The sequence below is a fragment of the Microbacterium jejuense genome (genome assembly GCF_039544225.1).
GTDB classification, from domain to species: domain Bacteria; phylum Actinomycetota; class Actinomycetes; order Actinomycetales; family Microbacteriaceae; genus Microbacterium; species Microbacterium jejuense.
On sequence record NZ_BAABLG010000008.1, the window covers coordinates 364265 to 418583 of the forward strand.

The following is a 54319-nucleotide window of genomic DNA, read 5'->3' on the forward strand; positions in this document are numbered from 1 at the left end:
GCGGCACCGTGGCACCGGCGTACACCTGCAGGCGAGTGGCACCGGTCGCGAAGAGGGCGCGCTCGGGTCCGCGGTCGACCTCTTCGAACGAGTCGGCGATGAGCTTGCCGAGCAGCCCCACGCCGCCGACGGCCAGGGCGATCGTGCCGGCCTGCATGCCGAGCCCGGTGATCACGATGAGCACGATCGCGAGGATGATCTCGGGGATGCCGCGGATCCCGACGAGCGCGAACCTCGCGGTGCCGCGCACGCCCGCGCCGGCCGCCACGTTGCGTGCCGCGAACGAGCCGAGCAGCAGCGACGGCACGAGGGCGAGGAGCGTCGCGGCGAGCGCGATCGCGACAGTCTCGCGGAGCGCCTCGAACATCACCTCGGGGCCGTACACGCCGAAGGTCGGCGGCCAGAACTGCACGGCGACGGCAGGGATCTTCGCCCAGAAGGTCAGGAAGTCGCCCCAGTTGATCTGGCACACCCAGACTCCGGCGACCACGATCGCCACGGCGAGCCCGCCGGCGACGACGTTGCGCACACGCTCGCGCGTCCACGGCCGGCGCAGCGCCGTCTGCGGGCTCTGCGCCCAGGCGGCCGGAGCCGGAGCGATATCGCGGGCGGCGGCATCCACGCGGTCCTTCCGCGCGACGCGACGTCCGACCAGGCGATCGGCCCACGTCCGGCGGTCGCCGGCGCGGCCGAGCATCCAGGCGCGCACGACGCTGGAGACGATCTCCATCACGACGCACAGCACGAAGATCACGAGCGCGATGCCGAGGCCCAGTCCGTAGTTCAGCGACTTGAAGGCGTACGACATCTCCAGGCCGAGCCCCGCGACGCCGACGTAGCCGAGCACGACCGAGCCGCGCAGGTTGATGTCGTTGCGGTGCAGCACCGTGGCCACCCACGACGGCAGCACCTGGGGCAGGATCCCGCTGAAGAACTCCTGCGCGCGCGAGCCTCCCGCCGCGCGGATCGCGAGCCGCGGCCCCTCGTCGATCTGCTCGATCGCGTCGGCGAACATCTTCGAGATCATGCCGATCGAGTGGATGCCGATGGCCAGGATGCCGGGCAGCGCGCCGAGCGAGAACATCAGGACGAACACCATGGCGAGCACGACGTCCGGCAGCGACCGCGCGAGGACGCCCGCGAACCGGGCCGCGGCCCGCCAGCCGTTGCCGGGAGTCGTATTGGATGCCGCGAGGTACGCGATCGGCACCGACAGGGCGGCGGCGAGCAGTGTGCCGGTCAGCACCAGTCCGAGGGTGAGCGCGATGAGCCACGCGAGCTCGGCGGGCTCGGGGAAGCTGAGGGCGCCGACCCGGGCGAAGAAGCGCTCGGCGTTGCCCCAGCTGGCGACCATGTCGGGGAGCGAGATGTCGACCTCGCTGAGCGCGGCGATCGACACGGCCACGAGGGCGACGAGGGTGAGTCCCGCGGCGACGCGCTCGGGAGAGACGGGGCGCTTCGGCGCGCGCTCGGCGAGGGACGCGAGCCCCGGCGTCACGCGGGGACGATCGACGGTGGTGGTCATCGCACCGGCTCCGCGTCGGTCTCGAGGAGCTCGTCCTGCACCGCGCGCAGCTCGGCGGTGGTCGTGGCGACGCGGCCGTAGATCTCCATCACCTGCGTCTTCGTGAGGTCGCGGGTCGGCAGGTCGAGCACCACTCCGCCGTGACGGAGGCCGACGATGCGGTCGGCCCACGAGATCGCGAGATCCACCTGGTGCAGGCTGCAGACCACCGTGAGGCCCTCGTCGGCGGCGATCTCGCGGATGAGCGCCATGACCTGGTCGCTGGACTCGGGGTCGAGCGAGGCGACCGGCTCGTCGGCCAGCAGCACGCTCGGGTTCTGCATCAGTGCGCGGGCGATCGCCACGCGCTGCTGCTGCCCGCCCGACAGCGTGTCGGCGCGCTGGTACGCGCGGTCGAGGAGACCCACGCGGTCGAGGTGCCCGAGGGCGGCGAGGCGGCTCGCCCTGGCGTAGGACCAGAGACCGAGACGAGGGCCGCGCACGCCGGCGAGGGATCCGGTCAGCACGTTCTCGAGCACCGTCAGCGACGGCACGAGCTCGAACTGCTGGAAGATGAAGCCGACGCGGCTGCGCAGGGTCCGCAGTCGTCGGCCGGAGAGCTTCGGCACATCCTCGCCGAGCACCTCGACGGAGCCGGAGGTCGGGGACTCCAGCCCGTCGAGGTGCCGCAGCAGGGTGGACTTGCCCGAGCCCGAGAGCCCGAGCAGCACGACGATCTCTCCGCGGTCCACGGTGAGCGTGACGTCATCGAGGGCGGTGGTGGCGCCGAAGCGCTTGGTGACACCGTCCAGGCGGACGACAGTCTCGGGTGCGGTGGTGTTCATGGCTGCTCGGGTCCTCGTGCGGGTGCTGTCAGCGTGCGGGCGTCAGCCCTGGCACTGGGTGGCGTTCGTCTTCTGGCAGATGTCGCGGATGAGGTCGTAGTACTCGTCGTCGACCGGCTTGGTGGCGTAGAAGACGCTGCGGAAGCCGTCGGTGTCGGCGCTGTCGACGCCGCTCGCGATGATGTCGTCGATCGTGACCTCGCCGAGGATCGAGACGAGCTGCTTCTTCACGTCGTCGGGCAGTGCGTTCGCGTAGACGAGCGGGGCGCCGGGCACCATCGTCTCTTCGATGACCTTCACCTTGTCGGACTTCTCCACCTCGCTGTCTTCGGCGAAGCCGGCCTCGCACTCGACACCCTCGCCGACCTTCTGCACGCTCACGTCGTGCTTGCCGGCGAACACCGCGGTGACGTCCTTCTCGGGGTCGATCCCCTCTTCGAGCAGGTTGTACGACGGGAACAGGTAGCCCGAGGTGGACGACGGGTCGACGAAGCAGACCTTCTTGCCCTTGAAGTCGGCGAGCGAGGTGATGCTGCTGCCCGTGGGCACGATCGCCTGCGAGTAGTAGCCGGGCTCCTGGCCCTCATCGGTGACGATCGACGAGATCGGGGTGAGCTCGGCGCCGTTGTTGGTCGCGGTCACGTAGGTGAAGCCCGAGAACGACGCGACGTCGATCTTGCCGGCGATCGCGGCCTCGATGAGCGCGGCGTAGTCGGTCGACTCGTGGTACTCCACGGTCTTGCCGGTCTCCTGCGCGATGTAGTCCATGAGCGGCTGATAGTTGGTCTCGGTGTCGGCCGAGTCGGGGACGACCCCGAAGACGAGGGTGTCGGAGTCCACGGCATAGCCGGCCGTCGCTGCGGTGGCGGCATCGTCTTCGGCGGCACCGGCGGTGCCGGAGCACGCCGACAGACCGAGGACGAGCAGTGCGGCGCCGGCCAGGGCGATCGACGCGTGGGTTGCACGGAGGTTCATGACGACCTTTCGGGTGAGGGAGGGAGGAAGAACCTCCAGAACTCTTGCACTCACCCGGACGAGAAATGTACCTACGTCACGATTGTTCAAGGGTTGTTCACCCAAGTCACGCGCAGGCGAACAATCACCCCGCCAAGATGCTGCCGACCCTGGCCGCGAGTAGTATGCCTATGTGGCAGATACGGTGTACAAGCTCATCGCCGACGACCTCCGCGCGCAGATCGTCGGCGGCCGCCTCTCGCCCGGTGACGACGTGCCCACCGAGGCCGAGCTCGCTGAGCGGTGGAGCACGTCTCGAGGTCCGGTGCGCAACGCCCTGGCGACGCTGCGCCACGAGGGTCTCATCGAGACGACCCGGGGCCGTCCGGCGCGGGTCACCGCACGCAAGGCACACCAGGCCGTCGATGTCTCGATCCCGTTCACCCGCTGGGCGCGCGAGATCGGCGCCGTGCCGGGCGCTCGCACGCAGGAGGTGAGCCTGCGCCGGGCCGACGCGGAGAAGGCCTCGCTGCTCGGCATCGCCGAGGGCGACCTGGTGGTCGACGTGCTGCGCCTGCGCCTGCTCGACGACCGCGCGACGATGCTAGAGCGCCTCACCTACATCGAACCGGTGGGCCGCGTGCTGTTCGGCGTCGATCTCGACACCGTCTCGATCACCGAGTACCTCGAAGAGCAGGGCACCGCCTCGGCCGACGTCGACCACGAGATCGACGCGATCGGCGCCGACGACACCGACAGCCGGCTGCTGGGCGTGCCCCTGGGGGCTCCGGTGCTGCGGCTGCGGCGTGTGACCCGGGATGCCGGCGGCCGCACGTTCGAGGCATCCGACGACCGTTACCTGAGCGACATCGTCCGCTTCACGGTGTCGGCCTCGGGCCGGTCGCGCCAGGGCGACGCGTACGTGCGCCCGCTCGGCAGCGCCTGACGCGCCCGCCGCGCCGCCCGCCCGTCACATCGCCAGCAGCGCGATCCCCGCGACCACCACCGCCGACGCGGCCAGCCGCGCACCCGGTGAGATGTGCCAGGCGCGCAGCGCGTGCGCGTCCCACAGCGTGTACGCGGCGATCGCCGCGCCGGTGAGCAGCCCGAACACGATGGCGGGATCGACACCGCGCCGCGCCTGCGCCGCACCGCCGTTGCGGTCGACGAAGCCGATGCCGATGACGCCCACGAGGATCGCGGCGATCCCGACCAGTGCGATCGGCGACGGGCGCTCCCCCAGCACGGCGACGGCGACGATCACGGTGAGCAGCGGCCCGCTCCCCCGCGCCGTCGCGTACACGGTCGACAGGTTGCCGACGGCGTAGCCGCGCTGCAGCACGAGCATGTAGAAGACGTGGAGAGCCGCCGACACCGCGATGCCGAGCGCGAAGCCCCGCAGGTCGACGCTGCCGTCGCCGCCGAACGCGCCGAGGATGACGACCCGCCGACAGGGCGGCCGGTCGTGGCGCCGCTCGGACCAGTCGAGCCGTGACTCCGGAACCCTAGGCGCTATCGGGGTCACCGTAGCACGCGGCGGTGACCTGCGCGCCGACGGGCACTGACAGTGCCTGTCGCCGCAGGGACATGCGACATAGCGTGGAGGCATGACAGACATCCGTGCCGAGGCGAAGGAGTTCCTGAGCTCGCGGCGAGCGCGCATCACCCCCGAGCAGGCCGGGCTCCCCGCCTACGGCGGCAACCGCCGCGTGACCGGGCTGCGCCGCGAAGAGGTCGCGATGCTCGCCGGGGTGTCGGTGGACTACTACGTGCGACTGGAGCGCGGCAACCTGTCGGGGGCGTCCGATGCGGTGCTGGATGCCGTCGCCCGCACGCTCCAGCTCGACGAGGCCGAGCGCGAGTACCTGTTCGACCTGGCCCGGGCCGCCGGCCCCGCCCGGCGCGGCGAGCGCCGCACGCCCACGACGGTGCGCCCCGCGGTCATGCAGGTGCTCGAGGCGATCACCGAGGCTCCCGCATGGGTGCGCAACGGCCGGCATGACATCCTGGCCGCGAACCTGCTCGCCCGCGCGCTCTATGCCCCGGTGTTCGACGACCCGCGCCGGCCTGTGAACACCACGCGGTTCGCGTACCTCAACCCCGCCGCGCGCGAGTTCTGGCGCGACTGGGACGCCATCACCCACGACTCCGCCGCGATGCTGCGCCTCGAAGCCGGCCGCAACCCGCACGATCCTGAGCTCATCAGGCTCATCGGCGAGCTGTCGACGCAGAGCGAGCTGTTCCGCGAGCGGTGGGCCTCGCGCGATGTGAAGTTCCATCGCAGCGGCGTCAAGCGCCTGCACCACCCGGTCGTCGGCGACCTCGAGCTCAACTACGAGTCGATGGACCTGCCGAGCGAACCCGGCCTCGTGCTCAACGTCTACACGGCGCCGACGGGCTCGCCGTCGTCCGACGCGCTCAAGCTGCTCGCGTCGTGGGCGGTGACCCAGGCCGCCGAGTTCGCCCAGACCGACGCGAACTCGGCGGGCACGATCACTCCGGCGTGACCAGGAGTGTCGTGCGGGCGGCATCCACCCCGGTGATCGCCCCGACGGGGCCCGGGCCATATCGGTCGTACTTGGCGTGCAGCGCCGAGGTCACCTCGGGGCCGAGGGCCGGGTCGGCGAGCCGGAACGTGACGTCCTGCTCGACCCCGCCCGACCAGACGCGCCCGGTGCCCGAGCGCACGGCGCGGCGGAACCAGCCGTTCTCAGGACCGTGCGCCGAGCGCAGATAGAGGGCGTCGCCGACCGCGACATGCCAGATCGTCACGTACGGCCGCAGCGACCCGTCGGACCGCCGCGACGCGACGCGCAGCTCGGTGGCCGCGCCGATGCGGCGCAGGTCGTCCTCGTCCCACCCGGCCATCAGAGACCCACCATCGCCATGCCGGCGTCGTCGTAGCGATTGCCCGCCACCGCGGCAGCCAGCGCGTCGAGGGCCGCGACGTCGTCGGCCGACAGCGCGACGGCGGTCGATCCGGCGTTCTCGTCGACGCGCTCGCGACGGCGGGTCCCCGGGATCGGGACGATGAAGGGATGCCGCGACAGCAGCCACGCGAGCGCCACCTGGCCAGGCGTGGCACCGCGGGCGGCGGCGACCTCGCGCACACCGTCGACGATCGCCTGGTTGGCGCGCAGGTTGTCGGGCTGGAAGCGCGGCACGCGGCCGCGGATCTCGCCGGCGGCGAACGTCGCATCGGCCGACACGGTCCCGGTGAGAAACCCCTTGCCCAGCGGGCTGAAGGGCACGAATCCGATGCCGAGCTCGGCCAGCGTCGGCAGCACCTCGGCCTCGGGGTCGCGGGTCCACAGGGAGTACTCGCTCTGCACGGCCGTCACCGGGAACACCGCGTGCGCCCGGCGGATCGTCTGCGCGCCGGCCTCGGACAGGCCGAAGTGCTTGACCTTGCCCTCGCGGACCAGCTCGGCGACGGCGCCGGCGACCTCTTCGATCGGCACGTCCGGGTCGACGCGGTGCTGGTAGAACAGGTCGATCCTCTCGACGCCCAGCCGCTGCAGCGATGCGTCCGCGACGCGGCGGATCTGCTCGGGCCGCGAGTCGGTGCCCTGCATCCTGCCGTCGACGATGTTCCAGCCGAACTTGGTGGCCACCACGACCTGATCGCGGATGGGGGCGATCGCCTCACCCACGAGCACCTCGTTGTCGTACGGCCCGTACACCTCGGCGGTGTCGATGAAGGTCACGCCCTGCTCGACGGCGTACCGCAGCACGCCGATCATGTCGTCGCGGTCTCCGGGGTTGGGTCCGTAGCTCATCGACATGCCCATCGCGCCGATGCCGACGGCCGAGACCTCGAGTCCCTGACCGAGCTTCCTGGTGTGCATGGATCCTCCTCGTGCCGCCCGAGACGCTCCCCGCGGCATCCTCATTCCATCGCGTCCAGCCTGCCCACGGGAGTGCCTGTCGTGACAGGTACCGCGAGAACCCCTCGTTCAGGCTGGACAGTCAAGTAGTTCATAAACAAAACTATGTGGGACGACAGACGAAGGAGTCTCACATGCGCATCGCCATCGCCGGCGCCGGCATCGGCGGCCTCGCCACCTGTCGGTGCACCGCGGACGACTCCAGCTCGAACTGCTCGCCGCCGTCACCGAGCGATTAGGCGACGTGGTCCGTCTCGGTCACCGTCTCGAATCGGTCGACGACGGGACGGATGCCGTCACGGCGAGGTTCGCGACCGGCAGGGGGCCCGTCGGCGTCGAGGCCGACGTCCTGGTCGGGGCTGACGGCATCCATTCGACTCTTCGCGCCCTGCGATACCCCGACGAGGGCGCGCCGGTGTGGAGCGGCCTCACGCTGTGGCGCGGCACGAGCGTGGTGCCGGCGTTCCTCGACGGGCGCACCATGATCATGGCGGGCGACGGCGAGCAGAAGTTCGTCGCCTACCCGCTGGACGCGCCGGGCGCCGACGGGCGGCAGCGCGTCAACTTCATCGCCGAGCGGCGCCGCGAGGGCTCACCCGACGCGGACTGGAACCGCGCGGTCGATCCCGCGCCGATCGTCGCGCTGTTCCGGGAATGGACGTACGACTGGCTCGACGTGCCCGCGACGATCGCGGCGGCCGACGAGATCCTCGAGTACCCGATGGTCGACCGCGACGCGCTGCCGCAATGGTCGTTCGGGCGCACCACTCTGCTGGGCGACGCGGCGCATGCGATGTATCCCAACGGGTCCAACGGCGGTTCGCAGGCGATCCTCGACGCGCGCACCCTCGCGTTCCATCTGGCGGGTGCCGACTCGCCGGAGCAGGCCCTCGCGGCCTATGAAGAGGTGCGGCGCCCCGCGACGGCGAGACTGCTCGACATGACGCGGCAGACCGGGCCCGAACGCGTCATGCTGCTCGCGCGCGAGCGCGCGCCCGAGGGGTTCGCCGACATCCACGACGTCATCCCGGCCGACGAGCTCGCCGCGATCGCCGCCGACTACAAGCGCGCGGCGGGATTCCACCCCGACGCCCTCAACGAGCGCTCGTCGCTCACGGTGCGCCGATGACCGCCCGATCGGCGGGCGCCTTCGACGCGGCACGGCTCACCGCCGTCGTCTCGCCGCTGCGCCGCGCGCTGCTGGCGGCGGCCCGTGAGCGCGAGGGGCTGCCCGACATCCCTGACGCGCAGATCGAGGTGCTCCGCGCCCTGCCCCGCGGCACTGTCGCTGCCCCCGGCGAACTGGCGACGACGCTCGGACTCGGCCGCTCCACCATCAGCAACCTGCTCGCCGCCATGGAGCGCGCGGGCCTGGTCACCCGACAGCCCCGCACCGACGACCGGCGCGGCGTCGAGGTCGCCGCCTCACCCGACGCGCTCGGGTACTTCGAGCGCTTCGATGCCGCGTCGGCCGCGATCATGACGGATGCCGCGACCCGCCTGTCGGCGGGCGACCTGGCCGCGCTCGCCGGCGCCGTGCCCGCGCTCGAGCGCCTGCGCGACGTCCTCGTGACCCAGCAGCGCGGCGGGTCTGCCGCGCCGCGACCCGACGTCGACCCCGAGGAGGCCGCATGACCGAGCCCACCGTCCCCGCGCTCGAGCCGGCGTTCGACGTCGTCGTCGATCTCGGCCCCATCGCCGACCACGGCGTGACCCGGGCCGGTCACCGCCGCGTCATCGCGATCCTGGGCGGCGCCGTCACCGGTCTCGGCGACGAACCGTGGACCGCGGCGATCGAGCCGGGCGGCGCCGACTGGCAGCGCGTGCGGCCCGATGGCGCAATGGAGATCGACGGCCGCTACACCGCGGTCACCCCCGCCGGCGAGCGCGTGTACCTGCAGGCGGTCGGCGTGCGCACCGGCCCCGCCGAGGTGCTCGCGGCGCTCGGCCGTGGCGAGGACGTCGACCCGGGCGCGTACTACTTCCGCACGACGGTCGCCGTCGAGACGTCTGCGCCGAGGCTGGAGCACCTGCAGCACGCTGTGTTCGTGGCATCCTGCATTCGCGAGGCGAACACGGTGCGCTACCGCGCGTACCGCGTGACCTGATCGGCGCTGCGGACGAGGATGGACGGATGCGTGAGCTGACCGAGGTCGCCGACGGCGTGCTCGTCGCGACGAGCGCCGTCATCCCCGTCGTGTCGGTCCCCACCGGCTTCGCACCGGGCGACCTGCCCTCGTACGTCGCCGCGCTCGCCTCCTACGTCGGCCGGGCGGCAGTCGTGATCCCCGGCCACGGCACACTCGCGAACGCCGGCATGGACGAGGCGTACGAGCGACTGAAGCGGCTGGTGTCGACGGGCGCCTAACGCAAGTCCGCGAGCGCGCGGTGCACCGATGCCACGGCGCTCGACCCCTCGCCCACCGCGGCGGCGACGCGCTTCATGGATCCGCGTCGCACGTCGCCGGCGGCGAAGATGCGCGGCACCGACGTCTCGAACGGCAGAGGCTCACGGCCGAGACCTTGCCAGCGCTCGAGCGACTGCACCGACACGTCGGTGCCGGTGCGGAGGAATCCGTCGGCATCCCGGTCCAGCTCGCCCAGCCACGACGTTGCCGGCTCGGCGCCGATGAAGCAGAACAGACCCCGCGCCGCGACGTCGCCGATCGAGTCGATGCTCACCCGCTCCAGCGTCGCTCCCCCGTGGAGCCCGACGACGCGCGATCCGGTGTGCACCTCGATGCGCCGGTCTTCGAGCAGCCTGTCGACGAGGTACGACGACATGCGGGTGCCGAGATCCGAGCCGCGTACGACGAGGTGCACAGGACAGTTGTTCGCCGCGAGGAAGAGCGACGCCTGCCCGGCCGAGTTCGCACCGCCGACGACCACGACAGGCGATTCCGACACCTGGCGCAGCTCGAGAGGCGTGGCGGCGTAGAAGATGCCGGCGCCCTCGAAGTCGTTCCAGCGCTCCAGGTCGAGCGTGCGGTACGCGGCGCCGGAGGTGACGATGGCGGTGCGCGCCCGGATGACGCGGCCATCGGTGAGGGTGATGTCGAGGGTGCCGCCGGACGCGCGCAGCTCGCGCGCCTCGCACGGCGCATACACCCGCACGCCGAACTTCAGCGCCTGCAGCGACGCCTGACCGATGAGGTCGCCGCCGCTCACCCCGAACGGGAACCCGAGGAAGTTCTCGATGCGCGACGTCGCCGCCGCCTGGCCGCCTGGCGCGACGGCATCCAGCAGCACGGTGCTGAGCCCCTCGGACGCCCCGTAGATCGCGGCCGCGAGTCCGGCCGGACCACCGCCGACCACGACGAGGTCGACCACCTCGTCGGCGTGCGCCTGGTAGCTGAGCCCCAGCCGCTCCGCGACCGTCCCGGGCGTCGCCCGCCGCAGCGGCTCGCCCTGGATGAACGCGACCGGCAGGTCGTCGGCGGTGATGCCGTGGTCGGCGAGCACATCGAGGCCGCCGGGTGCGAGCTCCATCGCGGTGTGCACGAGGTCGAGCCGCTCGGCGAAGCGCCGCAGCGACAGGAAGTCCCGCGACGACCTCGCGCCGACGAGCTTGAGGGTGAGTGCCGCCGGGCCGCGGCGCAGCATCTCGCGCCGCGCCCACAGCGCGTGCAGCACGATGTCGCACAACTCGTCATCCTCGGCCATGAGCAGGCGCAGGCGCGTGCGGCTCACGCGCAGCATGCGGCCCGCCTGCGTCGCGCGCGCCGACAGGAACGCGCCCTGGCCGTTCAGCAGAGCCAGTTCGCCCACGAACGAGCGCGGACCCATCGTGCCGACCACCGTCTCTTCGACCCATGACAGCGCGTCGCGCACGATCTGCACCTCGCCGGAGTCGACGAGGATCATGTCGTACTCGGGATCGCCGGCCCGGAACAGGTATTCGCCCTCGGCGACGTCGTGGGGCTCGCCGAACGACATCAGCCGCACCCACTGCGCGTCCGACAGCGCCGGCTTCGCCAGTCGTTCGATCGGGGGCTGCTTCATCTCGTCGCCTCGCTCGTACCGTCAGCGGTGGATCAGCCGGCGCCAGTCGTCGGGCACCCGACCCGACGGTCCGGGCGACGGCCACGATTCGGGACGCGACTCGGGCGGCGCCAGTGCGGGACCGTCGATGTAGTCCTCGGCGACGTAGTCCCAGAACCACTCCTCGCCGGGCTCGAAGCTGCGTATGTACCGGTGGCCCCTGTCGTGGAAGTGCGCGGTCGCGTGCTGCGCGGGCGACGTGTCGCAGCAGCCGATGTGACCGCACTCGGCGCAGCGGCGCAGGTGCACCCACCATCCGCCGATCGCTTCGCACTCCGCGCAGCCCTGCCCCGACGGCGCCGCACTGGGATCGATCTGGTCCAGGGTCATGCTCGCGATGCTAGCCCGCACGGCCGTCGTCCCGGCAGGTTGGGCACGCTCTTCGTCGCGCGCTTCCGACACGACCTTCGGATCTCCGCTCCCAGCAAGTTCCCAGCCTCTATCTTCGAGGCATGACTTTCTTCGAAGACATCGAGCCCATCAGCACGGGCGTCTCGGCCGGCGCCGTGTTCGCGTACGTCGTCGTGGCCCTGATCTACTGGGTCGTCACGATCATCGCCTTCTGGAAGACGTTCACCAAGGCGGGCTACCCGGGCTGGCTCGCCATCATCCCGATCGTGAACCTGTTCGTGCTCGTCAAGATCGCCGGCTACTCGGCGTGGCTGGGCATCCTCTGGTTCATCCCGATCGCCAACATCGTGCTCGGGATCCTCGTCGCGCTGCGCAACGGCCGCGCGTTCGGACACGGCGGCGCGTTCTCGTTCTTCCTGCTGTTCCTGCTGAACCCGATCGGCTACATCATCACCGGGTACAGCAGCGACACCTACACCAAGCCGGCCTCGGCATAACCCGACCCGCAACGTCGCGCGGCCTCCGGGGACCGAGCGGGAGCGCACGCTTCCCGCTCGCTCTCGGAGGTCGCGCTGCTTCGAAAAGGAGACTGGCATGACCGGGAACGAGACAACCTCGCCGTGGCGCAGGTTCTGGAGCAAGGGCGGCTGGTGGCGCTCGCTGCTGCTCGTCGTCGTGTACTACGTCCTCTACCAGCTCGGAGGGTTCATCTTCCTGCCGCTGGCCGCGTCGACTGACGACCCCGCCGCGCTGGTGTGGTTCGAGACGGTTCTGCCGATCGCACTGGGCGGCCTGATCCTGGTGGTCTTCGGCTGGTCGGTGGGCTGGCTGCGGGAGCTGTTCGGTCCGCAGCCGATCCGCGGCTCGTGGTGGATGTGGATCGCCGTCGGCGTCGTGGTGCTGTTCAACGTGCTCCACTTCGCGACCGTCGACTACGGCAAGGCGGGCGCCGGAGTGGTGGTCGCATGGATCATCGCCGGACTGTTCATCGGCTTCGCCGAGGAGACGCTGACGCGCGGGTACGTCGTCAACCTGATGCGCAAGGCCGGCTACCGCGAGATCTCGGTCGCTCTGGTCAGCGCCGCGCTCTTCGCCGCCATGCATTCGGGCAACCTGCTGACCGGGCAGGCACTGCTCCCGACCCTGCTCCAGGTCGGATACACGTTCGCGTTCGGCATCCTGATGTATCTGGCGCTGCGCGTGACGGGCAACCTGATCTGGCCGATCCTGCTGCACGCGACGACCGATCCGTCGACGTTCCTGCAGACCCTCTACCCCGCCGACGGCGCGCTCACGGCGATCGCCGGTCTCGGCAACATCGTCGTCATCGTCACGGGCCTGGTCTTGCTGATCTTCATCCGCGGCAAGGTCGCGTCCACCGAGCCGACATTCGACGAGAAGCCGGCCTGACGCCGAACAACCTCTGGAGAGTGGATGCCGCGGCCCGCGGCATCCACTCTCCTGCTGTTTCGGCCACCGACCGCGAGGTCCAGACTGGGTCCGTGGCCACCCTGACCGCCGTCCTCGGCGACATCACCGAGCAGCAGGTCGACGTGATCGTCAACGCCGCGAACAGCCGGATGCGCGGCGGTGGCGGCGTCGACGGCGCGATCCACCGCGCGGGCGGGCCGGCGGTGCTGGCCGACTGCATCGCGCGCTTCCCGCACGGCCTCGCCACCGGCGACGCCGGCTGGACGACGGGCGGCGAGCTGCCGGCCCGGTGGGTCGTCCACACCGTCGGCCCGAACTTCGCCGCGGGCGAGCGCGACCGCTCGCTGCTCGTGTCGTGCTATCGGCGCTCGCTCGAGGTGGCCGACGAACTCGGGGCGCGCTCGATCGCGTTCCCGCTCATCAGTGCGGGGATCTACGGCTGGCCGCTCGGCGACGCCGTCGACGCGGCGGTCGACACGCTCACGACGGCTGACACCGAGGTCGCCGACATCCGCGTGGTGGCCTTCTCGGCCCCGACGTTCGAACGCCTGCGCGCACGCGTGGGCTGAGCGGCCGCGTCAGTCGAACCGGGCCGCCGTCTCGCGCGGGTAGACGCCGCCCTTCAGCTTGACCAGGCGCGCGTGCGCGTACTCGCACACCAGCGCGTGGCGGTAGACCATGCGGGGGACGTCGACGTTGGAGTCCATCCACAGGCTCATGCCCGCGAGCTTCCAGTGGCGGAACGTGTCATCGCCGGTGACGAGGGCCAGGATCTCGAGGAACGAGTCGTCGAACCTGATCGAGTGCACCGCGCGACGGTACTCCTCGACGGTCAGCGCCATCGAGAACGGGATGTTCATGAAGCACAAGGCCGTCTGGATGTCGAGGCGCAGATAGCGGCGGCGCCAGCGTTCGGCGTCGAGCCGCGGCACGTCGAGCTGCGAGAAGTCGAGCGTCTCCGGCCGGGTGAGCGGCACCTGGTCGAGGGCGATCAGCACGTCGTAGACGTTGACGTCGTGCTCGACGACGGCGTTGTCGCCCAGGCCCGACAGCGTCTCGGGGCGGAGGGTGACCGGCGCCATGTCGACCGGGGTGTTGCGGATGATGAAGTTCACGAGGTTCGTCTCGACCACGAAATGCCGGATCAGCAGCTCGACGGCGTCGGGCGACACGAACCGACGGAGGAACCACACGCACAGCCGGTCCATGGTTCCGAGCGGCATCCACCGGAACGGCAGCACCCGCTTGACGATCGAGATCAGCGCGACCAGCACGCGCGAGAGCACGCGGGCGATCGGGTAGAGCCAGCGCCGCGACAGCCGGCGCTGGTCGTCGATGATCTGGCGCACGAGCGCACGGTCGAGCGGCACCGACGGGTCGGCATAGATGGCCTCCCACATGCTCGGATCCGACCGCACGTACTCGGGCACCGCGCGCCTCGCCATCTCAGCGGTCCAGCTCTTCGAGCTGCAGCGCGTACAGCCGTGCCACGACCTGTGCGCAGCGCACGATGTCATCGGCCGCGGCGTCGTCGATGATGCCCGAGGTGAGGATCGCGTCGAGGTCGCCGGTGTGCGCGCTGTCGGCCTGTTCGTGATAGCGCATGAAGTGCACCTGGCTGTCGGCCAGGCCCAGCACCTCCTGGAACCTCGCCGCCCAGCCCGCGGCCCGCTGCGCGCCGAGCCCCTCGATGACGAACATGGCTCCCAGCAGCCCGACCGGGTTGGGGCGGTCGGCGTAGTGGAACATGTACCCCGACAGCGCCTCGGACCCGACGTTCTTGCGGCCGGCGCGCAGTTCGTCGAGCGAGCCGCCGACGGCGACGTAGTCCCGCTCGAGCATGAGGAAGTCGCGGTGCTCCTCCTCCGCGTGCCGGATCGCGGCGGCCCGCAGCTCGAAGTGCGCGACGTCGAAGTTCGAGGCGGCCCGCGAGATCCACAGCGACCCGTCGACCACCTGCTGCCGCAGGTTGAACAGCAGCCGCAGGTAGTCGTCGAGGGTCACCGTGCCCTCGTCGAGCCGCCGCAGGATCGGCACCTGCGCGAGGTGATCCTCCAGGTCGGCCCAGACCTCGGCGAGGCGCTCGGCAAGCGTGTCGGTGGTGGTGCTGGTCACGTGCTCACTCCTTCAGGAACGGGATGCCGCCGCCCGGCCGGGCGGGGCGACCACGGTGAGGTGGGCGAAGGCGAACGAGAAGCGTCCCGACTCGGGCACCGCCAGCAGCACGGTGTCGCCGACGGCGAACCGGCCGGTGCGCCAGGCCTCCTCGAGCGCGATGAAGATGCTCGCCGAGCCGGTGTTGCCGCGCGTGGAGAGGTTCGAGAACCAGCGGTCGGTGTCGAGCGTCGGGATGCGGCGGCGCAGCGCGTCGAACGCCACGTCGCGGAACGCGTTCGTGCTGTAGTGGCACACCACGTGGTCGAGGTGACCGACGTCGATGAGCCCGATGTCGACGAGCTCCTCGAACTGCGCGATGCCCGCGCCGGCGAGATCGTCGAGCATGCTGACGTCCTGGCGCAGCAGGAACATCCCTGCGGCCTCGGCCTCGTCGACGCCCACGTCCTGCCAAGTGCGCCCGACGACGGGTTCGGGCCCGCTCATGCCGGCCCGCATGCACACCTCGTGCTCGTGGGCGAGCGACACCTGCCGCACCCAGTCCACGCGCAGCGACGGGCGATCGGGGTGGGGCTGGAACTCCACGACCACCGCTCCGGCGCCGTCGGACAGCATCCACCGCAAGAAATGCGCGTCCATTCCCGAGCGGATGCCGTCATACCGGCGCTGTCGCAGGCTGCGGCTGGCGAGCTCCGAGGCGACGACCGCGGCGCGCGGGTGGTCGCCCAGCCGCACCTTGCTGACCACGGCGTCGAGCGCCGAGAGGCTGGACGCGCACACTCCGGCGACCGACAGCAGCTGCTTCGGGCCGCCGCCGAGCCGGCCGTGCACCATCGACGCGAAGCCCGGCACGAGCACGTCGCCCATCGTCGTGGCGCACGCGAGCATGCGGACATCGGCGGCACCGATGCCGCGATCGGCGAACGCCGCGTGCAGCGCCTTGACCGCGAGCTCCTCGTTCAGCTCGGTCGGCTCGCCGTGTTCATCGAGTGCATAGTGCCGCTGCCGGATGCCGTTGGCGTCGAGCACGCGCCGGCGGATCCGTGCGGTGACCGGGTCGTCCCCGCCCAGGCGCGCGACGATGCCGTCATTGTCGACCGGATCCCCCGGAAGATAGCTGCCGAACCCGGTCAGATACGCGTTCGCCGTCACGGCGCACCGAGTTCCGCGGGGTGCGTGAGACGCCACCACTCGGTGGGCTGCTCGATCGTTCCCCGCAGCACGATGTCACTCGAGACCGTGTGGGGGCCGGCGGTCCACGTGATGCTGCCGACGACCTCGCCGTCGGAGTAGGTCTTCGGCGTCGTGGTCTTCATGTCGACGGCGATCGGGGTGTCGGACCACGTGAGGATCGACGTGTTGTCGGCGATGACCATCGTGGCGCTCGCGCCCCACGGCGTCGTGAGCGTGCCGATCTGCTGGTCGCGCTCGGCCACCGGCACGTTATGGAAGCCCTCGCTGATGCCTGTCAGCAGCGCACGCACGTCGTTGTCGACCGCCGCGCGGGACGACTCGCCGAGCACGACGCCGACGATGCCGAGCCGCTGCCCGATCCCGACGTCCATGGACGCGGTGTACAGCAGGTTGTAGGTGCCTTCGCCGAGGTTGCCCGTCTTCAGCCCGTTGATGCCGTCGACCCCGAGCAGGTCGTTGGTGTTGGTCATCGACCCCGGTCCGGGAAGCGACAGCGAGCGGGTCGCCGTGATCGCGGCGACCACCGGGTTGGCGGCGGCCAGCCTGCCGAGGGCGATGAGGTCGGTCGGCGTGCTCGTGTTGCGCGCGCTCATGCCGGTGGGCTCGACGATCGTGGTGCCGGTGAGGCCGTTGGCCGCGAGCCAGCGCCGCGCTGCCGAGACGAAGGACCCCTGCGACCCGTACGCCCAGGTCGACACCGCTTCGGCGTAGTTGCTCGCCGACGGGATGAGCATCGTCGCCAGGGCGTCACGCTCCGACATCGAGCTGCCGATCGGCATCGGGGCGATCGTCGCCCCCATGACGTAGTACTTGTCGTACAGATCGTGGTCCGCCTTGCTGAAGGTGATCGTCGGACCGGGATCGTCGACGTCGGCGAGCGGTTTGGCCTCGAGGATGACGAGCGCCGTGATCAGCTTGCTGAGGCTCGCGATCGGTCGCGCGTCGTTCGTGCCCGTGGTCGCCCACATGCTGCTCGCGGCCGGGCCGAGGTACGCGTCCGCGCCCGAGATCGCGATGGCCGATGCCGCCACGGACGGGAGCACGATCGGTGCGGGAGGAGATGTCGGCACCGCCGGCGCCTGCGAGCTCACGGCCGGAGCGCTCAGCGGGGCGGTGAGCGCCCACCCGACGTACCCGCCCGCGCTGCCGAGGATGACGACGAGGATGATCGCAGTGATGAGCAGACCACGTCGACGGCGTCGGCGGCCTGCCTCCGGATCGATGTCGGCGAGCCCTTCGGTCAGCTCCTGCTCCTCGCGCATGAGCTCCGCGAGATCGGCGAACTCATCGGTCACCTCGTCGTGCGTCGCGATCGCTGGCCTCCGTCCGGAAATCTGCTCCCATCATGCATTATCCGCAGGGATGCCATTGCTCGGAGTTCGCCGGGAACGCCGGGGTCGCGGTCAGGCGACGGTGAGGGACCGGAGGGCCCGCAGGCCGTCTTCGACGAGCTCGGGCAGTTCGCGCGCCTGGCCGTCGGCGATCCAGTCCGCGAACGCGGTGCTGAAGACCGCGATGCCGGCGCGCGCGGCGATCGTCGCTGCCGGTTCGGCGACGCCGCGCTCGCGCAGCGCCGCCGCCATGCGATCGGCGACACCCGCCATCTTCCACAGCTCGCGCTCCTGCAGGCCGGGGTTCGCTGCGATCACCGTGGCACGCACGCGGGCGCCCTCCCGCCGCTCGGGCGCAAAGAGGACCTCGCCGGCGCGCAGCCCGGCCGTGACGGCATCCAGCGGCGACGCATCGGCGGGGGCTTCTTCCACCCCGATCACGAACCGTGACGCGAACTCGCCCTGGTCGCTGAACAGCACCTCGCGCTTGTCGGTGAAGTAGCGGAAGAAGGTCCGCTCGGTCACCCCGGCGCGCTCGGCGATGGCTGCCACGGTGGTGGCCTCGACGCCGCGCTCGGCGAAGAGCTCGACGGCGGCCTTGCGCAGCCGACCGGCGGCATCCGGCTCCCACCTGACCATGATCCGATCCTAGTCGATGACAGTTACTGACATCAGTGCTACCGTGGTGATGTCAGCACATGACATCACCACCCTTGGAGGAAACATGCGGTACTTCGTCACAGGCGCGTCCGGCTGGATCGGCTCGGCCGTCACGCGCGAACTCCTTTCCGCCGGCCACGAGGTCACCGGTCTGGCGCGGTCCGACTCCTCGGCGGCCGCCGTCGCCGCGCTCGGTGCCGACGTCGTGCGCGGCGATCTCACCGACCTCGACGTGCTGCGCGATGCCGCCGCCTCCAGCGACGCCGTCGTGCACCTCGCATTCATCCACGACTTCAGCGACTTCCTCACCTCGGTGCGCGTGGACCGCGAGGCGATCGACGCCTTCGCATCGGCGCTCGAAGGCACCGGCAGGACCCTCGCGATCGCGTCGGGCGTCGCCGGTCTCGTGCAGGGCCGCCCCGCCACCGAGGACGACATGTCGCAGGTCCCGAACCCGCGCGCCGACAACGCGGCCTTCGTCCTCTCGCTCGCCGACCGCGGCGTCACGCCGCTGATCCTGCGCTTCGCACCGAGCGTGCACGGCACCGCGGGCGACCACGGCTTCATCAGGACGATCGCCCAGGTCGCCCGCGAGCGGGGCGTGTCGGCGTACGTCGGCGACGGCGGGTCGCGCTGGGCCGCGGTGCATCGCGACGATGCCGCCCACGTCGTCCGTCTGGCGCTGGAAGCGCCCGAGCGCGGCGCCGTCGTGCATGCCGTCGCCGAGGAGGGCGTCTCCGCGAAGGCGATCGCCGAGGCGCTGGCCGACCGGCTTGGCCTGCCGACGGCGTCCATCGCCCCCGAGGAGGCCCTCGACCACTTCGGCTGGATGGGCCGCTTCTTCGGCCAGGACCTCGCGGCCACGAGCACCATCACGCGGGAGCGCTACGGCTGGACGCCCACGCGCCCGACACTGCTCGCCGACATCGCCGCGGGCGGCTACGACGTGCCGGATCGCCTGAGCGCCTGACAGCGGTGGCCCGGCCCGGGACTCCGGGCCGGGCCGATCCGTTGCACTCAGGCGGCGACCGGGCGGTACACCGCGTGGATCACGCCCTGGGGCAGCACCGTCGCGTCGTCGAGGGTGTACGAGGCGGCGGCATCCCCGTCGAACAGCCGACGCCCCTCGCCCACTGTCACAGGGTGGACGAGCAGGTGCAGCTCGTCGACGAGCCCGGCGCGCAGCAGCGCCTGCACCACACTGGTGCTGCCCGTCGTGAGGATGTCGCCGCCCTCGGACGCCTTGAGCGCGGCGACGCCGGTCTCGAGGTCGCCGTCGAGGACCGTCGAGTTCTGCCAGTCGAGCTCGTCGAGCGTCCGGCTCACCACGACGCGCGCGTTCTTGTTCATCTTCGCCGCGATGGGATCGTCGGCCGGGGCGTGGGCGAACGCCGCGGCGAAGCCCTCGTATGTCACCCGGCCCAGCAGCGTCGTGTCGCACGTGTCGCTGAGGCCCCACATCACCCCGAACATCTCGGGGCTCGCGTAGGCCATGTGCCACTGCTCCGGCGCCTCGACGACGCCGTCCAGCGAGATGAACTCTCCCACGATGATCTTTCGCATCTTCTTCGTCCTGTTCGTGTGCGGGCGTTCCGTTCGATCGCCCTCCTACTCACACACCGAACGGCGGCACCCGATTGCGACACCGGTCTGGCATGGATTTCTCGGCAGGTGGATGCTGGTCCCCATGCGCTATCTGATGACCACGAACGGCGGCGGCCCGGCGCCCGACGAAGCCCTCTTCGCAGAGATGGGTGCGCTGATCCGCGAGATGGCGAGCGCCGGCGTGCTGCTGGCCACGGGCGGTCTCGGCCAGGGGTTCCACGTCGCGTCGCAGGGCGGCGAGCTCTCGGTCACCGACGGCCCGTATGCCGAGGCGAAGGAGACGATCGTGAGCTTCGCGCTCATCGAGGCGCGCTCCGACGAGGAGGCGCTGCAGCTCGCCCGGCGGTTCTGGAGCGTCGTCGGCGACGGGGAGGGCGACGTGCGGCCGGTGTTCGGGTCTCCGGAGTGAGCACGGTCCGCGACCCCGGCAGCACCGTCGCGGCGGTCTACCGTCTCGAAGGCGCCCGGATCATCGCGGGCCTCACCCGCACCACCCACGACGTTGGGCTCGCCGAAGACAGCCTGCAGGACGCCATGGTCGCCGCCATCGAGAAATGGCCGGCCGCCGGCATCCCCGCCAATCCCGCGGCCTGGCTGACGCTGGAGGCGAAGCACCGCGCGATCGACCGCATCCGCCGGGCGGTGAGCCTCGACGAGAAGCTGGGCGCGGTCGCGCACGACGAGCGGCAGCGCGCCCGTGTCGACGTCGATGTCGGCGGCCACGACTTCGACCTCGTCATCGAGCACGAGGGCATCGCCGACGACGTGCTGAGGCTGCTGTTCGCACTGTGCCATCCGTCGCTGCCGCGGGAGTCGCGGGTGGCCCTGACGCTGCGCCTCGTGGGCGGGCTCACGCCGCGCGAGATCGCGCACGCGTATCTCGTGCCCGAGCGGACCGTTGCGCAGCGCATCCTCCGTGGCCGCCGCCGGCTCGCCGCGGACGGGTTCGACGCCGCCGTCCCCGCGGCCGCCGAACGGCAGGAGCGGCTCGGCGGCGTGCTGGAGGTCGTGTACCTGATCTTCACCGAGGGTCATGCCGCCACCGTCGGCGACGACTGGGTGCGACCGGAGCTGTGCCTCGAAGCCCTGCGGCTCGCCCGCATGCTCACCGAGCTCGCACCGGCCGACGCCGAGGTCCACGGCCTCGCCGCCCTGCTCGAGCTGCAGACCTCCCGTCTTCCCGCGAGAGTGGATGCCGGCGGTGCCCCCGTCCGTCTCGCCGATCAGGACCGCGGCCGATGGGATCAGCTGCTGATCGCCCGCGGCTTCCGCGCGCTGCTGCGCTCCCGCGAGCTGAGCGTCGTCCCGGGTCCGTACGCGATCCAGGCCGCGATCGCCGCAGCCCACGCGCATGCGCGCACCGCCCCCGACACGGACTGGGCGTCGATCGCCGAGCTGTACGGGCTTCTCGCGCACGTCGCACCGTCACCGGTCGTCACCTTGAACCGTGCCGTCGCCGTCGCCCGCGCAGATGGGCCGGAGGCGGGGCTGCGGGTGCTGGACGAGCTGGCCGACGCGCCGGAGCTGTCGGAGCATCACCTGCTCGCCGCGGTGCGCGCCGACCTCCTGGGAGAGCTGGGCGACGCGTGGGCGGCTGCCGTGGAGCTGCGCCGCGCCGCCGCGCTGGCTCCGACCCCGCGGGAGCGGGAGCTGCTGACCGGGCGGGCGGACGCACTCGCGCCCGGCGGAGCACCGGCTGACACACTGGGCGGATGAGCACTCTTCGCGATCGACTCCGGGCCGAGGCATCCATCGTCGGAGAGGCTCCTCTGTTTCACCCGTCGCTCGCGCCCGACGACCCGCAGGAGCTGTTCCGCGAATGGCTCATCACCGCGCTGGACGCCGGCGTCCCGGAGCCCCACGCGGCGACGCTCTCGACGGTCGACGAGCACGGCCGCCCCGACGCCCGCGTGCTCGTGCTCAAGAACGTGACCGACGGCGGCGCGTTCGAGATCGCCACCGGCAGCGAGTCGGCGAAGGGGGCGCAGCTGCACGCGAACCCGAACGTCGCGCTGACCTTCTACTGGACGCCGCTCGCGCGCTCGGTGCGCATCCGCGGGGTCGCGACACCGGCGAGCGCCGAGGAGTCGGCCGCCGACTTCCGTGCCCGCAATCCCGCCGCGAAGGCGATCGCGCTGGCCGGACGACAGAGCGCTCCGCTCACCGACGTCGCCGAGCGCGACCGGCTCGTCGCCGAGAACCTCGCGGCGCTGCAGGCCGATCCCGCGCAGGTGTCGCCGGAGTGGACGCTGTGGCGCATCCGCCCGTTCGCCCTCGAGTTCTGGCAGGGCGCCCCGACCCGCAACCACCTGCGGCTGCAGTACACGCGCACCGACGAGGGGTGGCGGCGCCAGGAGCTCTGGGCCTAGACGCGCTCGGCGACGATGGTCGCCTGCAGCCGCACGCCGGGGTCGGCGCGCGAGGCCGTCGCCCGCACGCGGAAGCCCGCCGCCGCCAGGAGGCGGCTGAGCTCGTCGACCGGCCAGTAGTACGCGGTGACCACGGCGTGCGGGAACGCCTCGACCCGCTCTCCGGTGAAGAACCCGACGAGCAGACCGCCACCGGGACGGATCACCCGGGCAAGCTCCGCGAGAGCGGCCGGCAGCTCGTCCGGAGCGAGATGGATGAGCGAGTACCACGAGAGGATGCCGGCGGCCGAGGCGTCCGGCAGGTCGAGGTCGGGCAGGCGCCCGGCACGGAACGACGCGTCCGGAAAGCTCGTGCGGGCGTGCTCCAAGAATTCCGGCACCATCTCGATGCCCTCGGCGGGGACGCCGTGTCGCACCAGGTAGTCCGTCCAATGGCCGGGGCCGCAACCGACGTCGAGGACCGGGCCGTTCAGACCCCGAGCCCACTCGAGGATCAGCCGACGGTCGGCGGCGGGTGCGGCATCCACTCTTCCGAAGAGGTCGATGTACTCGGCCGAACGCGCACCGTACGCGACCGCGACCTCGGGGGTGGTCATCGGGCGTCGGGGAACGACGGGTCGGCGCCCCACCGGAACGCGCCGGCCACGAACCCGGCAGGCTCGACCCGGACCACGTGCGACGGCAGCACCGGGCCGTACACGTGCGGGTAGTCCTGCCCGTCGCCGCCGTCTTCGAAGCGCACGTCGGTGCCGTCCGCGCGTACGAGGTCGACATCGATCACCAGCACGACGAGCGCCTCGGGGTCCTCGCGGTAGAACCGCTCGGCGACCCCGCTCACCTGTTCGCCCGTCGAGCCGTGGATGAAGCCCACCTCGTCGAGCCCGCGCCCCCGGGTCGACACCGTGTAGCTCCCGTCGCGCCGGGCGCGCTCCCAATCCGAGCGATGGGCGACATGCAGGATCTCCACCGCTTCAACCTAGTGCGGATCGCGCGCATCCTCGCCGCCTCGAGGCCGCGGCGCCACGAGCGCGGGCGGCCTCTCGGCTAGCATTCCAGGATGATGAACCCGGCTCCGATCGACGACGTCTCCATCGGCGGCGAGGGCATCCGGCTCGGACAGTTCCTCAAGTTCGCCGGCATGCTCGACTCGGGCGGGGACGTGAAAGAGGCCATCATCGACGGCTATGTGAGCGTCAACGGCGAGGTGGACCGCCGCCGCGGTCGGCAGCTGCAGCTCGGCGATGTCGTCGCATACGAGGGCCGCCGGGTCCGCGTCTGCGCCTAGGCCTCTGGAGACTCCTCGCCACGCGCTTCGCCGTCGTGCTCATCGCGCGCGGCGCCTTGTCCACCGGCCGGGCGATGCGGTAATACTTGCCCATGGCGGCGAAGGCAGATGGTCAGCGGCCGGCTCTGATCCCGATCATCGGCCAGCTCCGGTCCTATCAACGCGGGTGGCTGCGCGGCGATCTGATCGCCGGCGTCACCGTCGCCGCCCTCATCGTCCCGAAGAACCTGGGGTACGCCGGCATCGCGGGCGTCCCGCTGCAGAACGGCCTCTACGCCGCCGCGGCCGGCGCGATCCTGTACGCGATCTTCGGGACGAGCCGGCAGATCTCGATGGGTCCGAGCTCGGGTCTGGCCGCGGTCGCGGCGAGCGCGGTGCTCGCCGCGAGCATCGTCGGCGAGCAGGATGTCGCGTCGTTCGTCGCCGGCATCACCCTGGCCTCCGGCATCCTGTTCCTGTTGCTGGCCGTCTTCAGGATGGGCTGGATCGCCCAATTCCTCTCGCGCGCCGTGGTCACCGGGTTCCTGTTCGGCGCCGCGATCGACGTGGTGATCGGGGAGCTCCCGAAGCTCACCGGCACCGAGACGAGCGGGGCCAATCCGATCCAGGAGCTGTGGTCGTGGTTCGGGACGCTGGGCGGGACCCACCCGACGACCGTGCTCGTCGGCGTCATCTCGCTGGTCGTCGTCTTCGGGCTCCGGGTGATCGCACCGCGCGTTCCCGGCGCCCTCGTGCTCGTGGTGGGGGGACTGCTCGCCTCAGCGCTGTTCGATCTCGGAGCCAAGGGCGTCGCGGTGGTCGGCGATGTGCCGCGGGGGCTGCCGGCGCTGCAGGTCCCGGACGGTCAGCTGCTGTGGGAGCACGCAGGCACCGTCGCCCTGGCCGCCGTCGCGCTGGTCATGATCGGCTTCTCGCAGACCGCGGGCGACGCGCGCACCTTCGCCGCCAAGCACCGCTATCAGATCGACATCAATCAGGAATCCGTCGCGCAGTCGATGGCCAACATCGGCTCCGGACTGTTCCAGGGCATGCCGGTCTCGACCAGCCTGTCGGCGAGTTCGCTCAACGACCGCTCTGGCGCCAAGACGGGCGTGGCATCGCTGACCTCCGGCGTCACCGTGCTGCTGACGCTCCTGATCCTCGCCCCGCTGTTCTCCGACCTTCCGAAGGCGGTTCTCGCCGCGCTGATCATCGAAGCCGTGGTCAGCGGCATGATGGACCTCCCGGAGATGAGGCGCCTGTTCCGCGTGAAGAAGGTGGACTTCTGGATCGCCGTCGTGGCGCTCCTCGGAACGCTGGTGTTCGGCGTCCTCGCCGGAGTGATCATCGGGATCGGGCTCTCGCTGGTGTGGCTCATCGCCGTGGCCACGCACCCCGAGATGCCGACCCTCGGCCGAGAACGGGGCACCCAGGTCTTCCGCGAGGTCGAGACGTTCCCCGACGACGAGGTCGTGCCCGAGGTGGCGGTGGTCCGTTTCGACGGCGGCCTGTTCTTCGCCACCGCCGATGCGCTCGAGGACCACGTGCGCGAGGTCATCCAGACGGGCCCCGAACTGACCGGCATCGTCCTCGACTGCGGAGGCATCAACTTCATCGACTCGCAGGGCGCCGCATCGATGGCGGACGTCGTGACCCTCGCCCGCGACGCCGGCGTGCAGCTGCGGCTGACCAGGCTGAAGCCCGGTCCGCGCGCCGTCCTCGACCGCGAAGGCGTGATCGAGCTCATCGGAGCCGACCACATCCACGGCAACATCCACCGCGCCGTCGAGGCGGAGCAGCGGGATGCCGGGAACGGACGGGACGGCAGCCCACCCTGACGTCGCGTTCCGGGCCGCGGGTCACGCCGCCGCGTACTGCGGGCGCCCGGCGGGCCGGAAGGAGGGGACCGTGACCGCGTCGCCTCATCGCGGGACCGCGACCTCCATGCCGATCCACCCGTCTCCGATGACGACGAGGGATGCTGGCCCGCCGTCACCACCTGGTGCTCAGGGCGTTCCCGCGCCGTCGCCGGGGGTCTCGGCGACGGCGAGGATCGCGTCCGCGAAGGCCCGCGGTGCTTCGGCGGGGAGGTGATGGCCGGCGTTCGCCACCGTGCGGTGCTCGCGCCATCCGGTGAACAGGTGGGCATCGTGGCTGCCGTCGGTCGCCGGGAAGTTGCCGTCCGCGCCGCCGTCGAGGGTGATCGTCGGCACGCTGATCGACGGGAGCGAAGCGAGCTGGGTCTCGATGTCGAGGTAGCTGTCGTCCCCGGCGACGAGGCCGAGGCGGTGCCGGTAAGAGTGGATGACCACGTCGACGTAGTCGGGGTTGTCGAAGGCCAGTGAGGCACGGACCAGCTGGCCCTCGGAGAAGGACCAGGCGGGCGAGTTGCGCCGCCAGATCACGCGGGCGACTTCTCGCCGATTCTGGTCCAGGCCTGACCGCCCGCGGTCGGTCGCGAAATACCAGAAGTACCAGAACCCCGCTTCGCGATCCGGATCGATTGGCGTCCCCGACGACGCGATGTCCTGGATGAGATACCCGTTGACCGACACGAGCCCGCCGATCCGATCGGGATGCAGCGCAGCCACCACGCACGCGGCCCGCCCTCCCCAGTCGTATCCCGCGAGGATCGGCTCGTGCAGGTCGAGGGCGTCGATGAAGGCGAGCAGGTCGGCGCCGAGCGCCGCCTGCTGACCGCTCCGGGGCGTGGCCTCATCGAGGAAGCGCGTCGGGCCATGCCCGCGAAGGTAGGGCACGAGGACACGGAAGCCCGCCTCGATGAGGAGCGGGGCGACCTCCGCATAGCTGTGGACGTCGTACGGGAACCCGTGCAGCAGCACCACGGGTTCACCGCCGGTGGGTCCGAGGTCGTAGTAGCCGACGTCGAGCGCTCCTGCTCGGACATGGCTGATCTGCACACGGGGATCGATCATCGGGACTCCTCAAGGGGGCGTTCGCAGTCCCGGCCGCGGGCAAGGCCGGGACTGCGAGTCGGGGTGAGTCAGGCGGCTGCCTCGACGCCGGCGATGTAGGCCTTGCCTGCGGCCGCGATGGCCTGGACGACGACCTCGGGGTGTGAGACCGAGATGGCGTGCGATCCGCCCGCCACCTCCCACGTCTCGCGCGAGGCGGCACGGTCCGCGCCCGCACGGTGCACAGCGACCGGGATGTTCAGGTCCTCGTCGCCGAACACGTGCCAGGACGGGATGTCCTTCCAGGCAGGGCTCGCGGTCGGCAGCCCCTCCGACAGCGCTGCTTCGGTGACCGGGCGCTGGGTGGCTGCCATGAGCGCCGCCTCCGCCTCCGGCACGTCGGCCGCGAACTGGTGGTGGAAGACGTCCTGGCGGATGACGAACTCGTTGCCCCCGGATGCCACGGGGTATGCGGCCAGCGCCTCGCCGAGGGTCGACCCGGGCTCGCTCGTCGACAGGACGAACGCGCTCTGTCCGGTCTCGGGCACGAAGGCGGCCACGTAGACGAGGCCGACGACCGCATCGTTCTGAGCGGCCGCTTCGGTGATCACCAGCCCGCCGTACGAGTGGCCGACGAGGACGACAGGTCCTCCGATCGAGGCGATGACGTCGCGCACGTAGGCGGCGTCGCCGGCGAGGCTGCGCAGCGGGTTGGCTGCGGCGACGGCGGTCACGCCGTGCTCGCTCAGCCGGGAGATGACGCCGTTCCAGGACGACGATTCGGCGAAAGCGCCGTGGACGAGGACGATGGTGGGCTTCTGGGCGTTCATTTCAGTGTTCCTTTCGGTGTTTCAGTTGCGGCCGAAGGCCTTGCGGAGGGTGTGGATCGCCTGCTCGATCGCGGCGGTCGTCGCGGCGGACGGGCGCAGCGGGTTGAGCATCATGAAGTCGTGGATGGTGCCGTCGTACCGCACGAGCGTCGTGGGCACGCCGGCCTGGATGAGGTTGCGACCGTAGGCCTCGCCCTCGTCGCGGAGCACATCGTTCTCGTCGACGATGAGCAGGGTCTCGGGGAGTCCCTTGAGCTCGTCGATCGGCGCCTGCAGCGGTGACGCGGTGACATCGCTGCGCTTGTGCACGTCGGGGAGGTAGTTGTCCCAGAACCATGCCATCGCGTCGGCACGCAGGTGATAGCCCTCGGCGAACTCGCGATAGCTGCCGGTGTCCTGCCGCGCGTCGGTGACCGGGTAGTACAGCGACTGATGGATGAACGCGACATCGCCGCGCTTCTTCGCGAGGATCGCGAGCACGGCAGCCATGTTCCCGCCGACCGAGTCCCCGGCGACCGCCAGGCGTGCGGCATCCAGTCCCTTGTCGGCACCGTTCTCGGTGACCCATCGGGCCGTCGCGTAGGCCTGCTCGATGGCGACGGGATGCCGCGCCTCGGGCGAGCGGGTGTACTCGACGAACACCACCGCCGCCTCGATGCCGGTCGCGAGCTCGCGGACGAGACGGTCGTGCGTGCCCGCGTTGCCGAGGACCCACCCTCCACCGTGGACGTAGAGCACCACGGGAAGGGGGCCGGTGGTGCCGACGGGCTTGACGATGCGGACCTTGACGTCGCCGACGGCGGCGGGCACCGTGATCCATTCGTCATCCACTTCGGGGAGGTCGACGGGGCCGGCCTGGACGTCGTCGAGCAGCCTCCGCGCCCCGTCGACGCCGCGCTCGACGAGCGTGGGCGGAGCCGCGGCCGCTTCCGCGAACGCGCGCGCTTCCGGCTGCAGGATGTGTTCGGTCATGTCGCTTGCCCCTCTCTGAGCGGTGTGGTCCGGTCGGAATCAGCCGGCTTGTAGAAGAGGACCGGACAGCCCGCACGGTTGTGACAACCACGCGGCGATCGAGGCCTCGGACAGACCGACGTCACAGTTCGGCCCGCTGCACGGTCTGTTGCTAGGGGCGCGCATCCGCCTGGACACCGGCATCCGATCAAGAAGGGCTCCACCATGACCAGCACCATTGAGCAGACCGACCGCGAGCTGCACGGAAAGGTCGCGCTCGTCACCGGCGCCTCATCGGGGATCGGACGGGCCACGGCGCTCGCGCTGTCCGAGGCAGGGCTGCGAGTCGCCGTCGGCGCCCGTCGCACGGACCGGCTGAGCTCGCTCGCCGACGCCGCCCCCGGCGAAATGCTGAGCCTGCCGCTGGATGTGACGAGCTACGACTCGGTCGCGCAGGCGATCGCTCAGATCGTCGAGCGCTTCGGACGCCTGGACGCGCTGATCAACAACGCCGGCCTCATGCAGAGCGGGATGATCCTCGGTGCCGACGTCCGCGAATGGGAGCGGATGGTCGACACGAATCTGCTCGGCTCGATGTACGCCGTGCATGCGGCGCTGCCGCACCTCATCGAGGCGAAGGGCCACATCGTCCAGGTCTCGTCGACCTCGGGACGGATCGCGTCCCTCGGCAGCGGCGTCTACGCGGCGACGAAGTTCGGCGTGAGCGCCTTCACCGAGTCGCTGCGCCAGGAGGTCACCGCACGAGGCGTGCGCGTCACCCTCATCGAACCGGGATTCGTCGCCACCGAGCTGACCAGTCACATCACGGACGAGACGATGCGCCAGGCGGCATCCGAGATCGCGGACTCGATGCGCACTCTCGAAGCCGGCGATATCGCCGAAGCCGTCCTGTACGCGCTCCGCCAGCCCGAACACGTGTCGGTGAACAGCATCCTCATCCGGCCGACCGACCAGGTGCGGTGACGCCACCGAAGCCGACGGGCGAGATCAGGTCGGTCCTGTTCGACGCGCCTCGGAGACCGGCCGTGGATCCATGAGGTTACGGTTCCGGTGCGGCGAAGACCGCGGCGACAGCCGGGGCCCACTGCGTCGCCTTGTCCATATAGGACACATGAGAGCCCGGAAGGGTGACGAACGCGGCATCGGTCTCCGCCGCGAGTGTCCGTGCCACGTCGGCGAGCCAGACGCCTTTGCGGACGGTCCAGTCGCCCGCAGCGAACGTCAGCTTCGCCGACATCCTCTGCAGGAGGTGGATGTCGGGTGTGTACCCGGTCACCGGGAGGAGTTCCTGATCGATGAAGATCTCATCGGCCAGACGGTCGGGGAGGCGGCGCCCGTCGGCAGGCTTCGACTCGCCACGCAGGTACAGCTTCAGCCTCAGATCAGCCAGCAGCGGCGCAACCGTCGCCTTGCCCAGAACGCCGGTGCCGAACTTTGCCGCCGCCTGGGACGCACCCTTCGTCTGGGACAGGTGGCAGCAGTCTTCGAAGAATGCCTGCCACTTCGCGGCGTCCGGTGCCCATCGAGTCAGTGGCGGCTCATGCAGGATCGCTCGCGTGACGGTGTCCGGGTGGGACTGTGCCAACTCGAGCGCGATGACAGCCCCGCTGCTGCTGCCCAGCACACACGCTGAACTCTCCCCGACTGCCTGCAGGATTGCGACCGCATCCCGCGCCTGCTGGGCGACGCTGAAAGCGGACGGGTGATTCGCAGTGCTGCGCGCATTCGCGCGACGGTCATAGGTGATCACGGTGAAACGGTCGCCCAGCTGATCCGCAAGGGGCAGGAAGCCGTCACCGTCACCGCCGCCGCCTGCGATCATCAGGATCGGCGCCCCGGCACCCGTGACCTTGTAGAAGAGATCGTCGCCCTCGGTCGACACGCGCCCTCGCACGCGGGCCACCGTGCTCGATCCGGTGCGTCCCATGCGGGCCATGCTGGCAGATTCGGCGAGACAGCGTCCACCCGTTGTGCCGGCGACCGCAATCGGCCTTCAGCCGTGAGCGATGAAATGGCCCCGCGGCACCAGGCACGTCCCCCCATTCGTTCCCACGCACCCGTGCGAACACCCGCGATGAATATCGTCTGACAGGGCTTTGGACGACTGACCGGTCCGCGTCATCGGCTCGTGACGATCGCGTTCACGAGGGCCTCGATGGGAGCACGCGCTGCGCGGGGGTTGTCGAGCAGCACGAAGTCGACCTCGCTGAGCTGCGGCAGCGCCCAGGCCGAAGGGGCGAGATCGAGTGTCTCGGGCACCATGGTCCGGGGGAAGACCGCGACGCCGAGCCCGGCTCGCGCGGCGGCGGTCGCCCCGTTCACCTCGCGGACGTTGCAGGTGATCCGCCAGCTGCGACCGGCGCCCTCGAGCGCGTCGATGGCCGCCGCGCGCGAGATGCTGGGCGGCTGGTAGACGATCAGCGGGACGGGGCCCTCCGGGTCCATCGTGAACGAGCGGTGCGCCACCCATAGGTGGCGTTCGCGGCGCACCAGGCGGCCCTCCGGCGCCCCCGACTCCTGCTTCACGTAGACGAGGTCGAGCTGCCCGGCACGGAGGCGCCGGGCCAGGGATCCGCTCTGCGCCACGGTGAGCTCGAGGTTGATCTGGGGATAGAGCTGACGGAAGTTGCGAAGGATCTTCGGCAGCTGGGTGAGCGCGAGATCGTCCGCCGATCCGAACCGGATCCGGCCGCGCATCGCCGATCCGGTGAAGTACGACGCGGCCTCGTCGTGGGCGGAGAGGATGCTGCGAGCGAATCCGAGCATCGCCTGGCCGTTGTCGGTCAGCGCCACGCGCCGGGTGTCGCGCACCAGCAGCTGCCGGCCGGCCGCGGTCTCGAGCTTGCGCACCTGCTGGCTCACGGTCGGCTGGCTGAGCCGGAGGATCTCCGCGGCCCGCGTGAAGCTGAGCGTGTCGGCCACGGCGACGAAGCTGCGCAACAGCTGCGGATCGAACACACGACCTCCTTGACCGAGGCCAGTCTATTGACGAATCCAATGACATTGATAGGTGCGATTCTCAATCACAATCTCTCGCGCCTGGCTACCGTCGAAGGGGTGAGCATCACGCGTGACCCGGCACCGCCCGCCCCCCTCGACCTGCTTCCCGAGACGGTGACGGCGCCGATCCCGGTCCTGGAGGGGCGACGAGGGTGGCGCGAGACGTTCAGTGCGCTGGGCGCGCACAACTACCGGCTGTACGTCTCGTCGATGCTGCTCGCCAACGTCGGCGGATGGATGGCGAGGATCGCGATCGACTGGCTGGTCTTCGAGCTGACCGGCGACGTCGCGATGGTGGGACTGGTGGTCGCGCTGCAGTTCGCCCCCACGCTTCTGCTCGGGCCGTGGGCCGGCGTCATCGCCGATCGCTTCTCGCGGCGCAGGACGCTCATGATCACCCAGTCGATCGGAACGGTCGCCAACGCCCTGCTCGCCGTGCTCGTCCTCACCGGGCAGTGTCAGCTCTGGCAGGTGCTCACCGTCGCGCTCGTCACCGGCACCTCCATGGCGATCGACGGCCCCAGCCGCTCCGCCTTCGTCTCGGAGATGGTCGGCACCCACCGCCTGCGCAACGCGATCAGCCTCAACGCCGCGGTGTTCCACTTCTCGGGACTCGTCGGCCCCGCCCTGAGCGGCATGCTCATCGTCGTCGTCGGCTCCGGCTGGTCGATCGCGGTCAATGCGACCGCATCCCTCATCGCGGTCATCGCACTCGCGTTCATGCGCCCGGGCGAACTGGTGCGCACCGCCGGCGCACCGCGCGGCAAGGGCCAGATCCGGCAGGCGCTCCGCTATGCCGTCGGCAAGCCCACGATCCTCTGGCCGCTGCTCATGCTGGCCGTCGTCGCCGTGTTCGGGATGAACCTGCCGGTGCTGTTCACGGCCTCCGCCGACGAGACGTACGGCACGGGTGCGACCGGCTACGGCCTGTACAGCTCACTCGCCGCCCTCGGCGCTCTCATCGGCGCGGTGCTGTCGACGCGTCGAAGAGTGCTGCGCCTGCGGACGATCGTGCTGGCGACGATGCTGTACGGCGCCGTCACTGTGTTCGCCGGCCTCGCCCCGACCTACGGGCTGTTCCTCGGCGCAGTCGTGGGCATCGGCATCTCGCGCCTCACCTTCGCCACCGCCGCGGAGTCGCTGACCCAGCTCTCGACCAACATGGCGATCCGTGGCCGCGTCATGTCGTTCTACCTCATGACGGTGACGGGCGGTCAGGCGCTCGGCGGCATCATCATCGGGTCGATCGCGGAATCAGCCGGAGTCACGACGGCGTTCGCGGTGGCGGGAGGCGCGCCATTGATCGCCGGGACGGTCGCCTGCGTCGCGCTCGCACGATCCCGACGGCTTCGGCTCGTCGTGCGTTCGCGGCGCGTGCGCATCGTTCAGGTCGCATAGGCGCGCCCCGGCGGCGAGCACCCCGGGTGGATCCGGCACCGTTAGCATCGATCGATGAGCAAGAACGCCGTCATCTTCCACGGCACGGGCGGTCACCCCGACGTGGCGTGGTACCCATGGCTCGACCGTCAGTTGACCGCGCGCGGCTACCGGGTGGAGCGTCCGCACTACCCGGGAGTGAATGTCGATCCGATCGCCGAGTTCTTGCCGAAGGTCCTCGCCGGCCACACCTTCGACGCGGAGACCGTACTGGTCGGCCACTCCGGCGGCGCTGCCCTGCTGCTCGCGCTCCTGGAGCACCTGCAGGCTCCGGTGGCTCAGGCGATCCTGGTGGCGGGGTACGCGACCAAGCCCAACGACTCCGATGAACCGGTGCTGCAGGGCGTCTACGACTGGGACCGCATCCGCGCGAATGCCGGCGATCTGTATCTCATCAACTCGATCACCGACCCGTACGGCTGCGATGCCGAACAGGGCCGGCTGATGTTCGAGCACCTGGGCGGCACACAGATCGTTCGCGACGAGGGCCACTTCGGGGACTACGACCAGCGGTACGACACGTTCGAGCTGGTCGATCGGCTGATCGTCTAGTCGGCGACGGGCCATCCGAGCACAGCCCAACCCCATCTGTGCCGTCTGACACCACTGCTGCACGCCGGAGGAATCACATGTCTCGTTCGCCGGTCCTCGCCGTGCTCTGGGATGCCGATGGCGTCCTGCAGCACACGCCGTCCGATGTGTGGCAGCTCGCCACCGCAGTCGTGGCTCAGTTCCCCGGCGCCCTCACCGGCACTCCGATCGATGAGGCGCGTATTCGGGAAGCCGCTGTGGCGGCAGGGCTGGGTGATCGCGTCGAGGATGTCCTCTCGGTGTGGTGGACGTTCGACGTGCTGGCCCCCTCCCTGGCGATCGTTTCGCGGGTCCGCGCCGCCGGCACGCGCTGCTATCTCGCGACCAATCAGGACACCTACCGTGCGGCGTGCATGCGCGACAAGGCGCCGTACGACGAGGCCTTCGACGGCGCCTACTACTCCTGCGACGTCAGGGCGGCGAAACCGGCGGCCGGGTTCTTCGATCACATCGCAACGGACCTGGCGCTGCCGCCGGAGCGGCTGCTCTTCCTCGACGACCAGCCGGCGAATGTCGAGGGCGCGAGGCTCGCCGGCATCCGCGCAGAATGCTGGACGCACACCGACGGGATCCCCGCACTGCTCGCCATCCTCGACCGGCACGGGGTGCGGGTCGCGGACGAGTCTTGAGCCAATTGTGAGCCCGTCCTCCTCGGGTGAACATCGCCGATCTGCAGTCCGGCAAAGATGACGGATCCGGCGGCATGGTCTCGCTCAACCACTACGCGGCCGGTGCCGTCGGCGACTGGCTGTACGAGCGGGTCGCGAGCATCCAGCCCACCTCCGGCGGCTATCGGACATTCCGGGTCGAACCACTGGTCGGCGGCGGCCTCACCTCCGCGGAAGGCGTGGTGGAGACCCCATACGGAAGGGCCTCATAGTCCTGGACGCTGGATGGCGACAGATTGGTCCTGAACGTTCACGTGCCGGTGTCCACCCGCTGCACGATCGTCCTCCCCGACGGCACCGAGATCACGGTCGCCAGCGGCATCCACGAGTTCTGGTGCACAGTGGCTCCCAGGCCGCGGCATCCAGCCGCCGACCTCACGCATCGGTGGCCGGATGACGTAGACGGGTCGACGAGCCGCTGGAGCTGCAGGCCGTCGATCAAGGCGACGCCGTCGGCGCCGACCGGGCGTCCCCGCAGCGAGATCCCTCTCGCTCAGGCTCGACGATAGCGACTGACCCAGAGGCCGGGAACCGGCTCAATATCGGATTGGTGCAGGAATCCGAGTGACTCGTACAGCGCGCGAGCGGGAGTGTTGTCGCGTCCGGTGGCCACCACCGTTACGGGCGCGAGCGACATGACCTCGATCACGAGGGCGGCACCAAGGCCTCTTCGGTGGTGCGTCGGACTGATCATGAGGCGGTCGAGATCGACGACGTCGTCGTCGATCTCAAATCCCACCGCCCCCACGATCCGATGGTCATCGTCGAACGACGCGATCCATTCCAGGCCAGACGAAAGCAAGTCCGACTCCGCCTCATGAAGCGGCGGAATGCGGTCGTCGCCAATCAACTCAGCCTCCACGGCATACGCCTTGTGCTGAAGGTCTAGCAGTCGCGGGGCGTGAACCCGGACTTCTTCCGCGGTCAATCTACGCATCCTCACGGTCCGATTCTCCTTCACGTGGATAACCGCTGCGCCGTCCTTGCAGCGGCGGTCCCGGTCACCAGCCGATGAGATCGCACGCCCCAGGGATGGATGCCGCAAGCCCGTGCTTCCGTTCTTCTACAGCATCGACGTCACGTCGACCCGACCGACGGGCGAGTGACTCTGGCGACCCTGACCGATGCCGGACACGAGGAGGTTGCTCGATCGACCCCTGCGCACCACGCCCTCGTCGAGAGACTCGTCTTCGAGTCCCTCACCGAACAACAGGCGCGCCAACTGGGCAGGATCAGCAGACGCATCATCCACGCCGTCGACCCCGCCGCCGCATGGAGTCCAGCCGACGGCCGCGCGTCGTCGTCATAGCGCTCGGGCGGGCCTGGGACCGACCGGGGTCGATCAGCGGGCAGCGAGCTGAGGGATCGGGCCGTCAGCGGTCGAGCCGGTTGAACTCTCTCCCCGCGTCGATCCAGAACAGGAGTCGCTCGTCGTCTGCGAGCGCGTCAGGCTCGACGAGCAGCCAGCCGGGTCCCATCTCGCGTCGATTCGGGCCCATGACCGCACGTGCCGCACCCGCCTCAAGCGTCAGCGTCGCGGCATCGTCGGCGCTGACCCTCACCAGCAGTTTGGCATCCCGCATCACCGCAACGACGATCCGGTCGTCGAGGAGAAACGCGTGACTGCCGAACATCGCCTTCTCGGTGAGATCCGATTCGCCCGCCAGGAGCGCACGAGTACGGTCTGTCAACTCCCGCTGCGCTTCGCTCGTCGGCATCGATCAGCCCACTCCGAGTCCGGCGAGGAACGGCAGGTCAAGCGCCACGGGCTTAGTCACCGCGACGTAGACGAGTCCGGCGAGTACCGCGACGTTGATGAGGACCGTGAGCCAGAACATGCGCCGGAAGGAGCGCTTGCGCGTCTTGTGCCGGAATACCTGCTGTGCAATCAGCGCCCCCGGCCAGCCGCCGAGGAGGCCGACTGTGAGAAGGGTCCGCTCCGAAAGGCGGCCACGACCTGCTTTCGCCGCCGACTTGTCGACACCGTAGGCGGCGAAGCCCCCAACGCTCATCACAAGGTAGAGCACAGGGATCCACAGCGGGAGGTCGGCCGCAGAATACGCAACAGTGAACGCGGCCGCGAAACCGCAGAGGACCGTCCAGCTCAGCGCCGACGGGAGCGGCTTCGACATGTCGCGGGAACGACGATCGACGACGCCCAGACGTGTCGATCTGTTCGAGCCGGTGGTCACCTGCTCGATTCTAGGGAGACGGGTCGACTCACGACTCATCCGCTGCACGCCCCAGTACGACGTCAGCCGCGATCGTTGAGCGGTCGTCCTTCGAGCAGAGATTGCTGTTGTCGATCACTTCGCACCTCACCCGCGCGGTCCGCCCGCATACTCAGGGCGGATGGCTCGGAGGCGGTACCTCAGCGAGCGCAGATCTTCCTACCGCCCAAGGCGTCCAAGGGCCACCAACTGTGCGGGGTGTTGACCCCCGCCGGTCTCCGATCTGTGACCTGCGATGCCGGGGAATCACGCGCTTCCCTGCCCCCGCACCCACTCGAATGCGGCTGGCTGAGGCGCCCGCTGGTCCCCCAGGCGTCCCCCTCGGGGGACACCTGGGGGGCGAATCATGACAGATCGACACACCCAGAGCTTGGCCGCACGAACGAGAAAACCCCCGGATAACCGGGGGTTTTCTGCGGAGACGGAGGGATTTGAAACTCGTCGAGCGACATCCTCCTCGTTCCTTGCCGATCGTCAACCGCGGAATTTCGCGGTTCCCGGCGGCGCTGGCTTCCGTCTGAATCGCTCTCGATCGGCAATAATCTGTACCGGCCGTGGGCACCAGGTGGGCAGGGGCCGTCGCAGTCGGACGAGCAAGAAACCCGACTTCACCGCTCGTGAATACCCCGCGCGAGAGCCCCACCTTAGCAGGGTAGATTTACACGGCTCTCCACTACCGGATGAATAACGCTGACCACAAATGGAATGCCTGGTCAACCAGTTTTTATGGTCGTCTCTACCGGCTCACGTGGTTCGCACGAAAGGCACTCCACGCACTCCAGAATCGCCGTGATTCGCCCTCCTCGGAATGCTCGGAGTCACTTGGGGGTCACCTGTGCCGCCACTCAATTGACACCCGACAAGGGTCAACCTGCTGCTTGATGATCCGTCACGAGTTCTACCGCCCGAGGATCTGGCTCTCACACAGAGTCGTGGATCGCGGCGCTAGTTGGCGGCTGCGAGGGTTTCGCGCTTCGCGAGCCGCAGCCAGGTTTCGACGACAGTGTCTGGGTTGAGCGACATCGATTCGATGCCCTGTTCAACGAGCCATTCGGCGAGGTCGGGGTGGTCGCTGGGTCCCTGCCCGCAGATCCCGACGTACTTGCCGGCGCGGCGGCACGCCTCGATCGCCATCGTGAGCATCTTCAGCACGGCGGGGTCTCGTTCGTCGAACGTGGCGGCGACGAGCCCGGAGTCGCGGTCGAGGCCCAGGGTGAGCTGGGTCATGTCGTTGGAACCGATGGAGAATCCGTCGAAGTACTCCAGGAACTCGTCGGCGAGAACCGCATTGGACGGCAGTTCGCACATCATGATGACCCGCAGCCCGTTCTCGCCACGGCGCAGTCCGTTCTCGCCGAGCAGCTCGATCACGGCGTGCGCCTCGCCGACGGTGCGCACGAACGGCACCATGATCTCGACGTTGGTCAGGCCCATCTCGTCGCGGACGAACTTGAGGGCTTCGCATTCCATGTCGAAGCACTCGCGGAAGTCCGGTGAGATGTATCGCGAGGCGCCCCGGTAACCGAGCATCGGGTTCTCCTCATGCGGCTCGTACAGCTCACCGCCGATGAGGTTGGCGTACTCGTTGGACTTGAAATCGCTGAGTCGCACGATCACCTTCTCGGGGGCGAACGCGGCGGCGAGCATGGATACGCCTTCCGCGACGCGTTGCACGAAGTACTGCCGCGGGGACGGGTAGGCGGCGATCCGCTCCGAGATCTCGTCGCGCAGCGCCGGCTCCAGGGAGTCGTGCTCGAGGAGCGCTTTCGGGTGGATGCCGATCTGCCGGTTGATCACGAATTCGAGGCGTGCGAGTCCGACGCCCTTGTTGGGCAGCTTGGAGAACGCGAACGCCTGGTCGGGGGTGCCGACGTTGAGCATGATCTTCGTCGGGGCTTCCGGCATCTCGTCGAGCTTGGTGATGACCTCGTCGAAGGCGAGGATGCCGTCGTAGACGAACCCGTTGTCGCCTTCGGCGCAGGAGACGGTCACCTCCTGGCCGTTCTGCAGCGCGATGGTGGCGTCGCCGGTGCCGACGACGGCGGGGATGCCGAGCTCTCGGGCGATGATGGCGGCGTGACAGGTGCGGCCGCCACGGTTGGTGACGATCGCGGACGCGAGCTTCATGATCGGCTCCCAGTCCGGGTCGGTCATGTCGGCGACCAGCACGTCGCCAGGCTGGAACTGGTCCATCTGCGCAATCGACTTCATCACCCGCACCGGGCCGGCGCCGATCTTCTGCCCGATCGCGCGGCCGATCGTGATCACCGTGCCGGGCTCTTCCAGCACGAATCGTCGGGTGACATTTCCGTCCACGCGGGACACGACCGTCTCGGGACGGGCCTGCAGAATGTAGAGCCGCCCGTCGACCCCGTCCTTGCCCCACTCGATGTCCATCGGCCGGCCGTAGTGCTCCTCGATGATCAGAGCCTGACGGGCGAGCTCCTCCACCTCAGCGTCGGTGATGCTGAACCGAGCACGGTCCGCCTCCGCGACATCCGTGAAGACGGTGCTGCCGCCGACGTATCGTCCGTGCGCGTAGACCATCTTCACCGCCTTCTCCCCCACCGACCGCTTCAGAATGGACGGCCGGTCCGCACGCAGCGCCGGCTTGTAAACGTAGAACTCGTCCGGATTCACCGCACCCTGCACCACCGCCTCGCCCAGCCCGTAGGAGCTCGTGATGAACACCGCGCGATCGAACCCGGACTCGGTGTCGACGGTGAACAGCACACCGGAGGCGCCGACATCCGATCGGACCATCCTCTGGATGCCCGCCGAGAGTGCCACGTCATGGTGATCGAAGCCGTGGTGCACCCGGTAGGCGATCGCCCGGTCGTTGTACAACGACGCGAACACGCTGCGGATGGCGGCGAGGATGTTGTCGATGCCGCTGATGTTCAGGAAGGTCTCCTGTTGGCCGGCGAACGAGGCATCGGGCAGGTCTTCGGCCGTGGCACTGGAGCGCACCGCCCACGACACCGACTCTGGCTGCGAGTCGCTCGCAACAAGGGATTCGTACGCGGTGCGGATGCCGGACTCGAAGTCAGCCGGGAGGGGCTGGTTCTCGATCCACTCGCGCACGTTGGCGCCGACGCGGGCGAGTTCGGCGACGTCGGTGACATCGAGGGCCTCGACCGTGCTTCGGATCCGCTGGTAGAGACCATCGGCGGCCAGGAAATCACGGTAGGCGTCGGCCGTCGTCGCGAAGCCGCCGGGCACGCTGACACCGGCGCCGGAGAGGTTGCTCACCATTTCGCCGAGCGAGGCGTTCTTCCCGCCGACCTGGCCGACGTCGTTCATGCCGATCTCGGTGAACCAGAGGATGTTGTTCGTCATATCGTGTCCCGATCTGTTCTGGGTGGGGCGCGCAGGGCGATGAGTGGGTTCGGTTTCGTGCGGGTTCGGGGCTGCTTTAGGACCGCAGGTGCATGGACTGCATGATGACCGCCGACATCTCCTCGACGGATTTCGTCGAGGAGTTGAGGAACGGCACACGGTTGCGGCGATAGAGGTCTTCTGCGCGGCGGAGCTCGCGGGTGCACTGGGCGAGGCTCGAGTAGGTCGAGTCCGGGCGCCGCTCATGCCTCACCTGGCTGAGCCGCAGGGGCGTTGTCGTCAGCCCGAAGCATTTCGCGCCGTACTTCGCCACGGTTGACGGGAGCCCATCCGACGGGAAGTCGTCGTCCGTCAACGGGTAGTTCGCCACGAGCAGTCCGTATTGCAACGCGAGATACATCGTCGTGGGGGTCTTCCCGCAGCGCGACGGGGCAATCAGGATGACATCCGCGATGTCGAGGGCCCGGCCGCTTTGACCGTCGTCATGCTCGATCGCGTACTCCACCGCCCTCATCCGGGCGAAGTAGTGCTCAATATCGCCCAGGCCGTGGAACTGCCCCAGCTGTTCCGATGCGGTCGTGCCGAGCGCGTCCTCGAGTTCGGTCAGATGACCGCCCAGAAGATCGATGATCACTGCGCCGGACTTCCGCAGCACGTCGAGGATCTCCGCCGACTTCACCGTCGCGAAGATCATCGGCGCGGCCCCGCGTTCGGCAGCCGCGTGGATGTCGCCCACGACGTTCTGCGCGCCGGCCACCGTGTCGACGAAAGGGATCGTGTGGCGCTGGAACCCGATTCCGGGAAAGTTCGCCAGCAGCGCGCTGCCCAGAGTCTCGGCGGTGATGCCGGTGCTGTCTGACACGAAATAAGCGGCACGCACGCGAGCTTGCGCGTCGACGCTCGACGACACCTGTGTCCGAGCATCACCGAACATTCAGCCTCCATCATTTGTGCGTTCAAGAGCGGTTGCTGTCACCGAGCTTGAGGGACTTTCTGCGATCCTTCGACGCCTCTGGAAGTTAAGAACGCCCAGATTCAACGCCATGGCAAGGAACCCTTCGATCGGACGTATCGAGGACACCGGCACGCTGTCATCCGCAACTCTGGCGCGAGCCTGAGGCGGGTTCTCGCGTGGGCCCACCCGAGACGGTGAGATCCATACCGTCGTCTCAGTCGACGTGGAACACTTCTGGGATCATGTGCCACCACTCCCCCTCGTCACGCTCGGCGACGGGACGCTGCAACGGCTCGCACACCGCCCACCACTGCTGTGTCGCCTCGTCCGCTGCCATGGCTGCCATGTCGGCGTCGAAGTCGTCCCCGACGTAGTCGAAGGTCGCGAAGAGCAGCGTCTCGTACCGGTAGATGGTGTAGTTGCGGATGCCGCTCGCGGCGATCTGGGCGAGCACCGCCGGCCAGACCGCGGAATGGAGGCGTTCGTATTCTTCGATCGACTCGGGATCGAGTCGAATCACCTGTGCGACGCGCATCACGCGGGGATGGGTCGGACGCGCAGGTGGGTGGCGCCGCCGTCGACGTCGAGGGCGGTGCCGGTGGTCGATCCGGAGAGCGGACTGGCGAGGTAGCAGATCGCCTTCGCGACTTCTTCCGGGGTGACGAGTCGGCCGATCGCCTGTCGCGCGTTAAGTGCGGCGAGTTCGGCTTCTGGATCGTCCGCGGCGGACAGGAGGCGTGTCACCCATGGGGTCGCCGCGGTGCCGGGGCAGACGCAGTTGACACGGATGCCCTCCCTGACATGGTCGGTGGCCATCGCCCGGGTGAGAGCGAGGACGGCGCCCTTCGAGGCGGAGTACAGCGCGCGCAGCGGCAGCCCGCTCTGCGCCGCGATCGAGCTGGTGTTCACGATGGCGGCGGCCGGGCTCTCCCGCAGCCACGGCAGCGCGGCGGTGGAGACGCGAGCGATTCCGGTGACGTTGATGTCGAGAACGCGCGCCCACTCGTCGTCACCGTTGTCGGCGACCGTGCCCGAGGCACCGATGCCGGCGTTGTTGATGACGATGTCGATACGCCCGAAGCGATCACCGACCGCAGTGATCGCCGCCGCCACGGAACCACGGTCAGAGACATCCGCCGTGAAGCCTTCCAGCGGCGCGGGAACGTCGGGGCGGACATCGAGCACCGCAACGCTCGCGCCCCGACCTGCCAGTTCGAGGGCCGTGGCCAACCCAATGCCGGACGCTCCGCCGGTGACGACGGCTACCAGTCCGTCGAAGTCGTGTGCGCTCATGCTTGCTTCATCTCCTGTCGGGCTCGTCCGAGCCCATCGATCTCGAGTTCGACGACATCGCCCCCTCTGAGATAGGGCTGGTCCGGCATCCCTAGCGCGACCCCGGCCGGAGTCCCGCTCGACTCATGGCTCGTCGCGGCGGCGGCGGTGCCCGATCCGCAGTCGCCGCGACGCCGAAGATCATGGTCACCGTGGAGCCGTCCTGGCGCAGTTCGCCGTTGACCCACAGCCGCATCCCGAGCGACGCAGACGATCCTTCCCGGTCGTGCGATCGGAGAACCGACGCGGACGCCGGTCGGGTTGATCTCGGTCAGCGTGCCGGCGGACACCTCCTCCGCCGCGCGCCCAAGCCCGTCGCCGCCGAGGAACCCGCCGTCGATGTCGGCGGTCAGAGCGCGCAGGTCGAACGTTCCTGAGTCGGTGTGGACGACGGGGATCTCGCTTCCCGGTGCGCCGAGCCTTGCAAATCTCATCGTGGCCATTCGTTCAGCCGGTACCACGCCTGGGTGGTCCGGTGGTGGATCAGGTCGAGGTCGGCCGCCGAGACGTCCAATGCGGCGTGGAGGCCCTCGAAGGTGCGGGTGTATCCGCCGGCGAGCAGGCACACCGGCCAGTCCCCGCCGTACATGAGCCGGTCGGGCCCGAACGCATCGACGGCCTCCGCCACGACGGGGCGCAGCGAGTCGACCATCCACGAGTCGGGTGCGCCCACCGAGCTGGCCAGCCCGGAGAGCTTCGCGGCGACGTTCGGCGACGCGGCTGCCGCGCGCAGCCGGGTACGCCAGTCGGCGAAGGCCTCAGCATCCCCGCCGATCGGCGGCTTGCCGAGATGGTCGATCACGATCCGCAGCGACGGATGCCGCGCCGCGAGCTGCGGCACGAGGTCGAGGGCCGCGGGCCCCGAGGTGACGACGTCGAACGCGAGTCCAGCGGCGGCAACCAGGTCGAGACCCGCAGCGACGTCGTCGCGCAGCACCCACCGGGGGTCGGCCATGTCGTGGATGAGGGCGCGGACGCCGACCACCATGCCGGTGCTGAGACGAGCGGCCAGCGCGTCGGCGAGCCCGGGCACCTCGAGCGGAAGCCATGCAACGACACCCGCGACTTCGGGATGCGTTGCGGCTTCGGCGAGCATCCGGTCGGTATCTCCAACGGTGTCCGCGGCTTGCACCAGCACGAACCGGTCCACGCCCAGCGCAGCGACCTCCGCCGTCACGTCGCCCAACCCGAAGTCGCGGTCGAGCACGGCCAGGTGCGGTGTGATCCAGCCGTAGTCGCCCGAGTCACGGTTCCAGATGTGCGTGTGCGCGTCGATGATGCCGTTCACGCCGCAGCCTCCGGAACCAGAAGGTGTCCCGCGTCCGCGAGTGCGCACCACAGCTCATCAGGGATTGGCGTGTTGAGGCGCTCGACGGCTTCGCGGGCTTGAGTGGCTCCTCGCATTCCGGCGACCACCGTCACGACCTGTGGGAACCGCAGGGGATACTGGATAGCCGCTGCGGGGAGCGCAATTCCGTGGTCGCGGCAGATCCGTTCGATATCGCGTGCCTTGACGAGGACATCGGCGGGGGCCCGCCCGTAGTCGTATGTGGCGTCGTCGGGAATGCGCTCGCGGCTGAGCAGGCCGGAGTTGTAGACCGCGGCCGCGACGACGGCGACGTCCCGCTCGGCGGCGAGGCGCAGCATCCGCTCTGCCCGGTGCTGCTCGAGGAGAGTGAGCCGACCCGCGCACATCACGATGTCGAGATCGGTCTGCTCGATCAGGTCGGCAAGCATCTCGGCCTGATTCATACCGGCACCGAAGCCCGCGATGACGCCCTCGTCCCGCAACTGAGCGAGCGTCTGCGCACCTGTGGTGGATGCTGCGTCCCAGTGATCGTCCGGATCGTGCATGTAGACGATGTCGATGTGCTCGACCCCGAGTCGTTCCAGGCTGTCTTCGATGGAGCGCAACACTCCGTCCCGGCTGAGGTCGTAGACCCGGCGATGGTCGGCGGGCACGTCGAACATGGCTTCGTGGTCTCGTTCCGCGGCCGTCTCGGGGCTGGGCACGAGCACCCGCCCCACCTTTGTGGAGAGGACGTATTCGTCTCGCGGGTATGCGGACAGCGCGCGTCCCAGGCGTCGCTCCGAGAGTCCGAGGCCGTAGTGCGGAGCGGTGTCGAAGTAGCGGATGCCGCTGTCCCACGCCGCGCGGACGGTCGCCTCGGCCTCGTCGTCCGAGATCGCCTGGTGCAGGTTCCCGAGCTGCGCACAGCCGGCGCCCAGCTCCGTGAAGGCGAGGCCGCGGTGCTGGCGCGTGAGCAGAGTCACGCCAGGATCCTGTTCTCGGTGGTCTCGACGATCCTGTTGTCGATGGCGTCGCGGTCCCAGTCGATGCCGAGCCCGACCGTCTCCGGGGCGAGGGCGCGTCCGTCCTCGATGGTCATCTCGGTGCGGGTGATCGCGCGCAACTGCGGGATGTGCTCGACATAGCGGCCGTTCGGGACGGCGGCGGCCAGGCTGACGTGCAACTCCATCAGGAAGTGCGGGCAGACGTCGACGTTGAACGCCTCCGCCATGTGGGCGACCTTCAACCACGGGGTGATGCCGCCGATGCGGGCGACGTCGACCTGCACGATCCCCGCCGCACCCCGGTCGAGGTACTCCCGGAACTGGGCGATCGAGTACATCGACTCCCCCACCGCGATCGGCGTAGATGTGGACCGGGCGAGCCGGACGTGGCCTTCGATGTCGTCGGCCGGGAGGGGCTCTTCGATCCAGCCCAGGTCCAGCCCGTCGAACAGCCGCGCCCGACGGATCGCTTCGGTCGCGGTCATCGACTGGTTCGCGTCGACCATCAGCTCGAACCCGGGTCCCACGGCATCTCGCACCGCCGCGAGGCGCTCGCGGTCCTCATGCCCGGTGGGCTTGCCGATCTTCACCTTCACCCCGCTCAGGCCCTTGCGCTGCGAGTCCAGCGCGCCCTGCACGAGTTCGTCGACGGGAAGGTGCAGCCAGCCGCCCTCGGTGTCGTACAGCGGCACGTCACGACGGAAGCCGCCGGCGAGCCGCCACAGCGGCAGGCTGGCACGCTGAGCCGCGACATCCCACAGCGCGGTGTCGACCGCGGCGAGCGCGAGGGAGGTGATCGCGCCGGTCGTGGTGGCGCGGGTGGAGGCGAACAGGCGATGCCAGACCGCCTCGATGCGGTCGGCGTCCTCGCCGATCACGAGCGGGAGCAGGTGGTCGCGCAGCATCGACAGCACCGCACGACCCCCAGTTCCGATCGTGTACGAGTAGCCGAGACCATGCAGGCCGTCGCTCGTGGTGAGTTCGACGAAGATCGTCTCCTGCTTCACGAAGCTCTGCACGGCATCCGTGCGCTCCGTCTCGACAGCGACGTCGACGAGGAAGGCGTGTGCGTCGGTGATCGTGGTTGTCATTGGTGCTCCGGGGCAGGGGTGGATGGTCGGGCGGTGTCAGTGGTCAGGGTGAGGGATGCCGAGCCCTCCAGTCGTCGTCGGATCCAGTCGGCGCGGGCTCGCAGTGCCTTCTGCGACAGTTGCGCTGCCGGGAATGCGAGGTCGAACCCGTGGTAGCCGCCGTCCCAGACATGGAGTTCGACATCACCCCCGGCCGCTCGGATCCGTTGAGCGAAGTCGATGTCCTCGTCGCGGAAGGTGTCCATGGATCCCACGTCGATGAAGGTGGGCGGCAGTCCGGTGAGGTCCTCGGCGAGGGAGGGCGATGCTTCGGCGGGGATCTCGTGAGGGGCCTGGTCGCCGAGTAGGGCCGCCCATCCGACCGCGTTGCTTTCGCGATCCCAGATGCCGGAGCCGGCGAACTGGAGTGCGGATGGCGAGTCGTTCCGGGCATCGAGCATCGCGCACATGAGCACAACGCCGGCTAGCGGGCGGCCGCCTCGATCCCTGTGCTGGAGCATCATGCCTGCGGCGATCCCGCCGCCAGCGCTCATTCCGGCCAGGATGATCCGGGCCGGATCGACTCCCAGGCTCGCCGCATGCTCGATGGCGTGATCGAGCGTGGCTACGCAGTCCTCGAACCCCGCAGGGAATGGATGCTCTGGCGCGAGTCGGTACTCCGGGAGGAGGGCGACTGCTCCGAATTCCTCGACCCAGTCAGCCACCATCTCCACCCCGGTGTACCGGGAGCCCATCACCATTCCCCCGCTGTGCGGATGAACGAAGCACGGCTTGCCCGCTGACGCGGTGGTCGATGCAAGCACGGCCACCTCGAACGGCGTGCCGTCACGGCTTGTCAGCGTGATCGTGGACACGTTCAACGGCCGTCCGGCGATGACGTCCTCGATCGCGGGCGCCACCCATTCGGCACGGCGAGGGATGATCTCCTCCGCGGTGAGGCTGGTGGGCCATGGACCTTGCAGCGTCAGGAGCTGCAGCAACTCAGGGTCGTACACGATTGCAGCTGCTCAGCTCTCGAATCCGCTGTCGACTCGGGCGGAGATCCTTGCCAGGAAGCTCCGTCGCGCGTCGTAGATGGCGGTTCCGACCGTGGTGGTGGGAGGGAAGTCTTCGACGCGATGCATGACTCCTGCCCACACGTGAAGGTCGACGGGTGCGCCTGTCTGCATCAAGCGGGAAGCGAAGTCGATCGCCTCGTCTCGGAAGATGTCTGCGGAGTACGTCTCGATGAAGGTGGGTGGGAGGCCGGTGAGGTCGATGGCTCGCGACGCCGCCGCGTACTCGCTGACGTCCGGTCCACCGCGGCTGTCGCCGAGAATCGCGGTCCAGCCGGTGGCGTTCGAGCGCCGGGGCCACACCACCTCCTCGAACCGGTTGGACTGGAATGACTCGCGGTCGTCCAGCATCGGAGTGAGGAGAATCAGGTGCGCGAGCGGAGGGCCGCCGTGGTCCCGGGCGTAGAGGGCGGTGCCGGCTGCGACGCCGCCGCCGCCGCTGACTCCGAGCAGGCCGATGCGGGAGGGGTCGACCCCCAGCGTCCCAGCGTTCTCACTTGTCCAGCGGAGCGCTGCGAAGCCGTCTCGAACCTGTGCCGGGTGCGGATCCTCGGGCCCGACTCGGACACCCGCGACGACGATGGCGATCTGGTGGCGCGCAACCCAGTCCAGCACGCCGAGACCGAAGATCTTCGTCCGGGGATGACTGACGATCTTCCCGCCGCAATGTGTGAAGACCAGGGCGGGGCGGTTCCCGGTGGAGTTCGTCGGCGTGAGGACGAGTGCGGGGATCTCGGGATCTCCGTCCAGGCCCGGGATGAGGATGTCCCTGAAGGTGACGCTGCCGTTCTGGCTGAGCGTCTCATCATCGTCGAGCTGGTCGAGTGAGTCGGCTCGCAGTTCGGCTATTCCTTCGGCTGTGATCGGCTGCAGGGCTTTCGAGCCTGGCGCGAGACCTCCCTCGGGGCCGAATACGGTGTCCCGGTACTCGAGATCAAGCCGCGGGCGCTTTGTGATGTCGGTCATGGGAGTGTCAGAGCTTGACGACGCTGCGGGAGGCGATCGGTGGCGCATCCGCGCCCCACAGCTCTTCGTATCCCATTCCGGGTCCGGTCGGTGCGTGGACCAGTCCGAGAGCATCGACCTCGGGCCCGCGGGTCACGGGGTTGGAGGTGACGAGGCTCTCGAAGTAGGTGGTGTTCGGGATCGACATGCACAGGTGAGTGTTCGGCAGACCCATCCCATGCACCTCAGCGCGGAGGTGGAACGAATCGGCGAGGTGCGCGATCCGGAGCGACCCGGTGATTCCGCCGCGCAGGGCCGTTCCCGTTCGCACGGCGGATGCGCACCCGGCGGCGATGAAGTCAGCCGTGTTCATGTGGGCGCCCGCGCTGACCTCGGCGACGAGCAGCGGGACCGAGACGCGCTCGGCGAGCTGCTTGTAGGCGGTGACGCTGAACTCGCGCATCGGCTCCTCGTACCAGAGGTAGTTCGCTTCGCTGAGTGCTCGACCCACGAACACCGCGTCCAGAAGGTCGAACCCGGCCGAGCCGTCGTACATCAAGGGCACGTCGGGCCCGACGTGCTCCCGGAGCGCGGTGATGAGGCGGCTGTCTTCGCGGGCGTCGCCCCAGGCGTGCAGCTTGATCGCGCTATAGCCCAGTTCGAGACACTGGTCGGCGACATCCAGGTATTCCTCGACGCTGCCGAACGTGACCGTGGACGCGTACGCCGGGATCGAGTCGCGGAACGAGCCGATCAGCTTGTGGACGGGTTCGCCGGCGGCCTTACCTGCGATGTCCCAGAGGGCGTCGTCCACGACGCCGATGATGTAGGTCGGGAAGTTCTCGATGCGGTCGAGCTCCCACATCCGATGCCACAGCCATTCGCGTCGAAGCGGGTCGGTGCCGACCAGATCGTTGCGCAGGCGGCGGTCGACCAGGTCAGCCAGAATCAGGCCGCGCTGGCATTGGGCGTAGCCGCGGATGCCGTCGTCGGTGGTGATGACGAGCCATGCCGTGGTGCGGGCGGGTTCGGATCCGGGCAACCCGTGCCGCCAGACGAAGGCCGGTTCAGCGGGCGGTTCGTCCGACAGCAGCACATCGACCGAGACGATCTTCATGACTTCTTACTCCAAGTGTGTGATGAGAACGGGCCCGCTGGACCCGCCGGCGGTCGGTGTGGGTCAGCTCTTCACCGCGCCCGCGAGGACCCCACGCGCGAGCAGCCGGGACGAGGCGACGAACACGATCAGGATGGGAACGGCCACGATAAGTCCGGCCAGCGCAATCTCCGGCTGGCGGATGGGGAGGATGCTGGCGCCGATGCCGGGATTGAGTGCCGGCGTCGCGCTGAACAGGACACCCAGGCCGACCGGCAGCGGGAGGATGTCGCCCGAGGTCACCATGACGTAGGGCAGGAAGTAGTTGACCCATGTCGCCGTGAAGCTGAAGAACGCGAGCATCCCGAGCAGACCCTTGGACAGTGGCAGCGCGACGCGCCAGAAGGTGGCGAACTCTCCGCAACCGTCGATGCGGGCTGCTTCGTAGAGCTCCTTCGGGATCGCGGTGGAGAAATAGATGTAGGCGAGGAACACTCCGAACGGGTAGAACGAGCTCGTCAGGATGATCGCCCACGGGGTGTTGTAGAGCCCGATCGCCGACACCTCGATGAACAGCGGCAGGACAAGTGCCACCGGCGGCACGATCATCGCGATGAGCGTGGCGATCACCAGGGTCCGCCGGAACGGGATCGGCGCGGTCGCCAGGGCGTAACCGGCGAGGATCGCGGTCGCGCACGCGATGAAGACGATCATCGCGGTGTACCAGACCGAGTTCCAGATCCACGTTACGAGACGCCCGTCCTGGAAAAGCATCAGGTTGTTCCAGGCGACGCCGTACTGCGCGAACGAGCCGAACGAGAAGGGATGCTGCGACGTCAGTTCCTGTGCGGTCTTCGAGGGCGCGAGGATCAGCCAGATCATCGGGACGATGCTGAACACCGCGAAGACGATGAGGACCAGCCAGATGATGACCCGTCCCGGCAGGGCGCGCAGATTCACTGCGCGGGAGCGGGGGGTGGCCGCGGGGTCGCCGGCCACCGGCGGGGCGACGATGGTGCGCGTGATGGTCATGCCGCACTCCCTACGAGACGGCCGGCGCGTCGTGCGACACGGCGGGACTTTCTTGTTTCGGCGCGGACGTCCTCGAAGAAGTCCATGCGGAAGATGGCGACGAGCGCGGCGATGATGCACACGACGAGCAGCATCAGGGACAGCGCGGCGGAGGCTCCGAGGTTCGCGTTCTGGAACGCGAAGGTGTACGCGAGTTGGTTCAGCGACCAGTTGTCGGCGAGCCCGGTGTAAACGGTGGAGGAGATCAGGTACGGCTCGACGAAGATCTGCAAACCGGCCGCGAAGGTCAGGATGGCCATGTAGATGAGGTAGCGGCGGATGAGGGGCAGCTTGATCTGCACAGCGAGCTGGAATCCGTTCGCCCCATCGATCCGTGCTGCTTCGAGGATGTCGTCGGGGATGGACTGCAGCGAGCCGTACTGCACGATGATCCAGTTCCCGGCGCCAGTGAAGAACGCCATCAGCACGAAGATCCACACCAGGCTGCCGGTGTTCCAGATCTGCGAGCCCTCAGTGATGCCCATCGCGGAGAGCAGGTCTGCGTACGGCGAGTAGGTGGGCTCGAGCATGAAATACCAGACGAGGATCGCGACGGCGCCGGAGATCGACGCCGGCACGATGTAGGCGGCGCGCAATCCGATCGTCCATCGCGAACGCACCGCGTCGAGCAGCAGCGACATGGCTGCGACGACCACGATCATGAGCGGGACGTAGATCACCAGGAATGTGGCGACATTGGTCAGCGCCGGGAGGAACCGGAAGTCCTGGAGGACCAGCAAGTAGTTCAGGAACCCGCCCGCGGGGTTTGCCATCGACGGCTTAAGCGCCGTGAAGAACGCCATCACCACGGGCACCACCCCGAAGGCGATGAGCAGAATCAGGTACGGGGCGAGCATGAGCAGCCCTGCGAGGGCACCCATTCTCTTGATCCGTGAACGCGCCATCGCGTCACCGGTCCTTTCGATCTGTGACCCGGGTGGGTCGGCGCCGTGCGGCTCCGACCCACCGGGTCGACGGGACTATGTCCTACTGGACCACCTTGTACCCGGAGGCGGGAGCGAGCTGGATCAGTGACTCCTGGAACTTGCGGATCGCATCCGCGACGGGTGCGCCGCCGGTGATCTCGGTGGCGAGCACCGATCCGATCTGCCCCTGGATGTCGAACCGCACCGGCTTCTCACCCGGGTTGATGAGCGTCGCCTGCGCCACCATGGCAGGCACCGGGTCGACGGCGTAGTACTCGTCGCCGCTCACCCGCTCCGCCCACGCCTCGAAGGCCGGGCCGGATCCCGGGAAGGTGACCGAGTCAGTCAGCATCTCGGGGTCGGTGGCAAGGAACACGACGGCCTCTGCCGCCGCCTCGGGGAACTTGGCGTGGGACGATGCCATCCAGATCCCGCCACCCCACTCACCCGAGTAGGCCTCTTCGCTGTCGCCCCACTTAGGCATCGGCGCCGCAGCGACGTGCCCTGCGGGAATGGCCCACGAGCTCTCCGGCCGCAGCACGAACTCGCCGAACCACGACGGCCCGAAGGTCATCGCGACCTTGCCCTTCTGCGCGACATCGGCGAGGAAGCCGGCGTCGAACGACGACCGCGTGTCGAGGACACCGGCGTCGACCAGCGGCTGGACCAGGTCCGCCACGCGCTCGCACTCAGGGGCATCCGGGTCGATGCGCACCGTCGCGGCATCCTGGGCCGCCGCCATCGGGCAGCCGCTGGGCCACAGGTAGGACGCGTAGAAGTTCTGGTCGCCGATCGCGCCGGCCACATAGCCGGTGCCCTGCAACTTCATCGCCTCGGTGGCGAACTCCTCCATGGTCGTCGGTACGGTCAGTCCGAGCTCGTCGAACAGCGGAGCGTCGTACCACAGCACGGTCTGCGCCAGATCGTTCTTCAGGCAGTAGAAGTCGCCCTCGATCTCGCACCAGGAGTTGGCGCCGTTGTAGTCGTCGAAGACGGACTTATCGAGTGTCTTCGAGAGGTCGGCGGCGTACCCGTTGCTCGGGTCAGCGAGGATCGCGACGTCATTCGGCGCGCCGGCGAACACCACGTCGGGCCACCCGCTGCCGGTGGTGTTCGCGAGCGAGATCTTGGTCACGAGCTCGGTGGTGTCGATGACCTCGATGGTGACATCCACGTCACCTTTCACCGAGTCCTGGTAGGCCTTCGCGGCCGGCTCGCGGACAGAGTCGACCCAGACGACGACACTAGGCGTCTCGCCTTCTGCGGGCGTGTTGCTGCCAGCGGTGCAGCCGGACAGACCGACGGCCGCGATAACGGCCATCGAGACGATGGCAACTCGTTTGTTCATCTTGATCCTTTGTGCGAAGGGCTGTGTCGTGGGCTTCCTCGCCCACGTGGAGGCCTGGAGGTCCTCCTTCTTCATGCATCGAAGTTCAGGCTGGAAACTTCGTACACGATTCTGCTAGCGTGAACCCGCGGTACGGGAGTGTCAAGGCACCCGGTCCAGGAAACATGATCATGCGGATCCCGCCGGCAGATCATGCGTTAACAGGAGAGGTGATGACCGAGCAGATGACCCCCAGAGAAGAGCTCACGCTCCTTCGCCCCGCACCTCGTCGGATGCTGGCCGATGAAGTGTACGAAATCCTTCGCGAGAGCTTGATCTCACAGCGCATCCCGCCTGGCGCGCGGCTCAATCTCGACCGGCTCGCTCGGGAGCTTCACGTCTCCAACACACCCGTACGCCAAGCACTCTCCCGACTCGAGGCGGATGGGCTCGTCCAGAAGGAGCCCTACGTCGGGTTCACCGCCTCTCCCCTGCTCGACTCCCGAACCATCGAGCAGCTCTACGATCTGAGACTGCTCATCGAACCCACGAACGCGGAGCGGGCCGCTTCCGCAGTGGCCCGGGAAGGCGTGGATGAGCTGACCGCCATCTGCGTCGGCGCCGACGCGCTCCTCGCGGAGTCGTCGGCCGAGCACGCGGAGGCACTCGGTGCGGCCGACATGGAGTTCCACGTCAGCATCGCCAGGAGCGCAGGCAACGACGTCATCACCGCGCACCTTCACGAGGTGCTCACCCAGATGAGCCGCTACACGCTCTACACGAGCGATGACGCCGCGCATCTGGCCTGGGCTGAACACCGCACGATCCTGGACGCGATCGATGCATCGGACTCGGGTGCCGCGACGGAGGCGATGCGCCAGCACCTGCGACGCGGACTCCACCGCGTGCAAGATCTCGTGAACTGACTCACCCGGGCTATCGGACAGACACCCGGCATGCAGGAGAGTGCACCACCTGTATTGGGTGGCGCACCCTCGCGAGGTGGTGCCAGGGTGAGGCGCGGAATTTCGCCCCACGACGATGCAGCGAGGACCACACCCTGCAGGGTTCGGTGAAGGTGGTGCCCCTCAGGTGACCCCTGGGTGTCCCCCACCCGGGGACACTTGGCGCGCAAGATTTGGTGAACTGGGCTCGCTGATCACGCGAAAAACCCCATCTGACCTAGGATTCCTCCGCGGATGCGGAAGGAAACCCGGCAACGCCCGACCACGGCTGCCACCCCACCCAGCCCGAGACTGAGTCGAGGCGTGTGCTGGTCAGCGGTACTCGGGGTTGAACCCGAACCGCTCCCCGTCGTTCCATGCCTTGCGGAGGTTGCCGTACGCCGGGATGCCGCCGGCATCCTTCAGCATCCTCGCCAGATGGAGGAGGTTCCAGGTCATGAAGGTGGTGTTGCGGTTCGTGAAGTCGTTCTCCGGGCCTCCCGAACCTGGATCGAGGTAACTCGGGCCAGGGCCGACCTCGCCGATCCAGCCGGCGTCGGCCGCGGGTGGGATGGTGTAGCCGATGTGCTGGAGGCTGTAGAGGTTCGCCATCGCGGCGTGCTTGATGCCGTCCTCGTTGCCGGTGATCATCGTTCCGCCGACCTTGCCGTAGTACACGTACTGACCCTTGTCGTTGTAAAGCCCGCTCATCGCGTAGAGACGCTCGATCAGACGGCGTGTGACCCTGGCATTGTCGCCCAGCCACAGCGGACCGCAGATCACGAGGATCTCGGCCGCGTCGATCAGCGGCCAGATCTCGTCGGGCCACGCATCAGTCGCCCAGCCATGCTCCCGCATGTCCGGGTACACGCCCGTGGCGACGTCGAAATCGACGAACCGGATTGACGTCACCTCGACGCCCTGCGCGCGCATCAGCGCGATGCTGCGATCCATCAACCCCTGGGTGTTGCTCACCTCGGGCGACTTCTTGAGCGTGCAATTGACGTAAACGGCCTTCAGGTCGCTGTAGTCCCGCGGCGAATCGGCCATGATCGCTCCATCCGTTCTCGGGCACCATCTCACCCAGGCTGCGCCTTGTCCAGCTGCGCCCCGCACAACGCCGAACACACCCCGGACGTCCAGCGGCCACGGATGTCCTGGTAGATCACAGGACGGAGGACTTTCACCCCTCCGTCTCCTGGTGGGCAGGCGGTGGGCACATGCGGGGCGCAGTTCATGTTGCTGAGCAAAGCGCGCAACGCAGTCCCTAGGGAGTGAGCAGACAGCTCTACAGGGGCCGCCGCGCCCGAAACGATCCTCTGATCAGCAGTTCAGGCCTCTGAGCCGTGCCCACATCTGAGACGGAACGAGCCAGATCGAGAAGGATCGAAACCCCGGAAACACGCCTCAGAACGATGTCAAATCGGGCGAAAAACTGCGGAGACGGAGGGATTTGAACCCTCGGTCCCCTTGCGAGGACTCCACCTTAGCAGGGTGGTGCACTAGGCCTGACTATGCGACGTCTCCAGGCATCCTGTGCTCGTGAGCAACCGGATGCGCCCAGCAATCATAACCGGTCGGCGACGCTCCGCCGAACCACGTCACTTCCCCTTCACCGTGCAGGTGGTCTGGTCGGCGGTCTGCCCGGCGATCGTCGAGGGCAGTTCGACGCGCTGCTCAGGCGCCGGAGTGCCCGCGTCGGCCGACGCCGAGGGCGCCGGCGTGGCCCCGGGCTGCGCGACCTCGCC

At 69.1% G+C, this 54319-nt stretch carries 60 protein-coding genes, 1 tRNA gene and 1 pseudogene (2 of these 62 cut by a window edge); 21 read left to right on the top strand and 41 right to left on the bottom strand.

Annotated features, from left to right (window positions below; genetic code table 11):
• The 3 genes in view from ABEA46_RS14435 to ABEA46_RS14445 are tightly spaced (at most 42 nt apart) and all read right to left on the bottom strand, a layout consistent with a single transcriptional unit that may run on beyond the window.
• Positions 1–1525: the 5' portion of a PhnE/PtxC family ABC transporter permease gene (locus ABEA46_RS14435; protein ID WP_345545246.1), read on the bottom strand. The gene continues 224 nt to the left of window position 1, outside the view; the window shows 1525 of its 1749 coding nt (coding positions 1–1525); its start codon is at positions 1523–1525; its stop codon lies off the left edge, out of view.
• The gene (phnC, locus tag ABEA46_RS14440) at positions 1522–2349 is read right to left on the bottom strand and encodes a phosphonate ABC transporter ATP-binding protein (RefSeq protein WP_345545248.1); all 828 of its coding nucleotides are present in this window, start codon (positions 2347–2349) and stop codon (positions 1522–1524) included. Before phnC ends, ABEA46_RS14435 begins: the two co-directional genes overlap by 4 nt.
• A gap of 42 nt (positions 2350–2391) precedes the next feature.
• The gene (locus tag ABEA46_RS14445; protein ID WP_345545250.1) at positions 2392–3324 is read right to left on the bottom strand and encodes a phosphate/phosphite/phosphonate ABC transporter substrate-binding protein; all 933 of its coding nucleotides are present in this window, start codon (positions 3322–3324) and stop codon (positions 2392–2394) included.
• Positions 3325–3496: 172 nt separating this feature from the next.
• Between ABEA46_RS14445 and ABEA46_RS14450 the strand changes: the two genes are divergently transcribed.
• A complete protein-coding gene (locus ABEA46_RS14450) occupies positions 3497–4249 on the top strand; it encodes a GntR family transcriptional regulator (protein WP_345545252.1) in 753 nt (250 codons plus the stop codon).
• A gap of 24 nt (positions 4250–4273) precedes the next feature.
• Here the strand turns inward: ABEA46_RS14450 and ABEA46_RS14455 are convergent, their stop codons facing one another.
• Entirely contained in the window at positions 4274–4828 is a 555-nt protein-coding gene (locus ABEA46_RS14455) for a hypothetical protein (RefSeq protein WP_345545254.1), read from the bottom strand.
• Positions 4829–4910: 82 nt separating this feature from the next.
• Here ABEA46_RS14455 and ABEA46_RS14460 point away from each other — a divergent pair, with 82 nt between their 5' ends.
• Entirely contained in the window at positions 4911–5810 is a 900-nt protein-coding gene (locus ABEA46_RS14460; RefSeq protein ID WP_345545256.1) for a helix-turn-helix transcriptional regulator, read from the top strand.
• On the opposite strand, the gene ABEA46_RS14465 is transcribed toward ABEA46_RS14460, so the two are convergent.
• Positions 5797–6171 (bottom strand): DUF2255 family protein, encoded by a 375-nt coding sequence (locus tag ABEA46_RS14465; RefSeq protein ID WP_345545257.1) that lies wholly within the window; start codon positions 6169–6171, stop codon positions 5797–5799. The two genes, ABEA46_RS14460 and ABEA46_RS14465, sit on opposite strands and share 14 nt — an antisense overlap.
• Positions 6171–7151: an aldo/keto reductase gene (locus ABEA46_RS14470; protein WP_345545258.1), complete on the bottom strand. Its 981-nt coding sequence runs from the start codon at positions 7149–7151 to the stop codon at positions 6171–6173. The genes ABEA46_RS14465 and ABEA46_RS14470 overlap by 1 nt, the downstream gene beginning before the upstream one ends.
• Positions 7152–7374: 223 nt before the next feature.
• On the opposite strand from ABEA46_RS14470, the gene ABEA46_RS14475 reads away from it, so the two are divergent.
• Genes ABEA46_RS14475 through ABEA46_RS14490 form a run of 4 tightly spaced genes read left to right on the top strand, consistent with a single transcriptional unit; the run spans position 7375 to position 9558 of the window.
• Complete coding sequence (locus tag ABEA46_RS14475) at positions 7375–8319, top strand: FAD-dependent monooxygenase (protein WP_345545259.1); 945 nt, start codon at positions 7375–7377, stop codon at positions 8317–8319.
• The gene (locus ABEA46_RS14480; RefSeq protein WP_345545261.1) at positions 8316–8825 is read left to right on the top strand and encodes a MarR family winged helix-turn-helix transcriptional regulator; all 510 of its coding nucleotides are present in this window, start codon (positions 8316–8318) and stop codon (positions 8823–8825) included. Before ABEA46_RS14475 ends, ABEA46_RS14480 begins: the two co-directional genes overlap by 4 nt.
• Positions 8822–9298 (top strand): DUF3237 domain-containing protein, encoded by a 477-nt coding sequence (locus ABEA46_RS14485; protein WP_345545263.1) that lies wholly within the window; start codon positions 8822–8824, stop codon positions 9296–9298. The genes ABEA46_RS14480 and ABEA46_RS14485 overlap by 4 nt, the downstream gene beginning before the upstream one ends.
• Positions 9299–9324: 26 nt before the next feature.
• A complete protein-coding gene (locus ABEA46_RS14490; RefSeq protein WP_345545264.1) occupies positions 9325–9558 on the top strand; it encodes a globin family protein in 234 nt (77 codons plus the stop codon).
• Here ABEA46_RS14490 and ABEA46_RS14495 read toward each other — a convergent pair.
• Together ABEA46_RS14495 and ABEA46_RS14500 are read right to left on the bottom strand one after the other, a co-directional pair.
• Entirely contained in the window at positions 9555–11192 is a 1638-nt protein-coding gene (locus tag ABEA46_RS14495) for an FAD-dependent oxidoreductase (RefSeq protein WP_345545267.1), read from the bottom strand. The two genes, ABEA46_RS14490 and ABEA46_RS14495, sit on opposite strands and share 4 nt — an antisense overlap.
• A 21-nt stretch (positions 11193–11213) precedes the next feature.
• On the bottom strand, positions 11214–11561 hold the full coding sequence (locus ABEA46_RS14500) for a UBP-type zinc finger domain-containing protein (RefSeq protein WP_345545269.1): 348 nt from the start codon (positions 11559–11561) through the stop codon (positions 11214–11216).
• 122 nt (positions 11562–11683) lie between these two features.
• On the opposite strand from ABEA46_RS14500, the gene ABEA46_RS14505 reads away from it, so the two are divergent.
• The 3 genes from ABEA46_RS14505 (at position 11684) to ABEA46_RS14515 (ending at position 13582) form a co-directional block, all read left to right on the top strand.
• Entirely contained in the window at positions 11684–12079 is a 396-nt protein-coding gene (locus ABEA46_RS14505) for a DUF5684 domain-containing protein (protein ID WP_345545271.1), read from the top strand.
• A 97-nt stretch (positions 12080–12176) separates the two neighbouring features.
• Positions 12177–12992 (top strand): CPBP family intramembrane glutamic endopeptidase, encoded by an 816-nt coding sequence (locus ABEA46_RS14510; protein ID WP_345545273.1) that lies wholly within the window; start codon positions 12177–12179, stop codon positions 12990–12992.
• A gap of 92 nt (positions 12993–13084) precedes the next feature.
• Positions 13085–13582 carry an O-acetyl-ADP-ribose deacetylase gene (locus tag ABEA46_RS14515; protein ID WP_345545275.1) on the top strand — a complete coding sequence of 166 codons (498 nt, stop codon included), beginning with the start codon at positions 13085–13087 and terminating at the stop codon, positions 13580–13582.
• 9 nt (positions 13583–13591) lie between these two features.
• Here ABEA46_RS14515 and ABEA46_RS14520 read toward each other — a convergent pair whose 3' ends face one another.
• The 5 genes from ABEA46_RS14520 to ABEA46_RS14540 all read right to left on the bottom strand — a co-directional run bounded on the left by ABEA46_RS14520 (position 13592) and on the right by ABEA46_RS14540 (position 18292).
• Positions 13592–14458 carry a DUF6999 family protein gene (locus tag ABEA46_RS14520; protein ID WP_425563190.1) on the bottom strand — a complete coding sequence of 289 codons (867 nt, stop codon included), beginning with the start codon at positions 14456–14458 and terminating at the stop codon, positions 13592–13594.
• A 1-nt stretch (position 14459) separates the two neighbouring features.
• Complete coding sequence (locus ABEA46_RS14525) at positions 14460–15128, bottom strand: iron-containing redox enzyme family protein (protein WP_345545279.1); 669 nt, start codon at positions 15126–15128, stop codon at positions 14460–14462.
• Positions 15129–15140: 12 nt separating this feature from the next.
• Positions 15141–16280, bottom strand: coding sequence for a 3-oxoacyl-[acyl-carrier-protein] synthase III C-terminal domain-containing protein (locus ABEA46_RS14530; protein ID WP_345545281.1), 1140 nt, complete (start codon positions 16278–16280; stop codon positions 15141–15143).
• The gene (locus ABEA46_RS14535) at positions 16277–17617 is read right to left on the bottom strand and encodes a D-alanyl-D-alanine carboxypeptidase (RefSeq protein WP_345545283.1); all 1341 of its coding nucleotides are present in this window, start codon (positions 17615–17617) and stop codon (positions 16277–16279) included. The genes ABEA46_RS14530 and ABEA46_RS14535 overlap by 4 nt, the downstream gene beginning before the upstream one ends.
• A 108-nt stretch (positions 17618–17725) precedes the next feature.
• Positions 17726–18292 carry a TetR family transcriptional regulator gene (locus ABEA46_RS14540; RefSeq protein WP_345545285.1) on the bottom strand — a complete coding sequence of 189 codons (567 nt, stop codon included), beginning with the start codon at positions 18290–18292 and terminating at the stop codon, positions 17726–17728.
• An 85-nt stretch (positions 18293–18377) separates the two neighbouring features.
• Here ABEA46_RS14540 and ABEA46_RS14545 point away from each other — a divergent pair, with 85 nt between their 5' ends.
• Positions 18378–19283: an SDR family oxidoreductase gene (locus ABEA46_RS14545; RefSeq protein WP_345545287.1), complete on the top strand. Its 906-nt coding sequence runs from the start codon at positions 18378–18380 to the stop codon at positions 19281–19283.
• A 47-nt stretch (positions 19284–19330) separates the two neighbouring features.
• On the opposite strand, the gene ABEA46_RS14550 is transcribed toward ABEA46_RS14545, so the two are convergent.
• Positions 19331–19876, bottom strand: a complete 546-nt coding sequence (locus tag ABEA46_RS14550) for a dihydrofolate reductase family protein (protein ID WP_345545289.1) — start codon at positions 19874–19876, stop codon at positions 19331–19333.
• A 136-nt stretch (positions 19877–20012) separates the two neighbouring features.
• Between ABEA46_RS14550 and ABEA46_RS14555 the strand changes: the two genes are divergently transcribed.
• From ABEA46_RS14555 to ABEA46_RS14565, 3 genes are read left to right on the top strand one after another with little or no spacing between them, the layout of a single operon-like run.
• Complete coding sequence (locus ABEA46_RS14555; RefSeq protein ID WP_345545290.1) at positions 20013–20327, top strand: YciI family protein; 315 nt, start codon at positions 20013–20015, stop codon at positions 20325–20327.
• A complete protein-coding gene (locus ABEA46_RS14560) occupies positions 20324–21634 on the top strand; it encodes an RNA polymerase sigma factor (RefSeq protein WP_345545292.1) in 1311 nt (436 codons plus the stop codon). Before ABEA46_RS14555 ends, ABEA46_RS14560 begins: the two co-directional genes overlap by 4 nt.
• Complete coding sequence (locus ABEA46_RS14565; RefSeq protein ID WP_345545294.1) at positions 21631–22287, top strand: pyridoxine/pyridoxamine 5'-phosphate oxidase; 657 nt, start codon at positions 21631–21633, stop codon at positions 22285–22287. The genes ABEA46_RS14560 and ABEA46_RS14565 overlap by 4 nt, the downstream gene beginning before the upstream one ends.
• Here ABEA46_RS14565 and ABEA46_RS14570 read toward each other — a convergent pair.
• Together ABEA46_RS14570 and ABEA46_RS14575 are read right to left on the bottom strand one after the other, a co-directional pair.
• Positions 22284–22883 carry a class I SAM-dependent methyltransferase gene (locus tag ABEA46_RS14570; RefSeq protein ID WP_345545295.1) on the bottom strand — a complete coding sequence of 200 codons (600 nt, stop codon included), beginning with the start codon at positions 22881–22883 and terminating at the stop codon, positions 22284–22286. The two genes, ABEA46_RS14565 and ABEA46_RS14570, sit on opposite strands and share 4 nt — an antisense overlap.
• Positions 22880–23254, bottom strand: a complete 375-nt coding sequence (locus ABEA46_RS14575) for a DUF952 domain-containing protein (protein WP_345545296.1) — start codon at positions 23252–23254, stop codon at positions 22880–22882. The genes ABEA46_RS14570 and ABEA46_RS14575 overlap by 4 nt, the downstream gene beginning before the upstream one ends.
• A 90-nt stretch (positions 23255–23344) precedes the next feature.
• On the opposite strand from ABEA46_RS14575, the gene ABEA46_RS14580 reads away from it, so the two are divergent.
• Together ABEA46_RS14580 and ABEA46_RS14585 are read left to right on the top strand one after the other, a co-directional pair.
• Entirely contained in the window at positions 23345–23572 is a 228-nt protein-coding gene (locus tag ABEA46_RS14580) for an RNA-binding S4 domain-containing protein (protein WP_345545297.1), read from the top strand.
• 92 nt (positions 23573–23664) lie between these two features.
• On the top strand, positions 23665–25389 hold the full coding sequence (locus tag ABEA46_RS14585; protein WP_345545298.1) for a SulP family inorganic anion transporter: 1725 nt from the start codon (positions 23665–23667) through the stop codon (positions 25387–25389).
• Positions 25390–25557: 168 nt separating this feature from the next.
• On the opposite strand, the gene ABEA46_RS14590 is transcribed toward ABEA46_RS14585, so the two are convergent.
• The 3 genes from ABEA46_RS14590 to ABEA46_RS14600 all read right to left on the bottom strand — a co-directional run bounded on the left by ABEA46_RS14590 (position 25558) and on the right by ABEA46_RS14600 (position 28268).
• Positions 25558–26487, bottom strand: coding sequence for an alpha/beta fold hydrolase (locus ABEA46_RS14590; RefSeq protein WP_345545300.1), 930 nt, complete (start codon positions 26485–26487; stop codon positions 25558–25560).
• Positions 26488–26555: 68 nt separating this feature from the next.
• A complete protein-coding gene (locus ABEA46_RS14595; RefSeq protein WP_345545302.1) occupies positions 26556–27296 on the bottom strand; it encodes an alpha/beta fold hydrolase in 741 nt (246 codons plus the stop codon).
• Between the two features lie 21 nt (positions 27297–27317).
• On the bottom strand, positions 27318–28268 hold the full coding sequence (locus ABEA46_RS14600) for an alpha/beta hydrolase (protein ID WP_345545304.1): 951 nt from the start codon (positions 28266–28268) through the stop codon (positions 27318–27320).
• 204 nt (positions 28269–28472) lie between these two features.
• On the opposite strand from ABEA46_RS14600, the gene ABEA46_RS14605 reads away from it, so the two are divergent.
• Positions 28473–29231 carry an SDR family oxidoreductase gene (locus ABEA46_RS14605; RefSeq protein ID WP_345545306.1) on the top strand — a complete coding sequence of 253 codons (759 nt, stop codon included), beginning with the start codon at positions 28473–28475 and terminating at the stop codon, positions 29229–29231.
• A 76-nt stretch (positions 29232–29307) separates the two neighbouring features.
• Here ABEA46_RS14605 and ABEA46_RS14610 read toward each other — a convergent pair whose 3' ends face one another.
• Entirely contained in the window at positions 29308–30195 is an 888-nt protein-coding gene (locus ABEA46_RS14610; protein ID WP_345545308.1) for an alpha/beta hydrolase, read from the bottom strand.
• A 191-nt stretch (positions 30196–30386) separates the two neighbouring features.
• Positions 30387–31226 carry a LysR substrate-binding domain-containing protein gene (locus tag ABEA46_RS14615; protein WP_345545310.1) on the bottom strand — a complete coding sequence of 280 codons (840 nt, stop codon included), beginning with the start codon at positions 31224–31226 and terminating at the stop codon, positions 30387–30389.
• Between the two features lie 99 nt (positions 31227–31325).
• Here ABEA46_RS14615 and ABEA46_RS14620 point away from each other — a divergent pair, with 99 nt between their 5' ends.
• From ABEA46_RS14620 to ABEA46_RS14635, 4 genes and pseudogenes are all read left to right on the top strand, one after another.
• Positions 31326–32666, top strand: coding sequence for an MFS transporter (locus ABEA46_RS14620; protein WP_345545312.1), 1341 nt, complete (start codon positions 31326–31328; stop codon positions 32664–32666).
• Positions 32667–32720: 54 nt separating this feature from the next.
• Positions 32721–33257 carry an RBBP9/YdeN family alpha/beta hydrolase gene (locus tag ABEA46_RS14625; RefSeq protein ID WP_345545314.1) on the top strand — a complete coding sequence of 179 codons (537 nt, stop codon included), beginning with the start codon at positions 32721–32723 and terminating at the stop codon, positions 33255–33257.
• A gap of 77 nt (positions 33258–33334) precedes the next feature.
• A complete protein-coding gene (locus ABEA46_RS14630) occupies positions 33335–33925 on the top strand; it encodes an HAD-IA family hydrolase (RefSeq protein ID WP_345545316.1) in 591 nt (196 codons plus the stop codon).
• A 74-nt stretch (positions 33926–33999) separates the two neighbouring features.
• Positions 34000–34212 (top strand): annotated as a pseudogene (locus ABEA46_RS14635) (alpha-L-rhamnosidase C-terminal domain-containing protein); the annotation flags it as partial.
• A gap of 245 nt (positions 34213–34457) precedes the next feature.
• On the opposite strand, the gene ABEA46_RS14640 reads toward ABEA46_RS14635, so the two are convergent.
• The 17 genes from ABEA46_RS14640 to ABEA46_RS14720 form a co-directional block, all read right to left on the bottom strand.
• On the bottom strand, positions 34458–34892 hold the full coding sequence (locus tag ABEA46_RS14640; RefSeq protein WP_345545318.1) for a GNAT family N-acetyltransferase: 435 nt from the start codon (positions 34890–34892) through the stop codon (positions 34458–34460).
• A 445-nt stretch (positions 34893–35337) separates the two neighbouring features.
• The gene (locus tag ABEA46_RS14645) at positions 35338–35682 is read right to left on the bottom strand and encodes a TfoX/Sxy family protein (protein ID WP_345545320.1); all 345 of its coding nucleotides are present in this window, start codon (positions 35680–35682) and stop codon (positions 35338–35340) included.
• Positions 35683–35685: 3 nt separating this feature from the next.
• The gene (locus ABEA46_RS14650) at positions 35686–36156 is read right to left on the bottom strand and encodes a DUF1294 domain-containing protein (RefSeq protein ID WP_345545322.1); all 471 of its coding nucleotides are present in this window, start codon (positions 36154–36156) and stop codon (positions 35686–35688) included.
• A gap of 984 nt (positions 36157–37140) precedes the next feature.
• Positions 37141–39534, bottom strand: a complete 2394-nt coding sequence (ppsA, locus tag ABEA46_RS14655) for a phosphoenolpyruvate synthase (protein ID WP_345545324.1) — start codon at positions 39532–39534, stop codon at positions 37141–37143.
• A gap of 76 nt (positions 39535–39610) precedes the next feature.
• Positions 39611–40468: a pyruvate, water dikinase regulatory protein gene (locus tag ABEA46_RS14660; RefSeq protein ID WP_345545326.1), complete on the bottom strand. Its 858-nt coding sequence runs from the start codon at positions 40466–40468 to the stop codon at positions 39611–39613.
• A 235-nt stretch (positions 40469–40703) separates the two neighbouring features.
• Entirely contained in the window at positions 40704–41024 is a 321-nt protein-coding gene (locus ABEA46_RS14665) for an L-rhamnose mutarotase (RefSeq protein WP_345545750.1), read from the bottom strand.
• Entirely contained in the window at positions 41024–41782 is a 759-nt protein-coding gene (locus ABEA46_RS14670; RefSeq protein WP_345545328.1) for an SDR family NAD(P)-dependent oxidoreductase, read from the bottom strand. Before ABEA46_RS14670 ends, ABEA46_RS14665 begins: the two co-directional genes overlap by 1 nt.
• Positions 41779–42264 carry a hypothetical protein gene (locus ABEA46_RS14675; RefSeq protein WP_345545330.1) on the bottom strand — a complete coding sequence of 162 codons (486 nt, stop codon included), beginning with the start codon at positions 42262–42264 and terminating at the stop codon, positions 41779–41781. Before ABEA46_RS14675 ends, ABEA46_RS14670 begins: the two co-directional genes overlap by 4 nt.
• The gene (locus ABEA46_RS14680) at positions 42252–43109 is read right to left on the bottom strand and encodes an amidohydrolase family protein (protein ID WP_345545332.1); all 858 of its coding nucleotides are present in this window, start codon (positions 43107–43109) and stop codon (positions 42252–42254) included. The genes ABEA46_RS14675 and ABEA46_RS14680 overlap by 13 nt, the downstream gene beginning before the upstream one ends.
• Positions 43106–44095 carry an aldo/keto reductase gene (locus ABEA46_RS14685; protein WP_345545334.1) on the bottom strand — a complete coding sequence of 330 codons (990 nt, stop codon included), beginning with the start codon at positions 44093–44095 and terminating at the stop codon, positions 43106–43108. Before ABEA46_RS14685 ends, ABEA46_RS14680 begins: the two co-directional genes overlap by 4 nt.
• Positions 44092–45207 (bottom strand): mandelate racemase/muconate lactonizing enzyme family protein, encoded by a 1116-nt coding sequence (locus ABEA46_RS14690; protein ID WP_345545337.1) that lies wholly within the window; start codon positions 45205–45207, stop codon positions 44092–44094. The genes ABEA46_RS14685 and ABEA46_RS14690 overlap by 4 nt, the downstream gene beginning before the upstream one ends.
• On the bottom strand, positions 45204–46202 hold the full coding sequence (locus ABEA46_RS14695; protein WP_345545339.1) for an alpha/beta hydrolase: 999 nt from the start codon (positions 46200–46202) through the stop codon (positions 45204–45206). Before ABEA46_RS14695 ends, ABEA46_RS14690 begins: the two co-directional genes overlap by 4 nt.
• A gap of 12 nt (positions 46203–46214) precedes the next feature.
• Entirely contained in the window at positions 46215–47228 is a 1014-nt protein-coding gene (locus ABEA46_RS14700; RefSeq protein WP_345545341.1) for an alpha/beta hydrolase, read from the bottom strand.
• A 7-nt stretch (positions 47229–47235) separates the two neighbouring features.
• Positions 47236–48324, bottom strand: coding sequence for an enolase C-terminal domain-like protein (locus ABEA46_RS14705; RefSeq protein WP_345545344.1), 1089 nt, complete (start codon positions 48322–48324; stop codon positions 47236–47238).
• Positions 48325–48387: 63 nt separating this feature from the next.
• Positions 48388–49335 (bottom strand): carbohydrate ABC transporter permease, encoded by a 948-nt coding sequence (locus tag ABEA46_RS14710; protein ID WP_345545346.1) that lies wholly within the window; start codon positions 49333–49335, stop codon positions 48388–48390.
• Positions 49332–50255, bottom strand: a complete 924-nt coding sequence (locus tag ABEA46_RS14715) for a carbohydrate ABC transporter permease (protein ID WP_345545348.1) — start codon at positions 50253–50255, stop codon at positions 49332–49334. The genes ABEA46_RS14710 and ABEA46_RS14715 overlap by 4 nt, the downstream gene beginning before the upstream one ends.
• A 106-nt stretch (positions 50256–50361) precedes the next feature.
• The gene (locus ABEA46_RS14720) at positions 50362–51648 is read right to left on the bottom strand and encodes an ABC transporter substrate-binding protein (protein ID WP_345545350.1); all 1287 of its coding nucleotides are present in this window, start codon (positions 51646–51648) and stop codon (positions 50362–50364) included.
• 212 nt (positions 51649–51860) lie between these two features.
• On the opposite strand from ABEA46_RS14720, the gene ABEA46_RS14725 reads away from it, so the two are divergent.
• On the top strand, positions 51861–52553 hold the full coding sequence (locus ABEA46_RS14725) for a GntR family transcriptional regulator (RefSeq protein ID WP_345545352.1): 693 nt from the start codon (positions 51861–51863) through the stop codon (positions 52551–52553).
• A 351-nt stretch (positions 52554–52904) separates the two neighbouring features.
• Here the strand turns inward: ABEA46_RS14725 and ABEA46_RS14730 are convergent, their stop codons facing one another.
• The 3 genes from ABEA46_RS14730 to ABEA46_RS14740 form a co-directional block, all read right to left on the bottom strand.
• Positions 52905–53621 (bottom strand): flavodoxin family protein, encoded by a 717-nt coding sequence (locus tag ABEA46_RS14730; protein WP_345545354.1) that lies wholly within the window; start codon positions 53619–53621, stop codon positions 52905–52907.
• Between the two features lie 388 nt (positions 53622–54009).
• Positions 54010–54098, bottom strand: a tRNA-Ser gene (locus ABEA46_RS14735).
• A 74-nt stretch (positions 54099–54172) separates the two neighbouring features.
• Positions 54173–54319: the 3' portion of an LCP family protein gene (locus ABEA46_RS14740; protein WP_345545356.1), read on the bottom strand. Its footprint extends 1038 nt past the window's final position; only the last 147 of its 1185 coding nucleotides appear in the window; its start codon lies beyond the right edge, outside the window — the gene reads right to left on this strand; the stop codon is at positions 54173–54175.

Coding starts and splice junctions, on each gene's coding strand:
- phnC (WP_345545248.1), bottom strand. CDS start 2,349: ATGAACACCACCGCACCCGAGACTGTCGTCCGCCTGGACGGTGTCACC.
- ABEA46_RS14445 (WP_345545250.1), bottom strand. CDS start 3,324: ATGAACCTCCGTGCAACCCACGCGTCGATCGCCCTGGCCGGCGCCGCA.
- ABEA46_RS14460 (WP_345545256.1), top strand. CDS start 4,911: ATGACAGACATCCGTGCCGAGGCGAAGGAGTTCCTGAGCTCGCGGCGA.
- ABEA46_RS14465 (WP_345545257.1), bottom strand. CDS start 6,171: ATGGCCGGGTGGGACGAGGACGACCTGCGCCGCATCGGCGCGGCCACC.
- ABEA46_RS14470 (WP_345545258.1), bottom strand. CDS start 7,151: ATGCACACCAGGAAGCTCGGTCAGGGACTCGAGGTCTCGGCCGTCGGC.
- ABEA46_RS14480 (WP_345545261.1), top strand. CDS start 8,316: ATGACCGCCCGATCGGCGGGCGCCTTCGACGCGGCACGGCTCACCGCC.
- ABEA46_RS14485 (WP_345545263.1), top strand. CDS start 8,822: ATGACCGAGCCCACCGTCCCCGCGCTCGAGCCGGCGTTCGACGTCGTC.
- ABEA46_RS14490 (WP_345545264.1), top strand. CDS start 9,325: ATGCGTGAGCTGACCGAGGTCGCCGACGGCGTGCTCGTCGCGACGAGC.
- ABEA46_RS14495 (WP_345545267.1), bottom strand. CDS start 11,192: ATGAAGCAGCCCCCGATCGAACGACTGGCGAAGCCGGCGCTGTCGGAC.
- ABEA46_RS14500 (WP_345545269.1), bottom strand. CDS start 11,561: ATGACCCTGGACCAGATCGATCCCAGTGCGGCGCCGTCGGGGCAGGGC.
- ABEA46_RS14505 (WP_345545271.1), top strand. CDS start 11,684: ATGACTTTCTTCGAAGACATCGAGCCCATCAGCACGGGCGTCTCGGCC.
- ABEA46_RS14510 (WP_345545273.1), top strand. CDS start 12,177: ATGACCGGGAACGAGACAACCTCGCCGTGGCGCAGGTTCTGGAGCAAG.
- ABEA46_RS14520 (WP_425563190.1), bottom strand. CDS start 14,458: ATGGCGAGGCGCGCGGTGCCCGAGTACGTGCGGTCGGATCCGAGCATG.
- ABEA46_RS14540 (WP_345545285.1), bottom strand. CDS start 18,292: ATGGTCAGGTGGGAGCCGGATGCCGCCGGTCGGCTGCGCAAGGCCGCC.
- ABEA46_RS14545 (WP_345545287.1), top strand. CDS start 18,378: ATGCGGTACTTCGTCACAGGCGCGTCCGGCTGGATCGGCTCGGCCGTC.
- ABEA46_RS14550 (WP_345545289.1), bottom strand. CDS start 19,876: ATGCGAAAGATCATCGTGGGAGAGTTCATCTCGCTGGACGGCGTCGTC.
- ABEA46_RS14555 (WP_345545290.1), top strand. CDS start 20,013: ATGACCACGAACGGCGGCGGCCCGGCGCCCGACGAAGCCCTCTTCGCA.
- ABEA46_RS14565 (WP_345545294.1), top strand. CDS start 21,631: ATGAGCACTCTTCGCGATCGACTCCGGGCCGAGGCATCCATCGTCGGA.
- ABEA46_RS14570 (WP_345545295.1), bottom strand. CDS start 22,883: ATGACCACCCCCGAGGTCGCGGTCGCGTACGGTGCGCGTTCGGCCGAG.
- ABEA46_RS14580 (WP_345545297.1), top strand. CDS start 23,345: ATGATGAACCCGGCTCCGATCGACGACGTCTCCATCGGCGGCGAGGGC.
- ABEA46_RS14585 (WP_345545298.1), top strand. CDS start 23,665: ATGGCGGCGAAGGCAGATGGTCAGCGGCCGGCTCTGATCCCGATCATC.
- ABEA46_RS14590 (WP_345545300.1), bottom strand. CDS start 26,487: ATGATCGATCCCCGTGTGCAGATCAGCCATGTCCGAGCAGGAGCGCTC.
- ABEA46_RS14595 (WP_345545302.1), bottom strand. CDS start 27,296: ATGAACGCCCAGAAGCCCACCATCGTCCTCGTCCACGGCGCTTTCGCC.
- ABEA46_RS14600 (WP_345545304.1), bottom strand. CDS start 28,268: ATGACCGAACACATCCTGCAGCCGGAAGCGCGCGCGTTCGCGGAAGCG.
- ABEA46_RS14605 (WP_345545306.1), top strand. CDS start 28,473: ATGACCAGCACCATTGAGCAGACCGACCGCGAGCTGCACGGAAAGGTC.
- ABEA46_RS14610 (WP_345545308.1), bottom strand. CDS start 30,195: ATGGGACGCACCGGATCGAGCACGGTGGCCCGCGTGCGAGGGCGCGTG.
- ABEA46_RS14625 (WP_345545314.1), top strand. CDS start 32,721: ATGAGCAAGAACGCCGTCATCTTCCACGGCACGGGCGGTCACCCCGAC.
- ABEA46_RS14630 (WP_345545316.1), top strand. CDS start 33,335: ATGTCTCGTTCGCCGGTCCTCGCCGTGCTCTGGGATGCCGATGGCGTC.
- ABEA46_RS14645 (WP_345545320.1), bottom strand. CDS start 35,682: ATGCCGACGAGCGAAGCGCAGCGGGAGTTGACAGACCGTACTCGTGCG.
- ppsA (WP_345545324.1), bottom strand. CDS start 39,534: ATGACGAACAACATCCTCTGGTTCACCGAGATCGGCATGAACGACGTC.
- ABEA46_RS14660 (WP_345545326.1), bottom strand. CDS start 40,468: ATGTTCGGTGATGCTCGGACACAGGTGTCGTCGAGCGTCGACGCGCAA.
- ABEA46_RS14665 (WP_345545750.1), bottom strand. CDS start 41,024: ATGCGCGTCGCACAGGTGATTCGACTCGATCCCGAGTCGATCGAAGAA.
- ABEA46_RS14670 (WP_345545328.1), bottom strand. CDS start 41,782: ATGAGCGCACACGACTTCGACGGACTGGTAGCCGTCGTCACCGGCGGA.
- ABEA46_RS14675 (WP_345545330.1), bottom strand. CDS start 42,264: ATGGCCACGATGAGATTTGCAAGGCTCGGCGCACCGGGAAGCGAGATC.
- ABEA46_RS14690 (WP_345545337.1), bottom strand. CDS start 45,207: ATGACAACCACGATCACCGACGCACACGCCTTCCTCGTCGACGTCGCT.
- ABEA46_RS14700 (WP_345545341.1), bottom strand. CDS start 47,228: ATGACCGACATCACAAAGCGCCCGCGGCTTGATCTCGAGTACCGGGAC.
- ABEA46_RS14705 (WP_345545344.1), bottom strand. CDS start 48,324: ATGAAGATCGTCTCGGTCGATGTGCTGCTGTCGGACGAACCGCCCGCT.
- ABEA46_RS14710 (WP_345545346.1), bottom strand. CDS start 49,335: ATGACCATCACGCGCACCATCGTCGCCCCGCCGGTGGCCGGCGACCCC.
- ABEA46_RS14715 (WP_345545348.1), bottom strand. CDS start 50,255: ATGGGTGCCCTCGCAGGGCTGCTCATGCTCGCCCCGTACCTGATTCTG.
- ABEA46_RS14720 (WP_345545350.1), bottom strand. CDS start 51,648: ATGAACAAACGAGTTGCCATCGTCTCGATGGCCGTTATCGCGGCCGTC.
- ABEA46_RS14725 (WP_345545352.1), top strand. CDS start 51,861: ATGACCGAGCAGATGACCCCCAGAGAAGAGCTCACGCTCCTTCGCCCC.
- ABEA46_RS14730 (WP_345545354.1), bottom strand. CDS start 53,621: ATGGCCGATTCGCCGCGGGACTACAGCGACCTGAAGGCCGTTTACGTC.